Origin of the sequence: Streptomyces liliifuscus (assembly GCF_016598615.1) — a bacterium.
Taxonomy (GTDB): Bacteria; Actinomycetota; Actinomycetes; order Streptomycetales; family Streptomycetaceae; genus Streptomyces; species Streptomyces liliifuscus.
On the sequence record NZ_CP066831.1, the window covers coordinates 6,932,772 to 6,990,442 of the forward strand.

A 57,671-nucleotide genomic window follows, 5' to 3' on the forward strand; every position below is an offset into this window, starting at 1 on the left:
GCCGCGGAGAGCCAGGGAGCGCTGGGCATGCGCGTGTACGACGTGGGCTCCGGCACGCTTCAGGAGACCGCCTACAGCGACGCCGTCGCCGATGTCGAGGACGTGGCGGTGACGCCGGACGGCAACAGTGTGATCACCGCGAATGGTTCCAACTACTACCACCAGCGCTGGCGCCTGTCGGACCTGACGGAGGAGGCCCAGTACGACACCGGCGCCTACCCCAACTCCGTCGCCGTCGACTCCCACGGCACGGTCGCCGCGGGGATCGTGGCGGGAGGGGAATGGGACGTCTACATCTACCGCCCGGGAGAGACCACCGCGTACCGCACGGTCGCGTTGTCGCCGGGGCGCGCGGATCTGGTTGACCGAGGCGTGGCCTGGGCGCCCGACGGCAACAGGCTGTTCACCACCCGCTTCCCCTACTCGGGCGAGGTCGTTCTCGACGTCGTCGCCGACGTCGCCAAGGCATCCAGCACGATCACCCTGTCCGCCCCGCCGACGAACCCCGTCGGCACGCCGGTCACCGTGACGGGCAAACTGACCTCGCTGATCCCCTTCCCTGAGCCCGGAGCCGTCACGGTGACGCGCAACGGCGTGGAGCTGCCAGATGTGAAGGTCGAACAGGACGGCACGTTCAGCTTCAGTGACACTCCGCCCGACTGGAACATGTACGGCCAATACACGGTCACGTACGCGGGCGACGCCCGGCATGTGCCCGGCACGGCGACCATCATGGTCGAGTTCGTCGGCTGACCAGCCCGGGCAGTCTGCCCGCGCCCGTCACAGCGCTGCGGGAACCTGAGACCGTTTGTCGGCCGCCGGTCCGGTGGGGGCTGAGCGCGCAGTTCCCCGCGCCCCTGAAGGGGCCCGCCCCCACCGGGCGGCAGTCGCACCCCTGCCGAAGGGGTCGTGTCGGGGTTTCCGATCGCAGCACGACCTCCCGAGGGCGCCCAATAGAACAGGGGATGACACAGCTGCGATCGGATGCCCCGTCGCGGCCCCGACCCGACGACGAACGGCAGGCGCGTCTTTTAGGGGCGCGGGGAACGGCGCGACCAGCCACACCCCACCCGCACAGGCCGAGAGCCGCGCAGCCCTCTCGGCATCGAACCCCGTGAGTGCCGACGCTCAGTTCTCCTCGGCTGCCGCGTCCTGCCCATCTGGGCTGCGGGCCATGACGAGCCCCGAACTGACGGCCTGATCGCCGTCGATTCCGATGCGCTGGAGGAAGGCCCACTGGTCGAGCTGGGCGCACGCCCATGCAGGGTCGTAAGCCGCGGTGGGCAGCTGCGGGATGCGCTTACGGCCCGTCTCGTCCAGTTTGTAAGGCTCCTCGAACGCGATGTTCCACTTCCGCACGGCAGGGGCGTACCGCTCTCGGGCCTCGTCGGCGCTGATTCCCAGATAGGCCGCGACCTGAGCCCAGGAGCTGCCGCGTTCTACTTCGTAGATGACGGCCGAGGCCAGGCTCCGTTCGGCCAGTTCGACGAGTTGCTGGGCCTGGCTCACACGACCGCCGAGTCCGGTATAGGCATCGTGACGCGTGCCCACGAGCCCGGCGGCGCTGTTGGCCACGTCCTTGGCGTGGTCGGAGAGGACGAGACGGGCCAGCCCTTGCCGAGAGTGTGCGGCTCTGTCCTCGTCGTACGGGGTCGTCTCGCTCATGAGAGACAGAGTTCCACGGGCAGGTGCTCGGCGAGTACTGGATATCGAGGCCAGCGGCACCGGGGCAGTTCACCGGCGACCAAGAGCGGTGACCAGCTCAGCGACGAGCCGGGTGCAGTGAATGCCCGCATCGGGGCCCAGCCCACGCACGCCCAGCCCCCCACTCACCCGCCCCCATCCACCCGCACCCGACCCCCCCAACCTCAGGAGTTCTTCGGCGCCCCCGTAGACCCCCGCACCATCAACTCCCCCCGAATCGTCGCAATCCCCCCAGGCGGCGCCTCCTCCCGTCCCATCGCGATCCGCCCGGCCCGAGTCCCCGCCTCCGCCAACGGCAACCGCACAGTCGTCAACGCAGGCACAGCGTCAATGCTGAAGGGAAGATCATCGAACCCCACAACAGACACGTCATCCGGAATCCGCAACCCGGAGTCCCGCAGAGCAGCACACGCTCCAAGAGCGACCGTGTCATTCGCAGCGACAACAGCCGTCAACTCCGGATCACGACGCAGCAGTTCAAGAGTCGCCTCGTACCCGGCCCGCCGGTCGTACCGCCCGTGCACAGTCCGAGCAGGCTCGTCCGGAATGCCATGCGCCGCAAGCGCGTCCCGATGCCCCTCCAACCGATGTCGCGTAGTCGTACGCTCCTCCGGCCCCGCGATGTACCCCATACGCCGATGCCCGAGCTCGATCAGATGCTCGGTGAGCCGCCGCCCGCCACCCCGGTTGTCGAAGGTGAGAGCGACCGCGTCGGTGTCGGCCGGCGCGGGCGGCCGCCCGCACAGCACGACCCGCGTCCCCGCCGCCGCGAGCTTGCGCAGCTTCGTCGCCACGGCCTCCGCGTGCGCCGTGTTCTCCACGGCCCCACCGGTCAGCACGACCGCCGCGGCCCGCTGACGCTGGAGAAGCGTGAGGTACGTGAGCTCCCGCTCCGCGGAACCGCCGGTGTTGCACACGACGGCGAGCCGCTCCCCGCCCGCCCGGCCCCCCGGCCCCCCGATCTCGCCCTGGATCGCCCCCGCCATGATCCCGAAGAACGGGTCGGCGATGTCGTTGACCAGGATCCCGACCAGGTCGGAAGTCGCCGCGGCGAGCGCGCTCGCGGGGCCGTTCAGTACGTAGTCCAGCTCGTCCACGGCCCGCAGCACCCGCTCGCGGGTGGAGGCGGCCACGGGATAGTTCCCGTTCAGCACGCGCGACACCGTCGCGGGCGAGACCTGCGCGCGGGCCGCCACGTCCGCCAGGGTCACCGTCATCTTCGTCGTCCTCCGGTCGAGCATCTCGTAGTACGTCCTCGTACACCGCTCCGAGCACCCCGCACACACGGGCGTTCAAACCCCTGCACGCGCGAGCGCTCCAAACCCCCGCACGCACAGGCACTCCAAGCCCCACACGCACAGGCACTCCAAGCCCCGCACGCACAGGCGCTCCAAACCCCCGCACACACGGACGTCCCAGGCCCCACACGCGCAAGCGCTCAAACGCCCCCACAAGCACGGGCACACAACGCTCGGGCGCACAGCGCACGGGCACAGCGCACGGCTCCGTGCAGACCCTAAGGCCGAAACCCCCGGTTGTTCGCCCCCTCGAACAACTCATCCCCGTCACGGTCTTGTCCAGACCGCTCCTCAGAGGCTAGCTTCTCTACATATAGAAAGCGCTTGCTGTGACGCTCACCAGTTCACCAGGGTGCCCCGGACGTACCGGGGTCCACCTGTGGGGCGTACGCGGCGCGGGACGCGTACGAAGGGAATCACGTGACACGCAAGACGGTGCGCATCGCGATGAACGGTGTGACGGGGCGCATGGGCTACCGCCAGCACCTCGTCCGCTCGATCCTCGCCCTGCGCGAACAGGGTGGTCTCGACCTCGGCGACGGCACCGTGCTGTGGCCCGAGCCGATCCTCGTCGGCCGCCGCGAGCACGCCCTGAAGGCGCTCGCGGAGCAGCACGGCCTGGACCCGGCGAACATCTCCACGGACGTCGACGCGGTCCTCGCCGACCCGACCGTCGAGATCTACTTCGACGCCCAGGTCACCTCGGCCCGCGAGGAGGCGATCAAGAAGGCGATCGCCGCGGGCAAGCACATCTACACGGAGAAGCCCACCGCCACCGGCCTCGACGGCGCTCTCGAACTGGCCCGCCTGGCGAACGCGGCCGGTGTCCGCCACGGCGTCGTCCAGGACAAGCTCTTCCTCCCGGGCCTGCTCAAGCTGAAGCGCCTCATCGACGGCGGCTTCTTCGGCCGCATCCTCTCCATCCGCGGAGAGTTCGGCTACTGGGTCTTCGAGGGCGACTGGCAGTCGGCCCAGCGCCCGTCCTGGAATTACCGCTCCGAGGACGGCGGTGGCATCGTTGTCGACATGTTCCCGCACTGGGAGTACGTCCTCCACGAGCTCTTCGGCCGTGTGAAGTCCGTACAGGCCCTGACCGCCACGCACATCCCGCAGCGCTGGGACGAGCAGGACAAGCCGTACGACGCCACGGCCGACGACGCGGCCTACGGCGTCTTCGAGCTCGAAGGCGGAGCCATCGCCCAGATCAACTCCTCCTGGGCCGTCCGGGTCAACCGCGACGAACTCGTCGAGTTCCAGGTCGACGGCACCGAGGGCTCTGCCGTCGCGGGCCTGCGCAACTGCCGTGCCCAGCACCGCAGTTCCACGCCCAAGCCGGTCTGGAACCCCGACATCCCGGCCACCTACTCCTTCCGCGACCAGTGGCAGGAGATCCCCGACAACGCCGAGTTCGACAACGGCTTCAAGGCCCAGTGGGAGCTCTTCCTCAAGCACGTCTACGCCGACGCGCCCTACCACTGGGACCTGCTGGCCGGCGCCCGCGGCGTTCAGCTCGCCGAACTGGGCCTGAAGTCCTCCGCCGAGGGCCGCCGCTTCGACGTACCGGAGATCGCACTGTGACGAAGCCGAACTCGAAGCCGAAGCCGAAGCCGGATCCGACGCCTAAGCCGACGGCGAACGGGAGGATCCAACTACCCGACGCGGAAGGCGTGTTGCGCGCCTACACCCCGCGCACCGAACCCCTCGCCCTCACCACCGGCTCCCCCTTCACCTCCCGTACGGTCTACTCGGCGGCCCACGTGGTCGCCGATCCGTACGCCGACACCACCCCCGACTCACCGGCCGTCGTCGACTGGGACGCCACCCTCGCCTTCCGCCGCCATCTGTGGTCCCACGGGCTCGGTGTCGCGGAGGCGATGGACACCGCCCAGCGGGGGATGGGGCTCGACTGGGCGGGGGCGGCCGAGCTGATCCGCCGCTCGTCGGCCGAGGCCAAGGCGGTCGGCGGTCTCATCGCCTGCGGCGTCGGCACCGACCAGCTGCCGGTGACCGAGGTCGGTTACCCGTACAGCCTGGACGAGGTGCGGGCCGCGTACGAGGAGCAGCTGGCCCTCGTCGAGGAGTCCGGATCGCGGGCCATCCTCATGGCCTCGCGGGCGCTGGCCGCCATCGCCAAGGGCCCCGAGGACTACCTGGAGGTCTACGGCCACCTGCTCCGCCAGGCCGCCGAACCGGTGGTCCTGCACTGGCTCGGCCCCATGTTCGACCCGGCGCTCGAAGGCTACTGGGGCAGCACCGACCTCGACGCCGCCACCAGCACCTTCCTGGAGGTCATCGCCGCCCACCCCGACAAGGTCGACGGCATCAAGGTCTCCCTCCTCGACGCCCGGCGCGAGATCGACCTGCGCCGCAAGCTCCCGGACGGCGTGCGCTGCTACACCGGCGACGACTTCAACTACCCCGAGCTGATCGCGGGCGACGACCAGGGCTTCAGCCACGCCCTGCTCGGCATCTTCGACCCGCTGGGGCCCCTGGCCGCCGAGGCGGTACGCGTCCTCGACACCGGGAACACGGGCGGCTTCCGTGAACTCCTCGACCCCACGGTCGAGTTGTCCCGCCACCTCTTCCAGACCCCGACCCGCTTCTACAAGACGGGCGTGGTCTTCCTCGCCTGGCTCGCGGGCCACCAGGAGCACTTCACGATGGTCGGCGGCCTCCAGTCGTCCCGCTCGCTCCCGCACTTCGCCCGCGCGTACGAACTCGCCGACGGCCTGGGCCTGTTCCCGGACCCGGCCCTCGCCGAGGCCCGTATGAAGAACCTGCTCTCCCTGTACGGAGTGAACCAGTGAGCACGAGCAGTACGAGCCCCCTCGGCGACCTCTCCCGTTTCAGCATCAACCAGATGACGGTCAAGCAGCTGTCGATGCCCGAACTGGTCGACACCTGCCTGGAGTTGGGCGTCCCGGGCGTCGGTCTGTGGCGGGCACCGGTCGAGACGTACGGCCTGGAGGAGACGGCCAAGCTGGTCCGTGACGCCGGGCTGGCCGTCACCACCCTCTGCCGCGGCGGCTTCTTCACGGCCATCGACCCGGCCGAGCGCGCCGAGGCCCTGGCCGACAACCGCCGCGCCATCGACGAGGCGGCCACCCTGGGCACGGACACGCTCGTCCTCGTCTCGGGCGGCCTCCCGGCGGGCTCCAAGGACCTGCACGGCGCGCGGGAGCGCATCGCGGACGCGCTGGGGGAGTTGGGCCCGTACGCGGCCGCCAACGGCGTGCGGCTGGCCATCGAGCCGCTCCACCCGATGTACGCCTCCGACCGCTGTGTGGTCTCCACCCTCACCCAGGCCCTGGACCTCGCGGAACGCTTCCCCGCGAACCAGGTCGGTGTCGCGGTCGACACGTACCACATCTGGTGGGACGACCAGGCGCCCGCACAGATCGCCCGCGCGGGTGCGGGCGACCGCATCCATACCTTCCAACTCGCCGACTGGACAACCCCGTTGCCCGAGGGAGTCCTGAACGGCCGGGGCCAGATCGGCGACGGCGCGATCGACATGCGCGAGTGGAAGGCGTACGTCGAGGCGGCCGGCTACACCGGCCCCATCGAGGTCGAGCTGTTCAACGACGGGTTGTGGGCCAGGGACGGCCGCGAGGTGCTCGCGGAGACCGCGGCACGGTTCGTGGAACATGCCGCATGACGCCCGTTCGCCTGTGATGGATCACCCGTGACGGTTCGCCTGTGCGGGATCACAGGCGGACCGTCGTCCGCGTCTCCCGCACCTCCTCGTCGTCGGTGAAGACGCCGGACGCCGTCGCCCCGCCGAGAAGCGCGGTGACGAGCGCCGCCGCACCGACGAGGGTCAACCGTGTCCGCCAGGGCCTGGCGCGTGCCGGTGCGGTCTTCAAGGGCGCGACGACCGCAGGCACGGACGCAGGTGTGACGTCCACAGGCCCAGGCACAGACCCATGCCCATGCACAGTCCCAGGCCCAGGCTCAGGCCCAGTCACAGGCATGAGCGCAGGCGCCGGCCCGCACGCGATGTCGGTGCGGGCGTCCAGCCATGCCTCCGCCTCGGCGCCCCGAACCCCGCACGCGGCGACGAACGCGGCGACCAGTTCCTCGCGGGGCAGCCGTTCCCGGCCGAGCATGCTCGCCGCCGTGGAGTACGGCAGACAGTGGCCCTCCTCCGCCGCCCGGCGCTCAAGCCGGCGATAGCTGAGGCCCGACCACGCCTTGAGGCGCCGCAGCGCCGCCACGAAGGCGGCGGCGTCGGTGTCCGGCGGGGTGGGCGGTGCGGTGGTCATGACGGTGGTCCCCCCTGGTGAGCTGGACGTACACGGGTTCGCACAAGCTCGAACACCTGACAGCTTGAGGAACGGCGGCAGCGGCGGTCAACCTCGGTGCGGATTCCCGATGTTGGAGGTCATAGGTCATATGGGTCAGTCCCGCCGCCGCCGTACTGCAGCCGCCGTCACCGCACTTGCCACCCTGCTGACGCTGGGCGCGTGCGCCGAAGAGCGCGCCGCCGGGCCGGGCAAGGAGCGCGCCAGAGAGCCTGCCGAGGAGCGCTCGGCCGCCGGGTCCGCCGCGAAGGCGCGCGACGGGGAGTCGGTCGCCGACTTCCTCCGCCGGACGGTTCCCGCCGGTCCCGGCGGAACCGTCATCGCCGCACGCGGCGACGAACTCGTGTACTGCGGAGGCTTCGGGACGGCGGACCGCGCCGCCGGCACACCCGCGAGCTGCCGCACGGTCTACGACGTCATGTCGATCACCAAGCAGTTCACCGCCGCCGCGATCCTGAAGCTGGAGGTGCTGGGGCGGCTGCGGGTGAGCGACCCGATCAGCCGGTTCCTCGGCCCGGTTCCCGAGGACAAACGGGACATCACGATCGAGCAGTTGCTCACGCACACATCGGGCCTGGTCGAGGGGCTCGGCGACGACTACGACCCGGTCTCCCGCGACGAGATGGTGCGCCAGGCGCTGGCCTCGAAGTCGGAGTCGGCCCCCGGGAAGGAGTTCCACTACTCCAACACCGGGTACAGCCTGCTCGCCGCGATCGTCGAGGAGGCCTCCGGACAGGGCTACGAGGCGTTCCTCGCCCGGCACCTGTTCGGTCCGGCGGGGATGGAGCGCACCGGATACGTACTGCCCCGGTGGCCGCGGCACCTGGTCGCGGTGGAGTACGACAGCAAGGGGCGCAGCAAGGGCAGGCCCCTCGACCATCCCTGGGCCGCCGACGGGCCGTACTGGAATCTGCGCGGCAACGGCGGAATGCTCTCCACCGCCGAGGACATGTTCCGCTGGCACCGGGCCCTCTCGGGCGACGCGGTCCTGCCGGAGCGGGCCAGGCAGAAGCTGTTCGCGCCCCGCGTGCGGGTGCCCGACTCCGACGACGGCTGGTACGGATACGGCTGGGCCGTCCGTGAGACGCCAGAAGGCCGGGTCGTCTGGCACGACGGCGGCAACGACTGGTCGCTCGGGGTCCTCACGAGGTCGCTGCGCGACGGCGTCCTCGTGTACTGGGTGAGCAACCACGCCTACCAGGACGGCAAGTGGAACCTGGAGGACCAGGCGGAGGAGCTGACCCTGGGCATCGCCGACCGAGTCCGCGCCGAGGGCGACTGAGACACCGACCGTCCCAGGTCGACAAGGTGTCGGCGCACCTCGAATCGGACGTCGAATCGAACCTCAAAAAAATCTCAAGAGACCGTGCAACCCTCCCCGCACTCCGTGGGTCGTACTTGGCATCAGGACTTCTGGAGGGGGATCCGGGGGGATCGCGGGGGTTCTGGTTGGGGGAGGGGAAACCGAGGGGCCCGGTCGACGGACCGGGCCCCTCGAAGCTTGTCCGGGCACTCATGCCCAGGGCTCACCGGGGCTCAGAAGAAGACCCCGCAGTGCAGCAGCACATTCGCGTACGGGCGGGCCTCACCGGTCCGCACGATCAGGCGGGCGCCGGCCGAGAGGATCTTCAGGTCCTCGTGGGAGACATGGGTCAGCGCGTAGGGGAAGCGGTCGGCGAGCAGCGCGGACGCCTCCGGGTTCGCCTCCCGTACCTCCTTCGCCGCCGTGGCACTCTCCACGACCAGCTCCTCCAGCAGGCCCTCAAGGACCTCCTCGAAGGACGGGACGCCCGCGCGGAAGGCGAGGTCCACGACCCGCGGCCCGGCCGGGATGGGCATGCCCGCGTCGCAGATCAGCACGCCGTCGCCGTGCCCAAGCTCGGCTATCGCCCCCGCGAGATGACGGTTCAGGATTCCGGCCTTCTTCACAGGGCAGCGACCTCTTCGGCGGTGGGGAAGGACGCCTGCGCGCCCTCGCGGGTGACGGCGACGGCGCCCACGCGGGCCGCGTACGCCGCCGAGTCCGCGAGGGACTCCCCGGCGCCGAGGCGCCAGGCCAGCGCCGCGGTGAAGGAGTCGCCCGCGCCGGTCGTGTCCACGGCGTTCACCTTCACAGACGGCACCCGGGCCGTGCCCAAGGAGTCGGCGACCAGCGCGCCCTCCTCGCCCAGGGTGACCACCACCGAGCGCGGACCGAGTGCGAGGAGCGCCTGGGCCCACTGCTCGGGCGTGTCGCCCACGTCGGCGCCGAGCACCACCCGCGCCTCGTGCTCGTTCACGATCAGCGGGTCGCAGGCCGCGAGCACCTCCTCGGGCAACTCCCGGGGCGGAGACGGGTTCAGTACGAAACGGGTGCCGGACGGCAGACTCCGTACGACCTCCACGACCGTCTCCAGCGGGATCTCCAGCTGGGCCGAGACCACCCGGGAGGCCGCGAGCAGGGCCGAGGCCGCGTGGACGTCCGCCGGGGTGAGACGGCCGTTCGCGCCGGGCGACACGACGATGCTGTTGTCGCCGGACGGGTCCACCGTGATCAGCGCGACCCCGGTGGGCGCCCCGCCGACGAGGACCCCGGCCGTGTCGACCCCGGCCGCCCGCTGCGAGTCGAGCAGCAGCCGGCCGTGCGCGTCGTCGCCGACCCGGGCCAGCAACCCCGTACGCGCCCCGAGCCGGGCGGCGGCGACCGCCTGGTTGGCGCCCTTGCCGCCCGGGTGGAGGGCCAGGTCGGAACCGAGGACGGTCTCCCCGGCGCCCGGCCGCCGCTCGACTCCGATGACGAGGTCGGCGTTGGCCGATCCCACGACCAGCAGGTCGTAGTCGTACATGAACAGTCTCCCTGTGGGGGTGAGTTGAGGGCGGGTGGACGGCAGCCGCCGTGCACCCGCCCCTCGACATCGGTCGGGTCAGCCGGTGAACTCGTCCACGTTCTTCGCCGTGACCACCTTCACCGGAACCTTCACCGTCTTCTCGACCTCCTTGTCGTCGGCCGCCCGCAGCGCGTTCTCCACCGCGATCCTGCCGAGTTCCTTCGGCTGCTGTGCCACGGAGGCGTACATCGTGCCCTCCTTGACAGCCTTCAGACCGTCGGGCGTGCCGTCGAAGCCGATGACCTGGACGGACTTCCCGGCCTTGGAGCCGAGCGCCTTGACCGCGCCGAGCGCCATCTCGTCGTTCTCGGCGAAGACACCCTGGACGTCCGGGTGGGCCTGGAGCAGGTTCGTCATCACGTCGAGGCCCTTGGTGCGGTCGAAGTCGGCCGGCTGCTTGGCCACGACGTCGATGCCCGGGTAGGCCTTCAGACCCTCGGCGAAGCCCGCGCCGCGCTCACGGCTCGCGGACGTACCGGCCAGACCCTGAAGGATCACGATCCTGCCCTTGCCGCCCAGCTTCTCGGCGAGCGCCTTGGCGCCCAGCTTGCCGCCCTCGACGTTGTCGGAGGCCACGAGCGCGGCCGTCTCCGCCTTGTTGACGCCACGGTCGACGCCGACGACGGGGATGTCGGCCTTGTTCGCGGAGCGCACCGACGGGCCCGCCGCGTCCGAGTCCACCGGGTTGACGATGATCGAGTCGACGCCCTCGCTGGTGAAGTTCTGCAGCTGGTTGGCCTGCTGCGAGGCGTCGTTCTGCGCGTCCGTGACGGTCAGATCGGCACCGAGCTTCTTCGCCTCCGCCTGCGCACCCTCCTTGATCTGTACGAAGAAGGGGTTGTTCAGCGTGGAGAGGGACAGGCCGACCTTCGGGTTCGACGAGGACGAGCCGTTGTTGAACAGGGACAGCCCGCCCACGATCGCCGCCACGAGGACCACGGCGAGCCCGTACTTGATGGCCTGCGGCCCCTTGAGGCCCGAGGAGCCCCCGGCGCCTGCGGTGACCGGAGTCGCCCCCGCCTTGCGCCGCACGGTGTCGAGGAGCACCGCCAGCGCGATGACCACACCGATGACGACCTGCTGCCAGAACGCCGACACGGAAAGGAGGTTGAGGCCGTTGCGCAGCACCGCCAGGATCAGCGCGCCGATCAGCGTCCCGGACGCCTTGCCCGTACCGCCCGCGAGCGAGGCGCCACCGATGACGACCGCGGCGATCGCGTCCAGCTCGTAGCCCTGCGCGGCCTGCGGCTGTGCGGAGGAGAGGCGCGAGGCGAGCACGATGCCCGCGGCGGCCGCGAAGAGACCGGACAGCGCGTAGATGACGAGCTTCTGCCGCTTCACCCGCAGCCCGGACAGACGGGCCGCCTCCTCGTTGCCGCCGATCGCGTACATGGAACGCCCGATGTACGTACGCCCCAGGATCAGGGCCGTGATCAGCCCCATGACGATCATCACGAGGACCGGCACCGGCAGCCAGCCGCCCAGCGTGTCACCGAGATGCGAGACCGACTCCGGGAACGCGATCGGGCTGCCCTGCGAGATCACCAGGGAGAGACCGCGGCCCACCGACAGCATGGCGAGCGTCGCGATGAACGGCGGCAGCTTTCCGTACGAGATCAGCACACCGTTGACCAGGCCGCAGGCTATGCCGGTGGCGATCGCGAGGATCACCGCGATCCAGACCGGTACGCCCTCCGAAGTCGCCGTCCAGGCAAGGACGGTGGCGGACAGCGCGGCGACCGAACCGACCGACAGGTCGATGCCCGCCGAGACGATCACGAAGGTCACACCGAAGGCGAGGATGGCGGTCACGGCCGCCTGGACGCCGATGTTCAGCAGGTTGTCCGTCGTCAGGAAGTCGCCCGACAGGGCCGACATCGCGATGACGAGAATGATCAGCGCGGTGAGCGCGCCGTTGTCGAGCAGGAGCCGGCGCAGGCCGCCCGAGGCGCCACTCGCGCCCGGTGTGCTCTTGAGCGTGTCAGTGGCCACGGGAGCCCTCCCCGGAGGTAGCAGAGTCGGTGGTTGAGGTTGTGGTTGTCGGTGATGCGTTGGGTGTGCTGACGGCGAGTGCCATCACGGAGTCCTGGGTCGCCTCGTCGGCGGAGAGTTCACCGGCGATCCGGCCCTGGGCCATCACCAGCACCCGGTCGCTCATGCCGAGCACCTCGGGCAGATCGCTGGAGATCATCAGCACGGCGTGGCCGGCGGCGGTGAGTTCGTTGATCAGCTGGTAGATCTCGACCTTGGCGCCGACGTCGATACCGCGCGTCGGCTCGTCGAGGATCAGCACCTTGGTGTCGGCGAGCAGCCACTTGCCGATGACGACCTTCTGCTGGTTGCCACCGGAGAGCGTGCGCACGTGCTGGCCGAGCCCGGCCATCCGTACGCCGAGCTGCTCGGCGATCCTCGCGGCGGCCGTCCGCTGCCCCTTGAGGTCGACGAGCCCGCCGCGGGTCGCCGCCCGCAGGGTGACGAGCCCGAGGTTCTCCTCGACGGAGGCGTCGAGCAGGAGACCCTGGCCCTTGCGGTCCTCGGGGACGAGCCCGATCCCGGCGGTCATGGCCGCGTTGACGTCGTGGCGGGGCAGCCGGGCGCCCGCGACGGCCACGGACCCCTTGTCGTACGGATCGGCGCCGAAGACGGCCCGTACGACCTCGGTACGTCCCGCTCCGACGAGCCCCGCGATACCGACGACCTCGCCGGCGCGGACGTCGAAGCTCACGTCATGGAACACGCCGTCCCGGGTGAGCCCCTCCACGGTGAGCAACGCGGTCCCGGCGTCGGCCCGTTCGCGCGGATACTGGAGCTCGATGGAACGGCCCACCATGAGGCGCACGAGCTCGTCCTCGGGTGTGGACGCGGGGACCTGGCCGATGCTCCGGCCGTCCCGGAGGACCGTGACGCGGTCCCCCAGGGCGGCGATTTCCTCCAGGTGGTGCGTGATGAAGACGACGCCCACGCCGTCCTCGCGCAGCTGCCGCACGATCCGGAAGAGTTTCTCGACCTCTCCGGAGGTGAGCACCGCGGTCGGCTCGTCCATGATCAGGACGCGTGCGTCCAGGCTCAGCGCCTTGGCGATCTCGACCATCTGGAGACGCGCGATACCGAGTTCACGCACCCGCGCGCGTGGGGACACGTTCACCCCGACCCGCTCCAGGAGTACGGCGGCGTCGGCCTCCATCGTCTTCCGGTCGATCATCCCGAAACGGCGGGGCTGCCGTCCCAGGAAGATGTTCTCGGCGACCGTCAGATCGGGGACCAGGTTGAACTCCTGGTAGATGGTCGCGATCCCGAGGCGCTCGGCGTCCTGCGCACCATGGATACGGACCTTCTTGCCGTCGACCACGATCTTCCCGGCGTCGGGCCGGTAGGCGCCGGACAGCATCTTGATGAGCGTGCTCTTGCCGGCGCCGTTCTCACCGAGCAGCACGTGCACCTCGCCGCGGCGCAGATCGAAGTCGACGCTGTCGAGCGCGACCACACCGGGGAAGGTCTTGCGTATGCCTTCGATACGCAGCAACTCGTCGGGACTGCTCACGTGTTGCTCCTTTGCGGGGACGAGTGCGGGGGCGGGGACGGTTGTGGGGGTACGGGCTCGCCGCACGATTGGCGGACGACGAGACGGGCGGGGAGGGTGACGGACTGCGGGGGCCGGCCCTCGATGCGGTCGACGAGTGCGCGTACGGCGGCGCGGCCCAGCTCGGGGGTGGGCTGGGCGATCGCGGTGATCGGTGGATCGGTGTGCACGAACCAGGCGATGTCGTCGAACGCCGCGAGCGCGATGTCGTCGGGAACCCGCAACCCGCGCGCGCGGATGGCGTCCAGGGCGCCCAGGGCCATCAGGTTGTCGGCCGCGAAGACGACCTCGGGGGGTTCGGGGAGGTCGAGGAACTCCTCGGTGACCCGGCGACCGCTGGCCGCCTGGAAGTCGCCCTGCCCTATGTAGGCGTCGGGCAGCGGGAGCCCGTACTCCTGGAGGGCCTCCCGGAAGGCCGCCACGCGCTCGCTGCCGGTGGTGGTGGCCGCCGGGCCCGCGATGATGGCGAGCCTGCGGTGGCCGAGGGTGTGCAGGTGGGTGACCAGGTTGTGGATGGCGGTGCGTCCGTCCGCCCGGACCACGGGTACGTCCATGCCCGGGATCCAGCGGTCCACGAAGACCATCGGGGTGCCCGCGCGCGCGGTGTCCAGCATCAGGGGGGAGCTGCCGTCCGTGGGGGAGACCAGGAGGCCGTCGATACGGCGGTCGAGGAGCGTGCGGACGTGGTGGTCCTGCAGCTCTGGGCGCTCGTCGGCGTTTCCGATGATCACGCTGTAGCCGAGGGCGCGGGCCTCTTCCTCGACGGAGCGGGCCAGTTCGGTGAAGTACGGGTTGAGTACGTCGCTGATGACCAGGCCGAGGGTGCGGGTCTGGTCGGTGCGCAGGGAGCGGGCGACGGCGTTCGGGCGGTAGCCCAGCGTCTCGACTGCGGCCAGCACGGTTGCGCGTGCCGCTGGGCTGACGGAGGGGTGGTCGTTCAGGACGCGCGAGACCGTGGCGACGGATACGCCTGCCTCGGCGGCGACGTCCTTGATGCTCGCCATCGACGCTCCACCTCCTTGTGGAATCGATTACATGCGCCTACAGGGAGGATTGGAATCGATTACATCGAAGTTAACAAGCCCCTGAGACCGGATCGTGATGGTGGGGGGTGGGGGTTGTGTGTTGTCTGCGGGTGGGGTGTGGCTGGTCGCGCAGTTCCCCGCGCCCCTAAAAGATGCGCCTGCCGTTCGTCGTCGGGTCGGGGCCGCGACGGGGCATCCGATCGCAGCTGTGTCATCCCCTGTTCTATTGGGCGCCCTCGGGAGGTCGTGCTGCGATCGGAAACCCCGACACGACCCCTTCGGCCGGAGGGGCGACTGCCGGAGGGTGGGGCGGGCCCCTTCAGGGGTGCGGGGAACTGCGCGCTCAGCCCCCACCGGGCGGGAAGGTGCGCACGGTCCTCAGCCAGGCTCTTCGGGGGCGCGGGGAACGGCGCAATCTTTTGGCCTTTAGGGGCGCGGGGAACTGCGCGGTCGGCCCCCCACCGGGCCGCAGATGCACAGGGGACCCGGACATGGCACGGACTTTGGCCGGCTGTCAGAGGTGGGGGGTAGCGTCGGATCATGTCCAAGCAAGGGGCGGGGAGCGGGGAGCGGAACCTGGCGGTTCTGGAAGGCGTGCTGGAGCGGATCACGTACGCCAATGAGGAGAACGGATACACCGTGGCCCGGGTGGACACGGGCCGAGGCGGTGGCGATCTCCTCACGGTCGTGGGGGCGTTGCTCGGTGCCCAGGTGGGGGAATCGCTGCGGATGGAGGGGCGTTGGGGGTCCCACTCGCAGTACGGCAAGCAGTTCACCGTCGAGAACTACACGACGGTGCTGCCCGCCACGGTCCAGGGCATCCGCCGCTATCTGGGGTCCGGCCTCGTCAAGGGAATCGGCCCGATCTTCGCCGACCGCATCACGCAGCACTTCGGTCTGGACACCCTCCAGATCATCGAGGAGGAGCCGAAGCGGCTCATCGAGGTGCCCGGGCTCGGTCCCAAGCGGACCAAGAAGATCGCCGAGGCCTGGGAGGAGCAGAAGGCGATCAAGGAGGTCATGCTCTTCCTCCAGACCGTCGAGGTGTCGACGTCGATCGCGGTCCGCATCTACAAGAAGTACGGCGACGCGTCGATCTCGGTCGTCAAGAACCAGCCGTACCGCCTCGCGTCCGACGTCTGGGGCATCGGCTTCCTCACCGCTGACAAGATCGCCCAGTCCGTCGGGATCCCGCATGACAGCCCGGAGCGGGTCAAGGCCGGTCTCCAGTACGCCCTTTCGCAGTCCACCGACCAGGGGCACTGTTTCCTTCCGGAGGAGCAGCTGATCGCGGACGCGGTGAAACTGCTCCAGGTGGACACGGGCCTGGTCATCGAGTGCCTCGCGGAGCTGGCGGCTCCGACCGAGGAGGGCGAGGAGCCGGGAGTCGTACGGGAGCGGGTGCCCGGCCTGGACGGCGGCGATCCGGTCACCGCCATCTATCTGGTTCCCTTCCATCGGGCCGAACTGTCCCTCTCGGCCCAGCTGTTGCGCCTCCTGCGTACGGACGAGGACCGCATGCCGGGCTTCCGGAACGTGGCCTGGGACAAGGCACTTGCCTGGCTCAAGGACCGTACGGGGGTGGAGCTGGCCCCCGAGCAGGAGGCGGCGGTCCGGCTCGCCCTCACCGAGAAGGTCGCCGTGCTCACGGGCGGCCCCGGCTGCGGCAAGTCCTTCACGGTCCGCTCGATCGTGGAGCTGGCCAAGGCGAAGCGGGCCAAGGTCGTCCTCGCCGCGCCGACCGGCCGCGCCGCCAAGCGACTTGCCGAACTGACCGGCGCCGACGCCTCCACCGTGCACCGGCTCCTGGAGCTCAAGCCGGGCGGCGACGCGGCCTACGACAAGGACCGCCCACTGGACGCGGACCTGGTGGTCGTGGACGAGGCGTCCATGCTGGACCTCCTCCTGGCCAACAAACTGGTGAAGGCTGTGCCTCCGGGCGCGCACCTCTTGTTCGTCGGAGACGTCGACCAGCTCCCCAGTGTGGGAGCGGGCGAGGTGCTGCGGGACCTGCTCGCCGAGGGTGGGCCGGTGCCCGCGGTCCGTCTCACCCGGGTGTTCCGGCAGGCCCAGAAATCAGGGGTGGTGACGAACGCTCACCGGATCAACGCGGGCCAGCATCCGATCACCGACAACCTCAAGGACTTCTTCCTCTTCGTCGAGGACGACACGGAGGAGGCGGGGCGGTTGACGGTGGATGTGGCCGCACGGCGCATTCCGGCCAAGTTCGGTCTGGACCCCCGGCGTGACGTCCAGGTCCTGGCCCCCATGCACCGCGGCCCCGCAGGTGCCGGCACGCTCAACGGCCTGCTCCAGCAGGCCATCACGCCGGCCCGCCCCGACCTCCCCGAGAAGCGGTTCGGTGGCCGCGTCTTCCGCGTCGGCGACAAGGTCACCCAGATCCGCAACAACTACGACAAGGGCGAGAACGGCGTCTTCAACGGCACGGTGGGGGTGGTGACTTCCCTCAACCTCGACGACCAGCGCCTCACCGTTCTGACGGACGAGGACGAGGAGGTCCCGTACGAGTTCGACGAACTCGACGAGCTGGCCCACGCGTACGCGGTGACGATCCACCGCTCCCAGGGCAGTGAGTACCCCGCCGTCGTCATCCCCGTCACCACGGGCGCCTGGATGATGCTCCAGCGGAACCTTCTGTATACGGCCGTCACCCGTGCCAAGCAACTGGTTGTCCTAGTCGGCTCCCGCAAGGCCCTCGGCCAGGCCGTCCGCACGGTCTCCGCCGGCCGCCGCTGCACAGCCCTGGACCACCGCCTCTCCGGAGCCCGCCTCCCGGACTGACCTCACCCGTCACCCCGACGGGGGCCGACCGCGCAGTTCCCCGCGCCCCCAAAAAAAGCCAAAAGATTGCGCCGTTCCCCGCGCCCCTGATGAGCGTGCCTGAGGTTGATGCGTACGTGCGGGTGCGTCGTGGCTGATCGCGCAGTTCCCCGCGCCCTGAAGGACGAGGGGCGTGAGCCCTCTCTCCAGGTGCCCCACCGGGCGGCAGCCGCTCTCCTCCGCGAGGGGTCGTGTCGGGGTTTCCGATCGCAGCACGACCTCCCGAGGGCACCCAATAGGGCCCGGGATGACACAGCTGCGATCGGATGCCCCGTCGCGGCCCCGACCCGACACCACACGGCAGGCGCATCTTTTAGGGGCGCGAGGAACGGCGCGACCAGCCCCACCCAACCCGCAGGCAAAAAATGATCGATCAAACGAGTCGGAAACCTCACACGGCACTTTCGGAAGAAGGAGGAACCGGGCAGGATGAACAGGTTGGCGGCACTGAGTGCCGCCAATAGGCCCAATGGTCGACCCCGAGTGCACTCTCCTGCGCCAAATGGGGGATGGTAGAGACAGTCAGGGCACCTCGAAGAAGAGGCACAACGTCGGTGAGGGATGACGTGAGCGACAACTCTGTAGTACTGCGGTACGGCGACGGCGAGTACACCTACCCGGTGATCGACAGCACCGTCGGCGACAAGGGCTTCGACATCGGGAAGCTCCGCGCCCAGACCGGTCTGGTGACGCTGGACAGCGGATATGGAAACACCGCCGCCTATAAATCCGCCATCACCTACCTCGACGGTGAGCAGGGCATCCTCCGCTACCGCGGCTACCCGATCGAACAGCTGGCCGAGCGCTCCACCTTCCTTGAGGTGGCCTCCCTGCTGATCAACGGCGAGCTGCCCACGGTCGACGAGCTCTCCGTCTTCAAGAACGAGATCACGCAGCACACCCTGCTGCACGAGGACGTCAAGCGCTTCTACCAGGGCTTCCCCCGCGACGCCCACCCGATGGCGATGCTGTCCTCCGTGGTCAGCGCACTGTCGACGTTCTACCAGGACAGCCACAACCCGTTCGACGAGAAGCAGCGTCACCTCTCGACGATCCGCCTTCTCGCCAAGCTTCCGACGATCGCGGCGTACGCGTACAAGAAGTCCATCGGTCACCCCTTCGTCTACCCGCGCAACGACCTCGGGTACGTCGAGAACTTCCTGCGCATGACCTTCTCGGTCCCCGCCCAGGAGTACGAGCTGGACCCGGTCGTCGTCTCCGCGCTCGACAAGCTGCTCATCCTGCACGCGGACCACGAGCAGAACTGTTCGACCTCCACCGTCCGTCTGGTGGGCTCGTCGCAGGCGAACATGTTCGCCTCGATCTCCGCCGGCATCAGCGCGCTCTGGGGCCCGCTGCACGGCGGCGCCAACCAGTCGGTCCTGGAGATGCTGGAAGGCATCAAGGCCAACGGCGGCGACGTCGACTCCTTCATCCGCAAGGTGAAGAACAAGGAGGACGGCGTCCGCCTGATGGGCTTCGGCCACCGGGTGTACAAGTCCTTCGACCCGCGCGCCAAGATCATCAAGGCGGCGGCGCACGACGTCCTCTCGGCCCTCGGCAAGTCCGACGAGTTGCTGGACATCGCGCTCAAGCTGGAGGAGCACGCGCTCTCCGACGAGTACTTCGTCTCGCGCAACCTCTACCCGAACGTGGACTTCTACACCGGCCTGATCTACCGGGCCATGGGCTTCCCGACCGAGATGTTCACGGTCCTGTTCGCGCTCGGCCGTCTCCCGGGCTGGATCGCCCAGTGGCACGAGATGATCAAGGAGCCGGGTTCGCGCATCGGCCGCCCGCGGCAGATCTACACGGGTGTGGTCGAGCGGGACTTCGTTCCGGTCGAAGAGCGCTAGGCAGCTCGTTCGTCCGCAGGTCCGCGAGGGCTGTTCGCGCAGTTCCCCGCACCCTTGAACTGAAGAGGGGGCGTCCCTGACCAGGGACGCCCCCTCTTCAGTTGCACAAGCAAGTCGTACGGATAACAGAAGGCGCCCCGCTACGGTCCCCCCACGGGCCGTAGATCGGGGCGCCTTCCCATGTCCCGGTGCGGATTCCCCCCACGGGATCCGGCCGGGCGTCTGAAGGCAGCGCCTGAGTCGCTGCGAGCAAAACGAGCAAAACTGGTTGGACTGGTGTGCTGCGGTCTGCCGGGACCCGTACGTACGGGAGGGCCGCTCAAAGCTCCCCGCTGTACGTGCCCCGGCAACGCAATTCCGAGAACGTCCCCCAAGACGTCCCCAGATGCCAGATACGCCCCCCAAGACGTCTCTGACATCGTCAATCTAGACTCACGAACCCCTTCGATGGTTACGTTCACATCACTGTGATCTGCGTCTCTTGCGTATGTCCTGAAGATGCGCAAGAGATCCGATATCGCTACCGGAACCCAAGCGTAAGGATGATGCGCGAGCCTTGTGAAGAGCTTATGTGAAGGCGTGTGCCGGACTCTAGGGGGACTCTTACCTCTTCGTCATGAAAATGCCCTGAGCCGCAGGCTGTTCGTCACCACGAACACCGAGGAGAAGGCCATGGCCGCGCCCGCGATCATCGGGTTCAGCAGTCCGGCCGCCGCGAGCGGCAGCGCCGCCACGTTGTAACCGAAGGCCCAGACGAGGTTTCCCCTGATCGTGGAGAGCGTCTTCCGCGACAGCCGGATGGCGTCCGCGGCCACCCGCAGATCCCCCCGTACGAGTGTCAGGTCGCTCGCCTCGATCGCCGCGTCCGTCCCGGTGCCCATGGCGAGGCCCAGGTCGGCGGTGGCGAGCGCGGCCGCGTCGTTGACGCCGTCGCCGACCATCGCCACGGTCCGCCCCTCGCCGCGCAGCCGCTCGATCACGTTGACCTTGTCCCGCGGCAGCACCTCGGCGATGACGTCGGCGGCGTCGATGCCGACCGCGCGGGCCACGGACTCGGCGACGGTCCGGTTGTCCCCGGTCAGCAGCACCGGCCGCAGCCCCAGGGCGCGCAGGGCGCGTACCGCCTCCGCGCTGGTCTCCTTGACCGCGTCGGCGACGGTGACGACACCGCGTGCCGCGCCGTCCCAGGCGACGGCCACCGCGGTGCGCCCGTCCTCCTCGGCCCGAGTCTTGAACGCGACCAGTCCGTCCGGCAGCGCGATCCCGGCCTCTTCGAGGAGGCGGGCCCGCCCGACGAGGACCTCGTGGCCCTCGACCGTGCCGCGCACACCGAGCCCGGCCACGTTCTCGAAGCCGCCCACGGCCGCCAGGGGGCCTGTACGGGTCTGTGCGCCCTCGGCGACCGCCCGGGCCACCGGATGCTCGGAGGCGTGCTCCAGGGCCCCCGCGAGCCGCAGTACGCGCTCCTCGTCGGTGCCGTCGGCCGCGTACACCTCCTGGAGGGTCATGCGGCCGGTGGTGACCGTGCCGGTCTTGTCCAGGACGACCGTGTCGACGCGGCGGGTGGACTCCAGGACCTCGGGGCCCTTGATGAGGATGCCGAGCTGGGCGCCGCGGCCCGTGCCGACCATGAGGGCGGTCGGGGTGGCGAGGCCCAGCGCGCACGGGCAGGCGATGATCAGCACGGCGACGGCCGCCGTGAACGCGGCGGCCGTGTCACCGGTGACCCCGAGCCAGCCCCCGAACGTGCCGACCGCGATCAGCAGCACGACGGGTACGAAGACGCCGGAGACCCGGTCGGCGAGGCGCTGCACCTGGGCCTTGCCGTTCTGCGCGTCCTCCACGAGCCGTGCCATCCGCGCGAGCTGGGTGTCCGCGCCGACCCGGGTCGCCTCGACGACGAGCCGCCCGCCCGCGTTCACGGTCGCGCCCGTGACGGCCGAGCCCACCGTCACGTCCACCGGCACCGACTCGCCGGTCAGCATGGACGCGTCGACCGCCGAGGAACCCTCGACGACCGTGCCGTCCGTGGCGACCTTCTCCCCGGGCCGTACGACGAAACGGTCGCCCACGGCCAGAGCGGTCACCGGGACGCGGACCTCACGGCCGTTCCGTACGACCGAGACGTCCTTCGAGCCCAGCTCCATGAGGGCCCGCAGGGCGGCACCCGCGCGGCGCTTGGAGCGGGCCTCCAGATAGCGGCCGAGGAGGATGAGGGCGACCACACCGGCGGCGACCTCGAGATAGATGGCCGACGAGCCCTCCGTACGGGAGACGGTGAGCGAGAAACCCTCGTCCCGCATGCCCTCCATCCCCGCGTCGCCGAGGAACAGCGCCCACAGGGACCAGCCGAACGCGGCCAGCGTGCCGATCGAGATGAGGGTGTCCATGGTGGCCGCGCCGTGCCGGGCGTTCGTGAACGCCGCCCGGTGGAACGGCAGTCCGCCCCACACGACGACGGGCGCGGCGAGGGTGAGCGCCAGCCACTGCCAGTTGTCGAACTGCAGCGCCGGGAGCATCGACAGCAGGACGACGGGGACGGAGAGGAGGACGGAGACGGTGAGACGCTCGCGGAGGGAGGACAGCTCGGGGTCCCGCTCGACCGCTGGTTCGGCGTCGGCCTCCGGCGGCTCGATCCTCGGCGGGGGAGGCTCCTCGGCCGTGTACCCCGTCTTCACCACCGTGGCGATCAGATCGGTGACCAGCACCCCCTGCGCGTACGAGACCTTCGCCTTCTCCGTCGCGTAGTTGACCGTGGCGGTGACCCCGTCCATGCGGTTGAGCTTCTTCTCGACGCGGGCCGCGCAGGAGGCGCAGGTCATCCCGCCGATCGTCAGCTCGATCTCCGCGGTCCCGCCTATCGGGGTCGCTGCGGTGGTGCTGGTCATCTCCGTGCTCCGGGTTCCGCCGGTGTCAGGCCTTGGCGACGAGCTCGAAGCCGGCCTCGTCGACGGCGGCGCGCACGGCCTCCTCGTCGAGCGGGGCGGCGGAGACCACGGTCACCTCGCCGGTGGAGGCGACGGCCTTCACCGAGGTGACACCGGCGATCTCGGAGATCTCGCTCGACACCGAGCCTTCGCAGTGTCCGCAGCTCATCCCGCTCACCTGGTAGACGGTGGTGAGGGAGCCCGGGGTGTCGGTCTGGGCGGTCATGTCGTTGCTCCTCGTCGAGACGTGTGGGGCGTGCGTGGCCCACGAGGGCCTCACACTAACCACACTGTACCCCTAGGGGGTATTTCGCCAAGAGGGGTCGCGACGTGTCAGCGCACGCACCCAGGCGATGCCCATCAACGACACGGCGACCATGCCACCGACCGAGAACAGCGTGAAGAGATGTTTCTGCTGGTCCGTCACGGCCGGCAGGTAACCCGGCCCGAAGAGTGTCGTGTTCAGCCCCGCATCCGTCAGCCGCGCCACCAGCCAGAGCGCGATGCCGTGTGTCGAGTCCCACAGGGCGTGCAGAAGCGCGACGCCCACGTACGTGCCGACGACCGGGGCGGTGAACGCGAAGTGCCCGGTCGGGCGGCGGTGGGCGAGCAGGACCGCGCCCGTGATCGCCGTCCACAGCCCGTGCCCGAAGGGGGCGAGCACGCCACGCAGGATCTCGGTCTCCAGCAGCGCCCGCAGATCGATGCCCTCGGTCGAGACGGCCGCGTTGAACGCGTACCCCGCGCTCTCCAGCGCCGCGAACCCGAAACCGACCGACGCCCCGAGCACGAGTCCGGCGCGCACTCCGCGGATACGGGTCTGCCGGCGCAGCGCGAACATCAGCGCGGCCGCCTTCACCGCCTCCTCGATGAGCCCGACCCCGAGGAACATCCACAGCGACGGCCGGAGCAGGTAGTACTCCATCACCGAGGCGCCGAGCACGCCCAGTACGCCACCGGTCAGGAAACAGCCGAGGATCACGTTCACGCCCAGGTCGCGGCCGTGGTGCTCGTACGCCCACAGCACGAAGACGACCGGGGCGAGGAAGCTGCCGAGCAGGATCAGCGTCGGCAGCAGGGTGGTGTTCCCGGTCGCGTACGTGACGAGCCCGCTGAGCGCCCAGAGCGCGAGCCCGCCCCACAGACACCGCCGCCACAGTCCGGTGCGGGGCCGTGGACAGGAGGGAGGGGGCTGCTGAGGGCCGGGGATGCGCGCTCGGGGTGTGCCGGGCGGCGGGGGCTGGGTCACGACGGATCCCTCGAACTCGAAACTGCGACGCGGAAGATTTGTCCGCACTTTATGGCAAGTGGTTGTTATGCGCCGTTCTGGCATATGCGGGCCCGCGCCCTTCAGGGGCGCGGGGAACTGCGCGACAAGCCCCCACCGGGCCCGCAGACGAAAACCGTGCACCCCGCGGGGCGTCTAGCGTTCGGTCGGAAAGGTGATCCACGTCGGAGGGGCAACACATGCGCGCAGTGGTGTTCGAGCAATACGGCAAGCCGGCCGAACTGCGAACCGTGCCGGACCCGGCACCGGCGCCGCACGGCGTAGTGGTGCGCGTCGAGGCCACCGGCCTCTGCCGAAGCGACTGGCACGGCTGGCAGGGCCACGACCCGGACATCGCGCTGCCGCACGTGCCAGGCCACGAACTCGCCGGAACCGTCGAGGCGGTGGGTGGCCTCGTAACCGGCTGGCGCCCCGGCGACCGCGTCACCGTGCCGTTCGTCTGCGCCTGCGGCAGCTGCCCCTCCTGCGCGGCGGGCGACCAGCAGGTGTGCGAACGGCAGACCCAGCCGGGGTTCACGCACTGGGGGTCGTTCGCCGAGTTCGTGGCCCTGGACCACGCCGACGTGAACCTCGTCGCCGTCGCGGACGAGCTGTCCTTCGGGACGGCGGCCTCGCTGGGCTGCCGGTTCGCCACGGCGTTCCGCGCGGTCGTCGCGCAGGGACGGGTGGCACCGGGGGAGTGGGTGGCCGTGTACGGCTGCGGCGGTGTGGGGCTCTCCGCCGTGATGATCGCGGCGGCGGCCGGCGCCCGGGTCGTCGCGGTCGACCTCTCGCCCCGGGCGCTGGAGCTGGCACGGCAGTTCGGGGCGGCGGAGTGTGTGGCGGCGTCCCGCGACGCCCGGCCCGAGGAGACGGCGGAGGCCGTACGTGAACTGACCGGCGGCGGCGCCCACCTGTCCCTCGACGCCCTCGGCTCACCGGCCACCTGCGCTGCGTCGGTCGGCAGCCTGCGCCGCCGGGGCAGGCACGTCCAGGTCGGCCTGCTGCCCCAGGACCCGACGCTGCCGATGTCCCGGGTGATCGGCCTGGAACTCGAACTCCTCGGCAGCCACGGCATGCCCGCCCACGCCTACCCGCCGATGCTGGAGTCCGTACGGGCCGGGGCGCTGCGCCCCGACCTCCTGGTGACGTCCACGATCCCCCTGGCCGAGGCACCCGCCGCGCTGGAGGCGATGGGGGCGGCCCCGGGGGCGGGCGTGACGATCATCGAGCCGTGGGCGTGAGCCGCACGCTCCCCGGGCCGACATGAGGGGACCCCCGCACGCCTGTCGTGCGGGGGTCCGGTTGTCGTGCGTTGTCGTGCCGGGAGGTGATCAGCCGTCTCTGCGGCCTCTGTTGCCGGGCCGCGAGGCGACCCAGGCGCGGACCGTGTCGGCGTACCAGTAGGGCTTGCCGCTCTCCACGTGGTCGGGCGGGGGCAGCAGCCCGTGCTTGCGGTAGGACCGCACGGTGTCGGGCTGCACCTTGATGTGCGCCGCGATCTCCTTGTACGACCAGAGCCTTCGGTCGGTCATGAGTTGCACCTCCCTGCGCGCGCCGCAGCGGCGGCCGAGGGGCGGCCGTCGGGGGAGCCGGGCACTGCGCTGGCGATCACAAAGCCTGTGCCCGCTCAACGACACAGCGTGACCAGCCGGTAGCGCCTGTCGCCCGGGTGTGACGCAAGACCCGCGTACACGCGACATGTGTGACAGGAAGGGGTCTTTTGTGACACGGGTGATGCACTACGCACCAGAGGGCGCGCCCCGACAGGGGCGCGGGGAACTGCGCGACGAGCCCCCACCGGCCCGCAGCCGAGAACGCGCCCCCGGCGGAGCCGTCACGCCCCGCAGGACCTCAAAAACGCCCGAGTGCGCTGAGCGATGGGCAACGGCTTGTCCGGCTCGCACGGGTACATGTCCTGCTCGACGATCGCGAACAGCTCCACGTCCAGCTTCTGCGCGGCAGCCAGCACCGGCTCCAGCGCCGGCACCCCGGACGGCGGTTCGCACATCACGCCACGCGCCACGGCCGGCCCGAACGGAACCTCGTTGGCCCGCACGTCGGCGAGGATCTCGGGATCCACCTGCTTGAGGTGGAGGTACCCGATCCGCTCCCCGTACGTCTCGATGAGCTTGACGCTGTCGCCGCCGCAGTAGGCGTAGTGCCCGGTGTCCAGGCACAGCGACACCAGCGACGAGTCCGTGCCGTCGAGGAAGCGCGCCACGTTCTCCTCGCTGTCGATGTGCGTGTCCGCGTGCGGGTGGACGACGATTTTCAGCCCGTACCGCTCGCGCACCTCGTGCCCCAGCCGCTCGGTCTGGGTGGTGAGATGGCGCCACTGCTCGGGGGTGAGCGTGTCGGGCTCCAGGACCTCGCCCGTCTTGTCGTCCCGCCAGAAGGACGGGATGACGACCAGGTGCTCGGCGCCCATCGCCTGGGTGAGCGCGGCGATGTCCGAGACATGGGCCCACGTGGCGTCCCACACGTCCGGGCCGCGGTGCAGCCCGGTGAAGACCGTGCCGGCCGACACCCGCAGGTTGCGGCGCGCGGTCTCGTCCGCGAGGACGGCCGGCTCGCTCGGCAGATAGCCGTACGGGCCCAGCTCGATCCACTCGTAACCGGACTCGGCGACCTCGTCGAGGAACCGCTGCCAGGGGACCTGTTGGGGGTCGTCGGGGAACCACACGCCCCACGAGTCGGGGGCCGAGCCGATGCGGATGCGCGACAGTGAGGACTGAGGCGATGACTGAGGTGACAACGACGTCATGGGCGTCAGCTTCAGGTCCGTCGGGGAGAGGTGTCAAGGCCTGGTCCGAATGTCCGGACAACCAATTGACAGGGCTCTGTGGGCGCCGCTAGACCTTGGGTCAACCGATACGAAGGGAACTCGATGGCCGAGTCCGCGGAGTCCAGTGCGTACGACCTCATCACCATGGGGCGGATCGGCGTGGACCTCTATCCGCTGCAGACCGGGGTGCCGCTCCCGCAGGTGACCTCCTTCGGGAAGTTCCTCGGCGGTTCGGCGACCAATGTGGCGGTCGCGGCGGCGCGGCTCGGGCGGCGTACGGCCGTGGTGACGCGGACCGGTGACGATCCGTTCGGGGCGTATCTGCACGAGGCGCTGCGGGGCTTCGGGGTCGACGACCGCTGGGTGACGCCGGTGCCCGGGCTGCCGACGCCGGTCACCTTCTGCGAGGTGTTCCCGCCGGACGACTTCCCGCTGTACTTCTACCGGCTGCCCAAGGCGCCCGACCTGGAGATCGACGCCCACGAACTGGACCTGGACGCCATCCGCGACACCCGGATCTTCTGGGTCACGGGTACGGGGCTGAGCGAGGAGCCCAGCCGCACGGCGACGCTCGCCGCCCTCGCCCATCGTGCCAAGTCGGGTACGACGGTCTTCGATCTGGACTGGCGGCCGATGTTCTGGAGCGACCCGGAGGCCGCCCGGCCCTTCTACGCCGAGGCCCTGCGCCACACCACGGTCGCCGTCGGCAACCTCGACGAGGTGGAGGTCGCCACGGGCTTGCGCGAGCCCCACGCGGCCGCCCGCGCCCTGCTGGACGCCGGTGTGGAGCTGGCCGTGGTCAAGCAGGGCCCCAAGGGCGTGCTGGCCGTGAACCGGCAGGGCGAGTCGGCGGAGGTCCCGCCCCTCCCGGTGACGGTCCTCAACGGCCTCGGTGCGGGCGACGCGTTCGGCGGCTCCCTCTGCCACGGCCTCCTCGCCGGCTGGGACCTGGAGCGGATCATGCGGCACGCCAACGCCGCCGGTGCCATCGTCGCCTCCCGTCTGGAATGCTCCTCCGCCATGCCGACCCCGGCGGAAGTCGAACAGGCACTGAAGGCGGGGGCGGTGCTGTGAGGGCGGGTTACGCGGGGGCCGGCCGGCGCGAAGGGGATGCCGCAGGGGCGTACGCCTTCGCGGGCGGCGCCCCGACGGGCAGTTCCGCGACGGGCATCGACATCTCGGAACTCGTCCGGATCCGGGCCCAGCGCCCCGAAGCCGTCGAGGAAGCCGCCGCGCGACGGCCCCGGCGACCGCTTCTCGGCGAGTCGGGGCGGCTGATGATCGTCGCCGCCGACCATCCCGCCCGGGGAGCCCTCTCCGTGGGTGACCGCAGGCTCGCCATGGCCAACCGGATCGACCTGCTCGAACGGCTCTGCCTGGCCCTCTCCCGCCCGGGAGTCGACGGCGTGCTCGCGACCGCCGACATCCTCGACGACCTGTTGCTGCTCGGCGCGCTGGACCACAAGGTGGTCATGGGCTCGATGAACCGGGGCGGACTCGCGGGCGCGGCCTGGGAGTTGGACGACCGGTTCACCGGACACCGCCCGCGGGACATCGAGCGGCTCCGCTTCGACGCGGGCAAGCTGCTGCTGCGGATCGACTACGACGACCCGGGCTCGCTCACCACCCTGGAGTCGACGGCCCGTGCCGTGGACGAGATGGTCGAGCGCAGGCTCCCCGTGTTCGTCGAGCCGTTCCTCAGCCGCCGCGACCCCACCACCGGCACCCTCCGCAACGATCTGGGCGCCGATGCCGTCACCCGGTCCATCGCCATCGCGAGCGGCCTGGGCGGCAGTTCGGCGTACACCTGGCTGAAGCTCCCCGTCACGGAGAACCCGGACGACATGGCCCGTGTCATGGAGACCTCCACCCTCCCGGCCGTCCTGCTCGGCGGCGAGGTCGGCGCCGACCAGGAGGGCGCGTACGAGAAATGGCGCGGTGCACTCCAACTGCCCACCGTCCAGGGGCTGGTGGTGGGGCGCTCGCTGCTCTACCCGGCCGACGGCGATGTCGGGGCCGCGGTCGACACCGCCGTCGGACTGCTGTGAGGGGAAGCCGACATGACCGACGAGCCGTACCTCTCCGGCGGCGGTTGTACTGTGCGCACAGAGGGGAATAAAGAGGACAAAGTGTTTGAACTCCCGGGCAGGGAGGGCGTGTTCGACGGAGTCACCGACTTCGCGCACGCCCCCCGTGACGCCCGGGTCCTGATCGCCTCCGGCGCGGGAAGCCGCTTCGCCCTGGCAGGAGCGAAGTGCGAGCGACGACTCCCCGCCCGCTACGGCCCCGCGCCGGAGGTCCCCGTCATCTGGTGTGCACGGCGACGGATTGGCGGACGGGCCATAGAGACGTAAGGCCCGTTCAGACGTATGACGTGGCGGATCTGCTTCCACCCGGGACACGAAGAAAGCGCAGAGGGCTACCGATGACAGAGCCGACGTCAACGACGACAAGGCTGACGGTCGCGCAGGCACTGGTGCGGTTCCTCGCCGCCCAGTACACGGAACGCGACGGCGTGCGACGCCGCCTGGTCGACTCCACCTGGGGCATCTTCGGGCACGGCAACGTCGCCGGGCTCGGGCAGGCGCTCCTGGAGTACGGCGACGACATGCCCTACCACCAGGGCCGCAACGAACAGGCGATGGTCCACGCGGCCGTCGGCTACGCGCGTCAGTCCGACCGCCTCTCCGTCCAGGCGGTCACGACCTCCGTCGGCCCCGGCGCCACCAACCTCGTCACCGGCGCCGCCCTCGCCACGATCAACCACCTGCCGGTGCTCCTGCTGCCCGGCGACGTCTTCGCGACCCGCCCCGCCGACCCGGTCCTCCAGCAGCTCGAAGTCCCGTACGCGGGCGATGTGTCGGTCAACGACTGTCTGCGCCCCGTCTCGAAGTACTTCGACCGGATCACCCGACCCGAGGCCCTGATCCCGGCCGCACTCCAGGCGATGCGGGTGCTCACCGACCCGGTCGACACGGGTGCCGTCACGCTCGCGCTGCCGCAGGACGTGCAGGCCGAAGCCTTCGACTGGCCCGAGGAGTTCTTCGCCGAGCGGGTCTGGACGGTCCGCCGCCCGGTCGCCGACCCGGAGGAACTGGCCGCCGCCGTCAGGACGATTCGGGACGCCCGGCGCCCCCTGCTCGTCGCGGGCGGCGGGGTCCACCACAGCGAGGCCGAGGACGCGCTCAAGGAGTTCGCCGACCGCACCCGCATCCCGGTCGCCTCCACACAGGCCGGCAAGGGCTCGCTGAACTGGGACCACCCGGCGGACGTCGGCGGCGTCGGCCACACCGGCACCGCGACCGCCTGCGAACTCGCCCGCACCGCAGACCTGGTGATCGGCGTCGGCACCCGCTACACCGACTTCACCACCGCCTCCGGCACCCTCTTCGCCGCCCAGGGCGTGCGCTTCCTGAACGTCAACATCGCGTCCTTCGACGGCCACAAGCTCTCCGGACAGCCGCTGATCGCGGACGCCCGCACGGCCCTGGAGTCCCTCACGGAGGCGCTCGCGCTGCACGGCCACCGCGCCGAACCCGCGTACGTCACCGAGTACACGGACGACAAGGAGCGCTGGGAGTACCGCGTCGACGCCGCCTACGAGGTGGAGGACCCGGACATCCGGCCCACCCAGCCGCAGGTCCTCGGTCTGCTCGACGAGATCGTCACCGGCGACGACATCCTGATCAACGCGGCCGGTTCCCTCCCCGGCGACCTGCACAAACTCTGGCGCGCCCGCTCCCGCGACCAGTACCACGTCGAGTACGGCTACTCCTGCATGGGCTACGAGATCCCGGCCGCCATCGGCGTACGCCTCGCCGCGCCCGACCGTCCCGTCTGGGCGCTGGTCGGCGACGGCACGTACCTGATGATGCCGACGGAGATCGTCACCGCCGTCCAGGAGGGCATCGCGATCAAGGTCGTGATCCTGCAGAACCACGGGTACGCGTCCATCGGCGGCCTATCCGAGACGGTCGGCGGCGAGCGGTTCGCGACCGCCTACCGCCACCGGTCCGAGGACGGCACGTACACGGGTCGTCCGCTGCCCGTCGACCTGGCCGCCAACGCGGCCAGCCTGGGCATGCGGGTCCTGCGCGCGAAGACCGTGCGCGACCTGCGGGCCGCTCTCGCCGAGGCGCGGGCCGACGACACTCCCACTTGTGTCTACGTGGAGACCCAAACGGCAGACACAGTGTCGGGCGCGCCCCCGGCGCAGGCCTGGTGGGATGTTCCTGTGGCCGAGACCGCGACCCGACCGTCGGCGGTCAAGGCCCGTGAGCTGTACGAACGGCACGTCTCCACCCGGCGCCGCCATCTGTGAAGGAGCACTCGGTCATGACGAAGATCGTCAACCACTGGATCGGCGGCAAGTCCGTCGAGGGCGCGTCGGGCACGTACGGGCCGGTGACCGACCCGGCGACCGGCGCCGTGACCACCAAGGTCGCCTTCGCGACCGTCGACGAGGTGGACGCCGCGATCGCCGCCGCGAAGGACGCCTACGCGACCTGGGGCACCTCCTCGCTCGCCAGGCGGTCCACGATCCTCTTCAAGTTCCGGGCGCTGCTGGACACGCACCGTGACGAGATCGCCGAGCTGATCACCGCCGAGCACGGCAAGGTGCACTCGGACGCGCTCGGCGAGGTCGCGCGCGGCCTGGAGATCGTGGACCTGGCGTGCGGGATCACCGTGCAGCTGAAGGGCGAGCTGTCGACCGAGGTGGCCTCCCGGGTCGACGTCGCCTCGATCCGCCAGCCGCTGGGTGTGGTGGCGGGCATCACGCCGTTCAACTTCCCGGCGATGGTGCCGATGTGGATGTTCCCGCTGGCCATCGCCTGCGGCAACACCTTCGTCCTCAAGCCGAGCGAGAAGGACCCCTCGGCGTCCGTGCGGCTCGCGGAGCTGTTCGCGGAGGCCGGACTGCCGGACGGCGTGCTGAACGTGGTGCACGGCGACAAGGTGGCCGTGGACCGACTGCTGGAGCACCCGGACGTCAAGGCGGTCTCCTTCGTCGGCTCGACCCCGATCGCCCGCTACATCCACACCACCGCCTCGGCCAACGGCAAGCGCGTCCAGGCGCTCGGCGGTGCGAAGAATCACATGCTGGTCCTCCCGGACGCCGACCTGGACGCGGCGGCGGACGCGGCCGTCTCGGCGGCGTACGGCTCGGCGGGCGAGCGCTGCATGGCCATCTCGGCCGTCGTGGCCGTCGGTGCGGTCGGCGACGAGCTGGTGGACAAGATCCGTGAGCGCGCCGAGAAGATCAAGATCGGCCCGGGCAACGACCCGACCTCGGAGATGGGCCCGCTGATCACCGCCGCCCACCGCGACAAGGTCGCCTCGTATGTGACGGGCGCGGTCGCCCAGGGCTCCGAGGTCGTCCTGGACGGCACCGGCTACACCGTCGAGGGCCACGAGGACGGCCACTGGATCGGCCTCTCGCTGCTCGACAAGGTGCCGACGAGCTCGGACGCCTACCGGGACGAGATCTTCGGCCCGGTGCTGTGCGTGCTGCGCGTCGACACGTACGAGGAGGGTGTGGCCCTGATCAACGCCTCGCCGTTCGGCAACGGCACCGCGATCTTCACCCGGGACGGCGGCGCGGCCCGCCGCTTCCAGCTGGAGATCGAGGCGGGCATGGTCGGCGTGAACGTGCCGATCCCGGTGCCCGTCGGCTACCACTCCTTCGGTGGCTGGAAGGACTCCCTCTTCGGGGACCACCACATCTACGGCAACGACGGCACCCACTTCTACACCCGCGGCAAGGTCGTCACCACCCGCTGGCCGGACCCGTCGGAGGCCCCGACGGGCGTCGACCTCGGCTTCCCACGCAACCACTGATCCGCGACCACTGACCCGCGACCTCTGAACGCCCCGCCAGGGGCGCGTTCAGGGGCGCGGGGCTGTGTCCGATATGCGGCTCCGCCGCGTGGGCGCGACAAGCCCCCACGCGGCCGCAGCCGACCATGAACAGAACCGCCCGAACCCTCCCCCGCGTACAGCGGACGCGGTACCCCGCGGGGGTCCCGTACTCCCGTGGGAGGGGTGGGGGTTCAGCCTGGAAGCTGTCTGGGGCCGACAGGTACGGCCCGTACTGTTGACGCATGGATCTTCGACTGCCCGCACTGCGGCGGCCTCGACGGTGGATCGCCGCCGCGGCCGTCGTCGTGGTGCTCGCCGGCGCCGGCACGTGGAACGCCGTCGCCTCCGACGGGGCACCCGCCGTACACCGCACCGACCAGCTCATCAGTACGGGCGACGGGGTGAGAATCGACACGTCGTACTTCACCGGCGACGACTCCGGACGCCGGCCCGCCGTCCTCCTCGCGCACGGATTCGGCGGAAGCCAGAAGGACGTACGCACCCAGGCGGAGGACCTCGCACGCGACGGGTACGCGGTCCTGACGTGGTCGGCCCGCGGTTTCGGCGGATCCAACGGGAAGATCGGCCTGAACGACCCCAAGGGCGAGGTCGCCGACGCCTCCAAGCTGATCGACTGGCTGGCCGAGCGCCCCGAGGTCCAGCTCGACAGGACCGGCGACCCGCGCGTCGGCATGGCGGGCGCGTCCTACGGCGGCGCGGTCTCCCTGCTCACGGCCGGGTACGACGACCGGGTGGACGCCATCGCCCCGGCGATCACCTACTGGAACCTCGCGGACGCGCTGTTCCCGAACGGCGTCTTCAAGAAGCTGTGGGCGGGCATCTTCATCAACACCGGCGGCGGCTGCGACAAGTTCGAGAAGCAGCTGTGCCAGATGTACGACCGCGTCGCCGAGTCCGGCACGCCGGACGCGGCGGCGACGAAGCTCTTGGAGGAGCGCAGCCCCGTCGCCGTCGGCGACCGCATCAAGGTGCCCACGCTCCTCATGCAGGGCCAGACCGACTCGCTCTTCCCGCTCGACCAGGCCGACACAGCGGCGAAGGCGATCAAGGCCAACGGCGCACCGGTGGACGTCGACTGGATCTCCGGCGGCCACGACGGCGGCGACATGGAGGTGGACCGGGTCCAGGGGCGCGTGCAGTCCTGGTTCGACCGCTACCTGAAGGACGAGAAGGGCGTCGACACCGGCCCCGCCTTCCGGGTCACCCGCACCCTCGGCCTGGGCTCCGGCGACGGAGAGCCCCGGCTGGGCAGCGCGACCGAGGACACCTACCCCGGCCTGACGAGCGGTGGGCGCTCGATCGCCCTGACCGGGCGCGAGCAGCGCTTCGACAACCCGGCGGGCTCCAGCCCGCCCGCCATCTCGGCCCTCCCCGGCCTCGGCGGCGGTGGCCTGTCCCAGCTGTCCTCGCTCGGAGTCGGGGTGTCCCTCGACTTCCCCGGCCAGTTCGCCTCGTTCGAGTCGGCGCCCCTGCGGGAGGACCTGCAGATCACCGGCTCACCGACGGTGACGGTCCACGTGAAGTCGACGAGCGAGGACGCGGTGCTCTTCGCGAAGCTGTACGACGTCGGGCCGGGCGGCGCCCAGCCGGTGCTGCCCTCGCAGCTGGTCGAGCCCATCCGGGTGGAGGGCGCCAAGGCCGGCAAGGACGTACGGATCACCCTGCCTGCGATCGACCACGAGGTGGACGACGGTCACCGGCTGCGCCTGGTCCTCGCCTCGACCGACCTCGGCTACGCCTCACCGACGGCCCCGGCGACGTACACCGTCTCCCAGCAGAGCGGTCTGACCGTGCCCGCGCCGCTCGGCGGGGACACCGCCGCGGCGGCGCTGCCCGCGTGGGTGTGGTGGCTTCCGCTCGCCGGTGCCGGGCTCGCGCTGGCCCTGCTGCTCGGCGGACGGCGCCGCACGGCGACGCCCGCCCCGGACCCGGCACAGGCCGAAGTCCCGCTCCAGATCACGGACCTGAGCAAGCGGTACGCCAAGTCGGCGGACCGCTACGCCGTACGGGACCTCACCTTCCGTGTGGAGAAGGGCCAGGTCCTGGGCCTGCTGGGGCCGAACGGCGCGGGCAAGACCACGACGCTGCGCATGCTGATGGGCCTGATCAAGCCGGACGCAGGAGAGATCCGCGTCTTCGGCCATGTGATCCGGCCGGGCGCGCCCGTGCTGTCGCGCGTCGGGGCCTTCGTCGAGGGAGCGGGCTTCCTGCCGCACCTCTCCGGCCGAGAGAACCTCGAACTGTACTGGCGGGCCACGGGCCGCCCGCCCGAGGACGCGCACCTGGACGAGGCACTGAAGATCGCCGGGCTCGGCGACGCACTGTCCCGAGCCGTACGGACCTACTCCCAGGGAATGCGCCAGCGCCTCGCCATCGCCCAGGCCATGCTCGGCCTGCCGGACCTGCTCATCCTCGACGAACCGACCAACGGCCTCGACCCGCCGCAGATCCGCGAGATGCGCGAGGTCATGATCCGCTACGCGGCGGCCGGACGCACTGTGATCGTCTCCAGCCACCTCCTCGCCGAGGTCGAGCAGTCCTGCACCCACCTGGTGGTCATGGACCACGGGAAGCTGGTCCAGGCGGGCCCGGTGAAGGAGATCATCGGCTCGGGCGACACGCTGCTGGTGGGCACGGCCACGCCGACGGACGAGCCCGTCGTCGAGAAGGTCGCCGCGCTGCCCGGTGTGGTCTCGGCCGTCAGCACCGACGACGGACTCCTGGTCCGGCTCGACGCGGACGGAAGCGCACAGCGCCTGGTCGCCGAGCTCGTACGGATGGACGTACCCGTGGAGTCCGTGGGTCCCCACCGCCGTCTCGAAGACGCCTTCCTCACCCTGATCGGAGAGTCCGCATGAGCACGCTGGCCGACCGCGCGGAGGAGCGCGAGGAGCGCGCCGGGCGCGACGACAAGCGTGCGGGGGCCGGTCGCGGTCGGCCCGTCGAGGTCGCCGACGGCTACCGCGCGGGCCGCACGCTGCCTCTGAGGGTCGAACTGGTCCGGCAGTTGAAGCGGCGCCGCACGATGGTCATGGGCGGGCTGCTGTTCGCCCTGCCCTTCATCCTGCTGATCGCCTTCCAGGTCGGCGACCCGGGCGGCGGTGGCAACGGCGCCCAGCGGGTCAACCTGATGGACACCGCGACCGCGTCCGGGGCGAACTTCGCCGCCGTGAACCTCTTCGCCTCCGCGGGCTTCCTGCTCGTCATCCCGGTGGCGCTGTTCTTCGGGGACACGGTCGCCTCGGAGGCGAGCTGGTCGTCGCTGCGCTATCTGCTCGCGGCGCCCGTGCCCCGGGCCCGTCTGCTGTGGTCCAAGCTGGCCGTCGCCTTCGGCCTCAGCCTGGCCGCTCTGGTGCTGCTGCCGGTCGTCGCGCTCGCCGTCGGTACGGCGGCCTACGGCTGGGGGCCGCTGCAGCTTCCCGTCGGCGGGACGCTGCCCACCGGGACCGCCGCCGTGCGTCTGCTGATCGTCGTGGCGTACATCCTCGTGTCCCAACTGATCACCGCGGCGCTGGCGTTCTGGCTGTCGACCAGGACGGACGCCCCGCTGGGAGCGGTCGGCGGAGCGGTGGGGCTGACCATCATCGGCAACGTCCTCGACGAGGTGACGGCGCTCGGCGACTGGCGCCACTTCGTGCCCGCGCACTGGCAGTACGCCTGGCTCGACGCGGTCCAGCCACAGCTCGACTGGAGCGACATGATCCAGGGGACGTCTCTGTCGCTCACCTATGCGATGGTGCTGTTCGCTCTGGCCTTCCGTGGGTTCGCCCGCAAGGACGTCGTGTCGTAGACGGCTGGTGACCTCGTCATAGAGGCCCTTCGGACACCCTCAGGTCTCCGGAGGGTCTCCCACCGGTCTCAACTGCCGTCCGCCGTGGCCGCATTGAGATTCATCCGCAACGCCTTGGCCCGCTCCTTCCGGGCGCCTCCGACGTCACAGTCACAGACGTCGACTCAAAGAGGTCACCCGAGGGGGCACGCATGAGGCGCAACGGACGGCAGCAGGCACGGTCGGAAGAGCGGGAAGAGCGGGAAGCGCGGGGAAGCCGGGCCGGACACGTTCGGTGGGCTGGGCAGGGATGGCGGCGGCGAGGGCGTGTGCGTGGTGCGCTTGTCGCCGGGGGTGTGGTCTTCGGGCTTCTGCTCACCGCTTGCAGTGGTGGTGACAGTGGTGAGAGTTCGTACGACCGGGGTGGCAGCAAGGCCAAGGACGGCAATGGCTTCCCGGCACCCGCTCCCGTTCAGCCGACCGGTCCCTCGGGTACCGACGAGGGCAGCGCCGAGGGGGATCGGAAGGGTGAACTCCGCGAGAGCGTGCCGCCCGCCGACTACCTCTCCACCTTCGCCCTGGACGTCGACACCGCCTCGTACGGCTATGCGCGCCGCACCCTTGAGGAGGGCCGCAGGCCCGACCCGTCGACCATCCGCCCCGAGGAGTTCATCAACAGCTTCGGCCAGGACTACGAGCGTCCGGACGGCAACGGCTTCTCGGTCACGGTGGACGGAGCTCGTACGGCGACCCCTGACGGTTCGGTCCGTGAGGACGACACGTACGACTCGTTCGGTGAGGAGAACCGGGACTGGCGCTTCCTCCGGGTCGGCCTCGCCACGCGTGAGGCCGAGGACGCCGGTGAACGCCCGCCCGCCGCGCTGACCTTCGTCATCGATGTCTCCGGCTCCATGGCCGAGCCGGGCCGTCTCGACCTGGTCAAGGATTCTCTGGGAGTGATGACGGAGCGGCTGCGCGACGATGACGCCGTCGCGCTCGTCTCCTTCAGCGACGAGGCCAAGACCGTGCTTCCGATGACTCGCCTGGGCGACAATCGGGGGCGGGTCCACGAGGCGATCGACACGCTTGAACCCACGGATTCGACCAACCTCGGCGCGGGGGTGAGCACCGGTTACCGTACGGCGGTTGACGGTCTGCGCGAGGGTGCCACCAACCGGGTCGTGCTGCTCTCCGACGCCCTCGCCAACACCGGCGACACCGATGCCGACTCCATCCTCGACCGGATCGCCGACGCCCGTCGCGAGCACGGGATCACGCTGTTCGGCGTCGGCGTGGGCAGCGACTACGGTGACGCGCTGATGGAGCGCCTCGCCGACAAGGGCGACGGTCACACGACGTACGTGTCCAATGCCGAGGACGCCCGTACGGTCTTCTGCGACCAGCTTCCGCGGAACATCGAGCTCACCGCACGTGATGCCAAGGCGCAGGTTTCGTTCGATCCGGAGACCGTCGATCAGTTCCGGCTGATCGGCTATGACAACCGGCAGGTCGCCGACGAGGACTTCCGTGACGACCGTGTGGACGGTGGGGAGGTCGGGCCCGGGCATACGGTCACTGCCCTTTACGCGGTGCGGGTCAAGCCGGGGGCGTCGGGGCATGTTGCCACGGCGACGGTGCGCTGGCTCGACCCCGACTCGCGTATGCCGCGTGAGGAGACGGGGCAGGTCGAGGCGGATTCCCTCGACGGGGGGCTGTGGGGGACGGAGACCGCGCGCAGTGGTCTCCAAGTCGCCGCGATAGCCGCGTACTTCGCGGACGTGCTCCGTTCTGGTGGTGAGAGTGGGGGTGCGGTGCCGGTGCCGCCCTCCTTGGGCGAACTCGCCGACCGGGCGGACGAGTTGGCCTCGACGACGGAGAGCCGGCCGATACGCCAACTGTCCGAGACGATCGACCGGGCCAGTGCTCTGGGCTAGTTGAGCGTCTGCGTCTGCGGGTGGGGTGTGGCTGGTCGCGCAGTTCCCCGCGCCCCTAAAAGCCACGCCTGCCGCCCGTCGTCGTGTCGGGGCCGCGACGGGGCATCCGATCGCAGCTGTGTCATCCCGGGCCGATGGGGGGTGCCCTCGGGAGGTCGTGCTGCGATCGGAAACCCCGACACGCCCCCTCCGGCAGGAGGGCGACTGCCGGAGGGTGGGGGGAACGGCGCAATCTTGTGGCTTTAGGGGCGCGAGCAACGGCCCAGTCTTTTAGGGGCGCGAGGAACTGCGCGCTCAGCCCCTACAGCCCCGGCAGCCGACAAACGACCGCAGCCCCCACCCTCCTCAGGGGCGCGGGGAACGGCGCAATCCTTTGGCTTTTAGGGGCGCGGGGAACTGCGCGACCAGCCCCCACTCACCCGCACAGGTCCCTCTCCGCCCGCACAGGATCGTTCGGGAAGCGGAACGATGTCCGGTCCCAGGCCCCGGCCACATTGCGGAGAAAGCGACTCGGGGTCAACGCCCCCCGAGTCGCAGAGGCCAACTCGGCAAGCGCACCGCAGTGCAAGGCACGCCGAGCAGCGGCAACCTGCGCCGGATCGGCCCAGCCGGGCAGAGCCCCCGGCACACCCCGGTCGGCGGCCAGCCAAGCCGCCGGCAGCCGCTTGTCGTGGCCGACCCGCCCGCCCCCGACCCGCTCGGAATGCGCGGCCAGCGGATAGGCCAGCCCGATCGGATCGAGCGCGACCCCGTCGAGCGGAACGACAGACCCGTTGAGCCCCAGCACCACATAACTGGCCGTCATGGAAGGGGAACCCGCACCCGCGGGCGCAGCCACCCGCCCCTCCTTGCCGAACAGCAGGGCCGGCGCCCCGGAGTACCGCGCCGCCCACACCTTCCGCGCGTACTCCATGTGATGCGGCGCCCCCACGAAGGTGTGCCGCACCGGATGCGGATCGGCGTTGTGGCGGACGTACACCCCGCGCTCGTCCGCGATCCCCGCCGGACCGATCTGCCCGCCGTACGGAATCCGCAGCCACCCCGCACACACCACCGCCCACAGGCCCACCCCGACCGCCGCCAGCACGCCCACCCGTGTCACCGGCACCACGAAGACGGGCAACAACATCAGCAGGAGCCCCGGCAGCAGCATCCGCCCGTGCATGAAGTCACCGCCGACCTTGATGACGTACAGCCAGCACAGCAGCCCGGCGACGACGGGCGCGAGCACGGGAACGAGCCGCGCGACCCCGCGTTCGGCGAGCCCGCCGCGCGCGGGCAGCACCGCAGCGGCCACGAACAGCGCGGGCACCCACAGGAGATAGGGATGCGCGAAGTCCCCGAGATACCCGAAGCCCCGCCCCCACAGACTCTGCGAGGCCTCCTTCGTCACAGCGGGCAGCGGCACCAGATGCCCGTAGTACCCGGCCCTGAACACCTCGTACGCGGCCGGCAGCGCGCCCGCCGCCCCCGCACCCGCGAGCGTGCCCCGCCACGACGGCCGTACGAGCAGCCACTGCGCGCCGAGGAAGACGACCGACACGAGCCCCAGGTCGGGCCGGACGAGCGGCCCGAGCCCGATGACCGCCGAGGTGAGGAGCGAGGAGGGCCGCGTGATCAGCGCCAGCCACGCTCCCGCGATCCAGCATGTCGCGAGTCCCGTCTCAAGACCCGAGGTGGCGAAGTCCCACACGGGCGGCAGCCCGAGCAGCACGAGCGAGCCCAGCGGCAGGGCTGTTCGACCGCCGTACGTCCGCAGCGCCGCGAGTCCCGCGAGCGCGAAACCTGCTGCGGTCAGCAACAGCCCTCCCAGCACCGCCGCCGACACCGGGTCCATCCCCGCCGTCCCGGCCGCCACCAGCAGCCACTGCCACAGCGTCCCGGTCGACGACTCGACCCGCTCACCCGCGTTGAACACGGGCCCGTTGCCCGCCAGCACCTGCCGCACGGTCCGTACGTAGATATAGGCGTCGTCGGACATCCACCGCCGCTCGAACCCTGCGTACGCCACCACGAGCGCGGGCCCCAGCCACACCGCCAGCCGGGCCCGGTCCGCCCACACCTCCCGCCACCCCGGCCCGGACAGCAGCGACACGGAGGAGGAAGGGGAGGGGGAGGAGGGAGGGGCTGGTGTATGGGGTTTCGGGTGGGTGGGGGAGTGCGTTGACGTCATGTCCCGTTCATCGGTTCGCGTCAAGCCGAGCTTGACGCCCGGGGGCCGTACCGGTGGGCCGAACGGGGGACCGGGCAGCGGGAACTGACGTCACGTCATTCCGTGGTGCAGACCGACGGCAGTGCCCGGCCGAGCCCCTTGATGTGCAGTACGTCCAGACGGTGGCCGTACGCGGACAGCGTCGCCGCGGTGTACAGGCGCGGGACGCAGGAGGCGTCGGTGCGTGCCGGGTTCGTTTCCTTGAGCGAGGCCAGGAGTCGGGTGGTGATCAGGTCGAGCGCCGGGCGGACCTCCTTGGCCAGGTCGGGGCGCTCGGTGGGCCGCTCGGCGGGGTGGGCGTCCCAGCGTGCGTACAGGCCCCGCTGGACCAGCTTGTTCGCCTCGATCTGGTCGCGGAAGACGGTGGTCACGGAGTCGGGGTCGAGGCCGAGCCCGGCGGCCCGCGCGGCGACGTCGTCCAGGATCTGCCGCTCACGCGCCGGGTCGTCGATGGGCAGCTCGGTGCCGTACTTGGCCGCCGCCACCTTGTCGGCCAGCAACAGCCGCTCGGCGAACAGCTCGGTGAGGACGCCGAGAGTGGATGTGGGGGCGGCTGTGCTCGCGATCGCCGGGGTGTGGGCAGTCGCCGACGTCGTGCCGGAGACTGCCGCGGCGGCCACCACGAGAGTGGTGACCAGGGCGGACCGAAGGCGGTGGGGGCGCACTGGGTTCCCTTCGAAAGGAGGTCAGGCGGCGCCGGAGCGTCGTCCCGCGCCGTGCAGCAACGTATCGACGACGAGCGTGGCCAGCGCATCCGGGTCCTGCCGGGCCTGGGGTCCGTGCAGGGCCTCGCCGATGAGCGCGTAGTAGACGCGCCGAGTCCACTCCAGGTCCACGGAGGCGTCGAGCAGGCCCTCGTCCCGTGCGCGCCCGAGGAGTTCGAGGCAGCGGGCGCCGACCTGCTCCCAGCCCGCCGCCGCGGCCCCGCCCTCGTCGTCCGGACGGCTCAGCGCATAGCTCCAAGCCCCCTTGGTCCGCAGGACGTTGGCGGTGATGCGATGCAGGGAGACCAGTGGCGGAGCGGTGTCCGGGCGGCCGTCCTCGACCGCCTCCGCGAGCTGGCGTACGGCCGACTCGGCGAGCGCCTCGATCAGCGCCTGCCGGCTGGCGAACCGCCGGTGCACCGTCGTCCGCGCCACGCCCGCCGCCTCCGCGATCTGCTCCATGGACGCCCCGGGGTCGGCGGCGAGCACCCGCTCGGCCGCCTCCAGGATCACGCGCACACTGCGCTCCGCGTCGGCGCGCAGCCGCCGGACGGGCCGGACGGCGGGTTCGGCCATGGGGACCTCCTGGGGGGGCGTGGGGCAGACGGCCGGGGCAAGCGGCCGGTCAAACGATACGGGGCGGCGGCAGCTTTTCTTCTAAGTGTTACATTGCTGTTGCGGTTACTGAGAAAGTCGCTACTCTGTTGTTGTAGATAGTGCACCCAGAAGCGAAGGGAAACACCATGACTCTCGCTCTCGTTACCGGCGCCTCCTCCGGGCTCGGCGCCGAGTTCGCCGATCAGCTCGCCGCTCGTGGCCATGACGTGGTCCTGGTGGCCCGTTCCGAAGGTCGTTTGGAGGAGGTGGCCGACCGGGTTCGTGTGCGCCACGGCGTCCGGGCGTATGTCCTGCCCCAGGACCTCGCCGAACCGGACGCGGCCCGGCGTGTTGCGGAGGGCCTCGCCGCCCGGGGGCTCTCCGTCGATCTGCTGGTCAACAACGCCGGGTTCGGCACCTGTGGCCGCTTCGAGGAGATCGACCCGTCGCGTGACCACGACGAGATGATGGTCAACGTCGTCGCCCTGGTCGATCTCACCCACGCCCTGATCCCCGGCATGCTGGAGCGCGGCTCGGGCGCGGTGCTGAACGTCGGCTCCACGGCGGGCTATCAGCCGGGCCCGTACTTCGCGGTCTACAGCGCCACCAAGGTGTTCGTCCTGAACTTCTCCCTGGCCCTGCGCCAGGAGTACCGCGGTCGCGGCATCAAGGTCACGGCCCTCTGCCCGGGTCCGGTGGAGACCGGCTTCTTCGATGCGATCGGCACCCGCAAGGCCGCGGTGGCGGGCTCCTTCACCACCTCGGAACCCGTTGTGCGTGCCGCCCTGCGTGCCCTCGACCGCGACCGTGCGTACGTGACTCCTGGCCTCGGCAACGCCCTGGGCGCCCATCTCACCCCGCGCCGCCCGCGCACCCTGGTGGCCGCCATGGCGAAGCGCGTCACTCGCAAGGTCCTGGAGCCGGAGACCGGGCGGGAGCGGGTCGCCGCCTGACGGGGGAAATCTCCAAGCGGGTTGAAATTCCCCTACGCGTGAGTAAGTTGACCCGGAAGTAAGTACGCGCCACCGCGTAACGCGAGCCGCGACCGGGAGCTGTCATGGGCGTACGCAAGGACCTGAAACGGGCGAAGAAGCGCAGCGATCTGGCGGACCGTGCCAAGGTCGAGATCACCAGGGACCACCACGGAGTCGTCCGAGAGGCGCGCATGCCGGCCCTCGCCGCGAAGGCCGCCACCGGCAGCATCGCCGATCTGCCCTTCACCAACGCGGCCGAGGCTCCGCACGCCGTGGTCCTCCGCCGCAGGGAGCACGGCACCTGGCAGTCGGTGACCGCGGCCGTCTTCGCCCGCGAAGTCACCGCCGTCGCCAAGGGGTTGGTCGCGGCCGGCCTCGAACCGGGCGGCCGCGTCGCGGTCATGTCCCGTACGCGCTACGAGTGGACGCTTCTCGACTTCGCGATCTGGGCGGCGGGCGGCCGGAGCGTGCCCGTGTACGCCACGTCGTCACCCGAGCAGATCGAGTGGATCGTCCGTGATTCGGACGCCCGCTTCGTTGTTGTCGAGACCCCCGAGAACGCTGCGGCGGTCGCGGCCGGCACGGCCGACCACCCCGATCCCCCACATGTGTGGCAGATCGACGAGGGAGCGATCTCCGACCTGACCGTTCTGGGCGGCGGTATCGCCGAGGATGAGGTGACCAGGCGGCGTGCCGCTCTGACTCCCGACACCGTCGCGACGATCTGTTACACCTCCGGCACCACCGGGCGGCCCAAGGGCTGTGTCCTCACGCATGCCAACCTGCACGCCGAGGCCGCGAACACGGTCGAGCTGCTGCACCCCGTCTTCAAGGAGGTCACCAGCCAGATCGCCTCGACGCTCCTCTTTCTTCCGCTCGCCCACATCCTGGGGCGCACCCTCCAGATCGCCTGTCTGATGGCCCGTATCGAACTGGGCCACTGCCCCAGCATCAAGCCCGACGAACTCCGCCCGGCGCTACGGGAGTTCCGGCCCACCTTCCTGGTCGGCGTGCCGTATCTCTTCGAGAAGATCCACGGCACCGGCCGCGCCACCGCCGAACGGATCGGCCGCGCCGCCTCCTTCGACCGCGCGCACCGGATCGCCGTCCGCTTCGGCGAGGCGCACCTCGACCGGTTCCTCGGCCGCGGCAAGGGCCCCGGCCCCGGCCTGTACGCCGCCTGGGCCCTGTACGACCTGCTGGTCTACCGCCGCATCCGCAAGGAGATCGGTGGCCGCACGCGCTACGCCATCAGCGGCGGCTCCCCGCTCGACCGCGACCTCAACCTCTTCTTCTACGCCGCCGGCATCATCGTCTACGAGGGCTACGGCCTGACCGAGACCACCGCCGCGGCGACGATCGTCCCGCCCCTCAAGCCCAGGCCCGGCACGGTCGGCCTCCCGGTACCCGGCACCTCGATCCGTATCGCCGACGACGGTGAGGTGCTCATCAAGGGCGGGATCGTCTTCGGCGCCTACTGGAACAACCAGGCCGCCACCGACGCCGTCCTGACCGAGGAGTGGTTCGCGACCGGCGATCTTGGTGACCTCGACGAGGACGGCTATCTGACCATCACCGGGCGCAAGAAGGACATCCTCGTCACCTCCGGCGGCAAGAACGTTTCCCCGGCCGTCCTGGAGGACCGTCTGCGCAGCCGGCCCCCGGTCGGCCAGTGCGTCGTCGTCGGAGACAACCGCCCCTATGTCGCCGCCCTGATCACCCTGGACCGGGAGGACCTCACCCACTGGCTCTACGTCCGCGGGATGCCCGCGGACACCCCGGTCGCCGAGCTCGTCCATGACCCCCGCATTCGCGCCGACGTCCAGAAGGTCGTCGACCACGCGAACCAGGCCGTCTCCCGCGCGGAGTCGATCCGTGAATTCGCCCTGGTGGAAGGCGAGTTCACCGAGGAGAACGGTCTGCTCACCCCGTCCCTGAAGATCAAGCGCCACGCGGTGACCGCCGCGTACGCCAAGGAGATCGAGGCGCTGTACGGCGACTGAGACCGCGGCTCGGAGGGCGAGACCCGGGCACGGTGGCCGGGGCCGGGAACGGCTGCTGGGCCGGGCATGGGAACAGCGGGCCACCCACGAGGGGTGACCCGCTGTTCGCGCCGCTGCGGAGATCAGCTGCGGTCGGCGCCGTTGCCCGAGAGCACCGGGATGTTGTCCAGGATGTGCGACAGCGGCTCGTCGCCCTTGGCCTGGGTGGAGTTCTCGGTGCACTGCTGGTTCTGCGGGGCCGACAGGATCGGCACGTCCTGCAGGACGGTGATCGGCACGGCGCCGATGAGCGAGGCCAGGTTGGCCTTGACCGGCAGACCGACACAGGGCTTGTTCAGGGAGCCCTGCACGAGCGAGAGCTGGGGGCTCATCTTGCCGTGCGTCGCCTGGTTGCCGTACTTCTGGACGGAACCGTTGCCGTTGGCGGTGGTGACGCCGTCGTCGTTGCCGATGGCCAGCGCCTGGGGCGCGCCGGCGGCCGACAGACCGGCGACAGAGGCGGCAATGGCCGCGGTCGCCATCAGCTTCTTCATGTTCGTTCCCTTTCGGAGAATGGCCCCGTTACGGAGCCGCATAACGATCAACAGTGCGGTGGACGGTGCGGTTGCGGGGTTTGCCCCGATTGGCCCAGGGGGTTCCTCGGGACCGAAGTTGCGCGCGCCGCCGTAAGACGTGAGGACGTGAGAGGGGCAGCGGACCGCCGTGAGACCGGCGGTCCGCTGCGAGGTGCGGCAGGTCAGCTGCGGTCGGCGCCGTTGCCGGAGAGCACCGGGATGTTGGAGAGGATGTGCGACAGCGGCTCGTCGCCCTTGGCCTGGGTGGAGTTCTCGGTGCACTGCTGGTTCTGCGGGGCCGACAGGATCGGCACGTCCTGGGCGACGGTGATCGGCACCAGACCGGCGAGCGACGCCAGGTTCGCCTTGGCCGGCAGGCCGATGCAGGGCTTGTTCAGCGAGCCCTGGATGAGCGCCATCTGGGGGCTCATGTCCCCGTACGTCGCCTGGTTGCCGTAGACCTGCGCGGCGTGGTTGCCATTGGCGGTGGTGACGCCACCGTCGTTGCCGATCGCCATCGCCTGGGGCGCGGCGGCAGCCGAAACACCGGCGACGGAAGCGGCGACCGCCGCTGCAGCCATAACCTTCTTGATCACTTGCTGGTCCCTTCTGGAGTAACCCCGTCCACCGGAGCGACCTGGACAACTGCCCCCGGCCCGCATAGTTGCTCCGATTCACTCCGATGGCCCATTTGGGAAGCCCGTTTGTACGGTGCGCGCGCGCGAGGGATTCCGTGAATTCCGGGGTGCCGAACGGGCCAACCGGGTGACGGTACGAAACCAATGGCGCCGCTTCCGGTTGATGCGAAAGCAGGAACATGTGTCTCTGCCAGGAAAGGACCGGAGAAATGCTCAAGAAGGCAATGGCCACGGCGGCGGTCGCCGCTTCTGTCGTCGGCGTCTCGGCGGCGGCAGCCCCCCAGGCGCTTGCCATCGGGAACGACGACGGCGTCACCACCGCCAACGGCAACCACGCCGAGCAGGCGTACGGCAACGCGAAGACCGGCGGCGACCTGAGCCCCCAGGCCTCGCTGGTCCAGGGCTCGCTGAACAAGCTCTGTGTCGGCCTGCCGGTCAAGGCCAACGCGGCCTCGCTCATCGGCATCTTCGTCCCGGTCACCGTCCTGCAGGACGTGCCGGTCCTCTCGGCCCCGCAGAACCAGCAGTGCGCCGAGAACTCGACCCAGGCCAAGGGTGACGAGCCGCTGTCGCACCTCGTGGACAACATCCCGGTGCTCTCCGGCAACGGCGCCGACCGCAGCTGATCCACCGTCACAAAGGATGCCCGGGCATCCCCTTCGCTCTTCGCGCAGGGGGTGCCCGGGCTCTTTGGCATTATTTTCTGTTTTTGTTCTCTGTCGGTTCTTACGCTGGTCTTCCCTTATGGCAGTTACGTTTCGCCTGTTGAATCCACGCGGAGCGTTCGGGTGAATTACCGGTGAGCCGCACTTTCTGTAGTTTCTTCGGCCCCCTTCCCCTCGTTCTACAGCCCGCAGGTCATGGTGCGAGCCGTTCAGGCTGGGCTCGTCCGGTTTCGGCCGTCATAGGGGCATGACCGCAGAGAAAGGGAAGTACGTGAAGCACAAGAAGAGTGCCGTCGTCGTAGCCGGCGCGATCATGGCCATGGGAATGGCCGCCCCGGCCTTCGCCGACTCCGAGGCGCACGGTGCCGCCGTGGGCTCGCCGGGTGTCCTCTCGGGCAACGTGATCCAGGTTCCCGTCCACATTCCCGTCAACGTGTGCGGCAACTCGATCAACGTGATCGGCCTGCTGAACCCGGCGTTCGGCAACGAGTGCGTCAACGACTGACGTCGTAACGCACCAGCCGACCGGCTGTGTCACGCCGGCCTTGGACTGCCTTTCGGCGCCAAGGCCGGCTTTCCCACTTCTACCAGCAGAGAAGACAACGAGATTGCGACAGACCCTGAGCAGGGGAATGGTCGTGGCCGCCGCCGCGACGAGCTTCATGTCCCTGTACACCCCCCAGGCGTTCGCCGACACGAACGCGAACGGGGTCGCAGCGGACTCGCCCGGCCTGCTGTCCGGCAACAGCGTGCAGGCGCCGGTGAACGTCCCGGTCAACGCGTGCGGCAACTCCGTGGACGCCGCGGCCGGCCTCAACCCGACGTTCGGCAACTCCTGCGGCAGCGCCCCGGGCACGGGCAAGCACAGAAAGCCGGACACACCCAGGCATGCGGCTCAGTCCGGCTACGGCTCGGACGACCGTTACGGCTCCGACTACGGCTCGGACTACGGCCATGGCTCCGATGACGGTCATGGCTCGGACTTCGGCTACGGCTACGGCCCGGATCACGGCTATGGCTCGGACGATGGTTACGGCTCCGGTTACCAGGACTCGGGCCGCCACGGTTCCGGGCACCACGGCGGTCCCGGGCACGGTGGTGGTTCCGGTCACCACGGCGGTGGTTCCTCCACGCATGGCGGGACGCACAACTCGCCCGGCGTCGCCTCGGGCAACAACGCGCACGTGCTGGTGGACGTTCCGGTGAACGCGTGCGGCAACACCGTGGACGTGGTCGCCCTGCTGAACCCGGCGTTCGGCAACAAGTGCGCACACCACAGCGGTCCGAAGGGCCATGGCCCGCGTGACAACGGCCCGCAGGGCCACGGCCCGCAGAGCCACGGCCCGCACAACAACGGCCCGCACAACGACGGTCCGCAGGGCCATGGCCCGCAGCACGACGGCCCGCAGGGTCATGGTCCCGGGGGCTACGGCGACGACACCCCGCCGACCAGGCCCCCGAGCACGCCACCGGCCGCACCACCTGCCGAGCCCCCGACCGCGCCTCCCATCAAGCCCCCGACCACGCCGCCTACGAAGCCGCCGAGCACTCCGCCCACTTCCGCGCCGCCCACTTCGGCGCCGCCTGCTTCCACGCCTCCCACCACCACGCCGCCGACGGCCACCCCGCCGACAACGGCGCCCCCACCACCCCGCCACCGACCAGTACTCCGCCTGTCACGGCCCCGCCGACGACTGCGCCTCCCACCGCCGCACCACCGACCAGGACCCCACCTGTCACCACCCCGCCCGCGACGACCCCACCTGTCACGACTCCGCCGGTGAGCGTGCCGCCGACCACGACTCCTCGGGTCACGACTCCTCCGGCCGCAACCCCTCCGGCAGCCGTGCCGCCTGCCGTGACTCCTTCGGCGAGTGTGCCGTCCGCCGCGACCCCTCCGGGGCCGGGGGCCGGGGCGCCGCAGTTGGCGCAGACCGGCAGTGACGGGCTGCTCGCGGCCTCGGCTCTGAGTGCGGGGCTGCTGGTCGGTGGAGCGGTGCTGTACCGACGAAGCCGGGTCGCGTCCCGTCAGTGGTGACGCGTCGGGTGCCGGACGCCTCGCGCCCGGCACCCGCACGGTCAGTGACCCGCCGCCCCGAGCACCCCGCGCCGCTCCCGGGCGCCGGGCACGGGCACCCGGGCCGGCCCCGTACGCAGCCGGCGCCGCACCCCTCGTACGAGGGTCCGGGCAGTGAACGAGGCGCCGTGCACGAAGCGCATGGCGGGGCCGAAGCCGGAGGCCGTGACCAGGCCCGCCAGGAAGAGGCCGGGGCAGGAGGACTCGAACTCCCGCCCTACGCAAGGGGATCCGTCGGGTGACGCGGCCAGGGTCCCGCGTACGTCCTCTGGCAGCAGGTCCAGGCGGTCGCGGGTCGCCCTGAACCCCGTTGCCGCGATGACGTGTTCGGTGTCCAGGGAGGTCAACTCGCCGGAGCGGGACAGCGTTTCGAGGCGTACGGCGCCCTGGGCCGGGTAGGCCGCCGCGACCTCCTGGCCCAGCAGCAGCTCGACGGCCGGTTCGACCCGGTCGCGGATCCACCAGGCGCCCGCGGGGCCCAGTGCCGTGGCGGCGACCCGGGTGCGGGTGGCCTCGGGGAGGGCGCGGAAGGTGTCGGGGCGTTCGGCGTAGAACCAGTTGCGCCAGCCGCAGCCCAGGCCGCTGTGCGGGGCGCGGGCCGACTGCCACCAGGGGCGGTCCCAGGGCGGGGGCACGTCGTTCCACCGGAGTCCGCCGGCGCGGGCGATCACCCGGACGCGGGTGCCCTGTTCGGCGAGCAGGGCGGCCGTCTCCAGGGCCGCCTGGCCGCCGCCGATGACCGTCACGTCCTTGCCGCGGAAACGGTCGAGGTCGCCGTGGTCGCTGCTGTGCGAGACATGCTCGGGGCCCAACTCATCGTAAACAGCGGGTACTTCGGTGAAGGGCAGGACGCCGACCGCCAGGGCGACCGTTCGCGCGCGGACGCTCCTGCCGTCCTCCAGGACCGCCTCGAAGCCGCCGAGGCAGGGGTGGATCCCGGTCACCATGCGCTCGTCGACCTCGGGGACCGCGTGCCGCGCGAACCACAGTCCGTACGAGGCGAACATCTCGACCGGGACGGGCTCCCCGTGCCGGGCCCGTACGCCCTGTTCCGCGCAGTAGGTGTCCAGGCGCAGACGGCCCTCGGGGTCAGAGAGGTTGGACGCCCACGGCTCCGACTTGAGGAACATGCCGCGGGGCATGTGGTCGCGCCAGGACGCCATCGGCCGGCCGAACACGCGCAGGCTCAGGCCGGCCGCCGCGGCGTGGGAGGCGATGGACAGACCGTAGGGACCGGCCCCCACCACCAGCAGGTCGTACATCAGTAACTGCTCGCTTTCTCGTCGTCGGACAGGGGGTTGGCGTCGCGGCGGGCCGTCTGCCGGACGATCCGGGCGTCGGCTGCCGGTGCGGCCGGGGTCCGGCGGGCGCGGTGCAGCACGCGGCGGCCCACATGGCGGGACCACAGCGTCCACAGGGCGGCGCCGGGCGCGAGGTCGTCCCGGGCGTGCCAGGCCCGCTCGGTGCCGGAGCCGAGCGCGGCGAGCGGCGCGTAGTTCTCCGCCACGAAGGTGCGGCCGGGCAGCGGGGCGGGCGGCGGCAGCGGACGGTGGGTCAGATCCAGGTGCAGCGCGCGCACCACGTCGAGCCCCGACCCGTCCGCGAAGAGCCGGAACTGGGCGCCGGGCCGCGGATTGAAGTCGAGCAGGTGGTACGCGCCCGTGGTGTGTTCGCGGCGGAAGTCCAGGTCGAAGATGCCGCGGTAGCCGAGCGCCGACACGAGCCGTTCCGCCAGCACCTGCACGGTGGGGTTCGGGGTCCAGCGGCCCACCGCGGTCAGTCCGGCCCCGCGCGGCCAGGCGCGCAGCTTGCGGCCCGGGCCGCCGCCGCACACCGCCCCGGACCGGTCCGCGTACCCGTGGAAGAACCAGTCCTGGTCGGGTGCCGGTGGCAGGAACGCCTGGAGGAGCAGCCTGCTGCCCGCCTCCTCGGCGCGGCGGCACAGCGTGTTGGCCTCCTGCGCCGAGCGCAGGACCGCCGTGCTGCGCAGGTCCGTACCCGTGGGCAGCAGCCAGGGGCGGCTCCACTTCGCGACCACGGGGAGCCCGAGCCGCCGGACGGCCGCGGTCGCCTGTGCCGGGGTGTCGGGCACGAGTGTCGGCGGGTGCGGGATGTCCGCGGCCTCGCACAGGGCGGCCAGTTCCGCCTTGTCCGCAACGCGTTCGGCGAGACCGGCGGGGGAGAGGGGAAGCAGATAGCGGGGCGCGAGAGCGTCCCGCATCCGGTCCACCGCGACCGCGCTCGCGTCATCCATTGGGATCAGTACGGCGGGACGGGACACCCGGGCCGCCACTCGGCGCAACGCCAGCGCGATGTCGGCGGGTGAGGCGTCGGGTGCGGGCGGCGGATGCATGCGGTGGACAAAGCGCGATCTGCGCACCGGACTTCCGGTGGAATCGGCGACCACGTGAACGTCGATTCCGGCCCGGCCGAGGGAGCGTACGGCTCCCAGCGTTCCGTGGTGAAAGGGATTCCGGTCGATTCGCAGAAGTACGGCGGGAACACGGGTGTCGAAGGGCGACATGGGCATATTTCCTTGAGGTCTCTTCTGTTGTCTCTTCTGATGTCTCACTCGTGCGGGTGATCCGGGATTTCCCCGGTTGCCCGGCCCGGTTGGCGCATTGCACATTTATGTGACTGGGTGTCAGTGGACGGTGGAAAAGGAGCGCGAGGAGCGGACATGGCCCCACTGCAACGGACCCGAACCAGACGGCTGGCTTATGCCACCGCCGCACTCACCGCCGGACTCGTCGCGTCGGCCGCCCTCGCCTCGGGGCCGGGGTACGCCGTGGGCGCGGGGGTGGGGGATCCGCCGGCTCCGACGCCGACCGCTCCCTCCGCCGTCGTCGCACCCGTGGCACCGGCGGGGCCTCTCACCCCGGCGGCGACCGCGACGACGGCCCCGACCGCGACGCCCTCGAAGGCGGCCGGAGGCCCCGCCTTCGGCGCCTACCTGGACTACGGCCCCCGTGGCGTGGCCCGGATCGCCGAGCTCAGCCGCTGGCTGGGCGGCGCCGACCTGCGCGTGGCGCACACGTATCTGCCCGGCGACCGCTGGAGCAACATCGAGGGCCTGCCCGGCTTCCTGGACACCTGGGCGGACTGGCGGGCGGACGAGGACGACCGGCTCTTCGTCCTCAACGTCCCCATGCTGGAGCGCAACGAGGAGAACGTCTCGGACGCGGAGGTCCGCTTCCAGCTGCGCCGCGGCGCGGCCGGGGACTTCGACCACCACTTCCGCCGGCTCGCCGAGCGGCTGGTCGACCTGGAGGCGCCCGACACCGTCATCGTGCTCGGCTGGGAAATGAACGGCATGACGTACACCCATCGCTGCGGGCCCGACCCGGAGGCCTGGAAGAAGTACTGGAAGAGAATCGTCACCACCATGCGGGCGGTGCCGGGGCAGAAATTCCGGTTCGACTTCGCGCCGAACCGCGGCCGGGACGCCATTCCCTGGACCCAGTGCTATCCGGGCGACGACACGGTCGACATCATCGGCATGGATTCGTACGACCAGCCGCGGGGCCAGTCATTCGACGAGGCCGTGTCGGAGCCCTACGGACTTCAGGCGCACGTCGACTTCGCGAAGGCCCACGGAAAGCCGATTTCCTATCCGGAGTGGGGGCTCTTCCGCAACGGCGACAACCCGACGTACATGAGGCGCATGCTCGCGTGGATGGACGAGCACAAGCCGCTGTACAACACGCTCACCGACTACTGCCCGCACGGCGTGTGGCAGTGCAGGGACAACCCCAAGGCGTCCGAGATCTACCGGGCGGCGCTCTTCGGCCGCACCGACACGACACCGCTGCCCAAGCCCACCGACCCGGCGCCGAAGCCGACCGCACCGACCCCGGTGCCCAAGCCGACGCCGCTGAACCCGCCGAACTGCTCGCCGCTGGAGCTGGGCGACTGGGTCGAGTACTGGCTCGGCGGGAAGCTCTGCCTGCGCTTCGACTGGTGGTCGCGCCACCGCTGAGCGGGCGACCGCCGACGGGGCGGTGGCGGCGGGTCGGTCACGGCCTGCCGCCACCGCGTTCCCTCCAGCCGTGGAAGCGGTCGAGCAGTTCCTTGCCCCGGCTGCGGGCGGCCACGTCACAGACGGCCGCCGACATCAGCGGGGCCGTCCGCCGCCGGGCGAGCAGGAAGCGCTGGTTGACGACGGGCTGGGGCCGCCAGTGGTGCTTGTAGGGCTCGTTGCCCCGCAGCAGGCTCAGCACCCGGCGCCCGCCCGCCTCGGTGTGCTGGGCACAGGCGTGCAGCAGCATCGTCGCCACGTCCGCCTTCCGCTCGCGCAGCTGCGGATGCGCGCCGTACAGATAGCCGCCCGCCAACTGCCGTGACAGCAGCGTCAGATCGACCGCCATCACGGTGTCGCCCAGCCGGAACTCGGTCACCACCGCGTCCCCGGCGTCGACCATCGGCCCCACCGACCGGACCAGATGCTCGGCGAACCGCTCCTGCAGATGCTCGGTGGTCACCTTGCGGCCCTGCCACTGGAGCCGGTGCAGTTCCAGGAGCCGGCGCAGGGCCGCGCCCACCTCGTCGGGGCGCACGGCACGCCGCTCGACACCCAGCGAGGTGAGTTTGCGCAGCTTGGCGCGGACCCGCTGCTGGGCCTTGGCCGTCGCGAGCCGTCCGATCAGATCGTCCATCGACGCGCCGGGCAGCTCCAGACACAGCGAGTCCCGTACGCGCCGACGCGGCCCGCGCCAGCTCGCGTAGACCCGCTCCACCGCGCCGCCGGGCCGTACCTCGCGGAAGTCGATCAGCGCGGTGCGCGCGGCGGTGGCGAGCCCCTCGGCGAGGCCGGCGGCCGCCAGGTCGGCCCGCTCGCCGTCCTCGATGAGCACATCCCCGAAGTCGGAGATCGACCCGCCGAGCGGCACCAGGGCCGGCCACGGCTGCCGTACGAGCATCAGCGGGGCGGCGGCGACCAGCTCACCGCCCTCGCGGACGAGAACGAGCCGCAGCCGCCCGGGTCTTCCGTACGAGAGCCACCAGGAGTGCAGCCAGGCATGGCTCTGGAACGGGGTCGCCGCGCCGCACCGCCGGTACAGCCGCCCCCACTCCTCCGCGAGGCGGCCGAACTCCCGCTCGTCCGTGCACAGTTCGGTCCGTGCCGCGCCGGTCGCGGCACCGGTCACCGTGCTGTTCACAGCTGCCCGTGGACATCGGCGGCGGTGGCGGGCCCCGGTACCGACGGGGTGGGCGGGACGTCCGAGGACCGGCGCGGCCGGACCAGCAGCACCAGCCCGCCGAGCAGACCGCCCGCGCTCGCGCCGACCAGCCCGGTCACCGTCGAGGACGCCGACGACGCCTCGGTGGGCTTCATCGCGCGGGAGAACTGCAGCAGCTCCACATGGGTGCTGTCCTCGGCGGAGTTCGCGTGCCGGGTCAGCGAGCGCGACACGGCGTTGGCCATGTCCGCGGCCAGGTCGGGGCGCGCGGAGGTGGCGGTCACGGCGACCATCGGGGCGTCCGGCGAGGTCGCCGTCCGCACGCTCTCGCGCAGCGTCGACACCGGTACGCCCGCCCACACCTGGGCGTCCCCGAGCACCGCGAGCTGGGTGGCGACCCGGCCGTACGCCTGGGCGAAGCCGAGCGCCGCCGTCGGGTCCGACTGCTCGGTCGGGACGGCGATGACGTAACTCGTGGCGGAGTACTGCGGTGTCTTCAGCTCGCCGTACGCGCCGCCGAGCAGGCCGCCGAGGGCGGCGCCCGCGGCCAGCAGGGACCAGGGCGGAAGCCCCTTGGCGCGGACAAGTGCCGTCACCGGCCGGCCGGTTGTACGAGTGGGGTTTTCGGTCATGCGGAACTCACTCCCAGAGTTGCGGCCGTGTAGATGTCCATGAGCCGGTCGGCACTGCGGGCGATGCTGTAGTGGTGGGCCGCCTCGGGCGCGGAGCGCGGCCCCGGGCCCTGGGCGCGGACCTGCCGCAGGGCCCGTACGAACGAGTCCGCGCCGCCCTGGACGCGCCGGGCGAACGGGGCCGCGCCGGGCGGCAGGTCGTCGACGGCCGGGCAGGAGACGTAGAGCACGGGCAGCCCCGCAGCGAGGGCCTCCACGACGGCGAGTCCGAAGGCCTCCTCCGCGCAGGGCGAGGCGAGCGTGTCCATGGCTCCTATCAGGGAGGGCAGATCGAGACCCGAACCGCCTTGTGAGGCATCGGTGTTGGGGCGCTCGCCGGTGAACAGCACCCGGTCGGCGACACCCGCGGCCTGTGCCGTGCGCCGCAGGACGTTCTCCTCCGGGCCGCCGCCGACCAGCAACAGCCAGACGTCGTCGGGGAGTTCGGCCAGCGCCCGGACGAGCACCTCGAATCGCTTGGTGGCCGTCAGACGTCCGACACCCCCGACGACGTACGCGCCCTGCGGCAGCCCGAGCCGCCGCCGGGTGCTCTCGCGCCGGGCCGCGTCGAAGCGGAAGCGCGCCACGTCGATGCCGTTCGGTACGACCTCGATGCGCGGCCCGGGCACGCCCCAGCGGCGCAGGCGCTCGGCGACCGTGGGCGAGACGGCGACCGTCGCGCGCCCCAGGCGCTCGCTGGCCAGGTAGAGCCCGCGGACGCCCGCGGTGAGCCGCCTGCCCTCCATCTGCGAGTCGCCCAGCGAGTGCTCGGTGGCAACGACGGCCCGCACACCCGCCAGGCGCGCGGCGATCCTGCCGTAGACGCAGGCCCGGTAGAGATGCGTGTGGACGACGTCGTAGCGGCCGCCGCGGATCTCGCGCACGAGACGCGGCAGCGCCGAAAGGTCCCGGTTGCCGTGCATGCCGAGGTGCATGACGCGTACGCCGTCCGCGGTGAGGTCCTCGGCCACCGCGCCCGGGTTGGTGAGGGTCACCACGTCGCAGTCGACCGGCAGGTGGCGGACCAGGAGGCGCAGTTGCTGCTCGGCCCCGCCCACCCCGAGACCGGTGATGACGTGCAGGGCCTTCACGGGGTCTCCTTCACCGGGGACTCCGGTGACGCGGGGGACGGCAGGGACACGGAGATGGGGAGGGGCTCCGCAGGCGCGAGGGGCACCGGGCGGCGGCGGAGCCGGTTGAGGCGGTACTTCAGCAGCAGCCGCCAGGAGGTGTCGTTCTCGCCGATGTGCACGCGGGGGAGGGCGAACGGGCCGGTCAGCGGGCCGGGGTCGATCGCGCACGCGTACTCGTAGCCGGCCGCGCGCACCACGTCGGCGACCCGCTGGTCGACGGTCCCGTACGGGTAGCAGAAGCCCAGGACCTCGCGGCCCGTCAGCTCGGAGAGCAGGGCCCGGCTGCCACCGGTCTCGGCGCCCAGCAGGGCGTCGTCCGCCTCGGTGAGGTCGACATGGGTGAGACCGTGCGAGGCGATCTCCAGGCCCTCGGTGTCGGCGAGCCTGCGGATGCCGTCGGCGGTGAGGAGCGGCTTGCGCGGGCCCAGCGGATCCCATTCGTTCGTGCCGCCCAGCCTGCCCGGGAGCACGAAGACGGTGGCGCCGAAGCCCCAGCGCCGCAGCACCGGAAGGGCGTTGTCGGTGAAGTCCGCGTACCCGTCGTCGAAGGTCAGCCCCACGAGGTCCCGGCCCTCGCCCCGGGCGCGGGCCGCGAGCAGGTCGGCCATGCTCACCCCGCGCAGGCCCCGGCGGCGCAGCCAGCCGAGCTGCCGGTCAAGCCGGTCGGGCGAGACCGTGATGCGGTACGGGTCGTCCGAACAGTCGCCCACCGAGTGGTACATCGCCACCCACAGGGGCGCGGCCGGGCGCGGGTCGGTACGGGTCAGGTCGGGGGTGTCAGCGGAAACGGACATGCGGCAGCCTTCGTGTGACGGAGCGGAGGGCGGTACGGAAGGCGGGCGCGACGGCCTTGACGCCGAGCACCCGGAGCAGCAGGACGTAGACGACGGTCACGGTCAGACCGCCGACGGCCAGGGCGAGTTCGGGGGAGTCCACGCGGCTCGCGCAGAAGGCCCCCGCGACGGCCGCGCACACGGCGGCCCGGACCGGCTTGGACAGTTCGTGCATGACCCGGCGGGTGCGGATCGGTACGCTGCGCCGCTCGCCCATGCCGGACAGCAGCAGGGCCGCGGTGACGGTGATCCCGATGGCGTTGGCGGCGGCGATCCCGCGCACGCCCCAGGCGTCGACGGTTCCCGCGCCGATCCAGGAGGTGGCGACGATGCCCGCCGCCATCGCGGCCAGCGGGTACCAGGTGGGCCGGCCGGCCGAGAAGTACGTCCGCACCAGCGCGCCCACCAGGGTGTGCCCGAGCAGTCCGACGGAGTAGACCCGCATGACGGTGGCCGTCGCCGCCGTGTCCTGCGCGGTGAACGCGCCTCGCTGGAACAGGAGGTTGATGATCTGCGGCGCGCACGCGAACACCGCGGCAGCGCCCAGCAGCACCATGCACGAGGCGACCGCCACATCGCGCTCCACCCGGGTGCGGGCCCGCTCGGTGTCACCCTCGGCGAGCGCCTGCGCCAGCACCGGGAAGGTGACGGTGCAGAGCATCAGCGAGAGCGTCATCGGGATCTGGGCCACCTTCTGCGCGTAGTTCAGATGCGAGATGGCTCCGGAGGGGAGGGTCGAGGCGAGGAACCGCTCGATGAGGACCTGCGACTGACGGCACAGGGCGAACATCAGCACGGGTGCGATGAGGGCGAGTTCGACCGAGTGCTTCACAGAGGGGACCGGGTCGTCGGTGGCCTCGGCGACCTCGGTGACTTCGGGGATCTTGGTGGCCTTGCCGACCTCGGGGCCGTCGAGGGGCGCCGGGCCGCCCTGTGCGGCGGCTGTTTCGGTCTCCGGGGCGGACCGGTGGCGGCCGAAGAGCTGCCGGGCGAGGGAGGGCGCCTGTGCCGCCACCATCAGACAGCCGCCGAGCGCGACGCCGACGGCCGCCGACCGTACGCCCCACCGACCGCCGAGGACGAACATCGCCGTGATGATGCCGGTGTTGTAGGCGACGTAGATGGCCGCGGGCGCCAGGAAGCGGCGGTGCGCGCGCAGGGCCGCGCTGCAGTAACCGGCGAGCCCGAAGCTCAGGACGCAGGTCGCGGTCAGCCGCGTGCAGTCGACGGCGAGCCCGGGGTCGGGCAGCCCCGGCGCGAGGGCCGCGACCAGGTAGGGCGCCCCGGCCATCAGCAGTGCCGCGACCGCCACGAAGGCCAGCGCGAGGCGCGGCAGTGTCGAGGCGACGAGCGCGCGGACGGGGTCGGTGCCTGTGGTGGTCCCGCGCGC

46 protein-coding genes and 1 pseudogene (2 of these 47 cut by a window edge) are annotated in these 57,671 nt (G+C 70.9%); 22 read left to right on the forward strand and 25 right to left on the reverse strand.

The window, feature by feature from the left end:
• On the forward strand, positions 1 to 753 hold the 3' portion of the coding sequence (locus JEQ17_RS29930) for a hypothetical protein (RefSeq protein WP_200398048.1). Its footprint begins 558 nt before the window's first position; only the last 753 of its 1,311 coding nucleotides appear in the window; the start codon falls outside the window, past its left edge; it ends in the stop codon at positions 751 to 753.
• Between the two features lie 375 nt (positions 754 to 1,128).
• Here the strand turns inward: JEQ17_RS29930 and JEQ17_RS29935 are convergent, their stop codons facing one another.
• Positions 1,129 to 1,665, reverse strand: coding sequence for a hypothetical protein (locus JEQ17_RS29935; RefSeq protein WP_200398049.1), 537 nt, complete (start codon positions 1,663 to 1,665; stop codon positions 1,129 to 1,131).
• Positions 1,666 to 1,868: 203 nt separating this feature from the next.
• The gene (locus tag JEQ17_RS29940) at positions 1,869 to 2,921 is read right to left on the reverse strand and encodes a LacI family DNA-binding transcriptional regulator (RefSeq protein WP_200398050.1); all 1,053 of its coding nucleotides are present in this window, start codon (positions 2,919 to 2,921) and stop codon (positions 1,869 to 1,871) included.
• Positions 2,922 to 3,422: 501 nt separating this feature from the next.
• On the opposite strand from JEQ17_RS29940, the gene JEQ17_RS29945 reads away from it, so the two are divergent.
• The 3 genes from JEQ17_RS29945 (at position 3,423) to JEQ17_RS29955 (ending at position 6,660) form a co-directional block, all read left to right on the forward strand.
• Positions 3,423 to 4,580, forward strand: a complete 1,158-nt coding sequence (locus JEQ17_RS29945) for a Gfo/Idh/MocA family protein (protein WP_200398051.1) — start codon at positions 3,423 to 3,425, stop codon at positions 4,578 to 4,580.
• 65 nt (positions 4,581 to 4,645) lie between these two features.
• Positions 4,646 to 5,809, forward strand: coding sequence for a dihydrodipicolinate synthase family protein (locus JEQ17_RS29950; protein WP_200401796.1), 1,164 nt, complete (start codon positions 4,646 to 4,648; stop codon positions 5,807 to 5,809).
• A 53-nt stretch (positions 5,810 to 5,862) separates the two neighbouring features.
• The gene (locus JEQ17_RS29955) at positions 5,863 to 6,660 is read left to right on the forward strand and encodes a sugar phosphate isomerase/epimerase family protein (RefSeq protein ID WP_200401797.1); all 798 of its coding nucleotides are present in this window, start codon (positions 5,863 to 5,865) and stop codon (positions 6,658 to 6,660) included.
• A 49-nt stretch (positions 6,661 to 6,709) separates the two neighbouring features.
• On the opposite strand, the gene JEQ17_RS29960 is transcribed toward JEQ17_RS29955, so the two are convergent.
• Positions 6,710 to 7,267, reverse strand: coding sequence for a hypothetical protein (locus JEQ17_RS29960; protein ID WP_200398052.1), 558 nt, complete (start codon positions 7,265 to 7,267; stop codon positions 6,710 to 6,712).
• Positions 7,268 to 7,376: 109 nt separating this feature from the next.
• Between JEQ17_RS29960 and JEQ17_RS29965 the strand changes: the two genes are divergently transcribed.
• Positions 7,377 to 8,588, forward strand: a complete 1,212-nt coding sequence (locus JEQ17_RS29965) for a serine hydrolase domain-containing protein (protein ID WP_234048419.1) — start codon at positions 7,377 to 7,379, stop codon at positions 8,586 to 8,588.
• Between the two features lie 254 nt (positions 8,589 to 8,842).
• On the opposite strand, the gene rbsD is transcribed toward JEQ17_RS29965, so the two are convergent.
• The 5 genes from rbsD to JEQ17_RS29990 all read right to left on the reverse strand — a co-directional run bounded on the left by rbsD (position 8,843) and on the right by JEQ17_RS29990 (position 14,757).
• The gene (gene rbsD / locus JEQ17_RS29970) at positions 8,843 to 9,235 is read right to left on the reverse strand and encodes a D-ribose pyranase (RefSeq protein WP_200398053.1); all 393 of its coding nucleotides are present in this window, start codon (positions 9,233 to 9,235) and stop codon (positions 8,843 to 8,845) included.
• Positions 9,232 to 10,131, reverse strand: a complete 900-nt coding sequence (locus JEQ17_RS29975) for a ribokinase (protein WP_200398054.1) — start codon at positions 10,129 to 10,131, stop codon at positions 9,232 to 9,234. The genes rbsD and JEQ17_RS29975 overlap by 4 nt, the downstream gene beginning before the upstream one ends.
• A 78-nt stretch (positions 10,132 to 10,209) precedes the next feature.
• Positions 10,210 to 12,165 carry an ABC transporter permease/substrate-binding protein gene (locus JEQ17_RS29980; RefSeq protein WP_200398055.1) on the reverse strand — a complete coding sequence of 652 codons (1,956 nt, stop codon included), beginning with the start codon at positions 12,163 to 12,165 and terminating at the stop codon, positions 10,210 to 10,212.
• Positions 12,155 to 13,714, reverse strand: a complete 1,560-nt coding sequence (locus tag JEQ17_RS29985; RefSeq protein WP_200398056.1) for a sugar ABC transporter ATP-binding protein — start codon at positions 13,712 to 13,714, stop codon at positions 12,155 to 12,157. The genes JEQ17_RS29980 and JEQ17_RS29985 overlap by 11 nt, the downstream gene beginning before the upstream one ends.
• Entirely contained in the window at positions 13,711 to 14,757 is a 1,047-nt protein-coding gene (locus tag JEQ17_RS29990) for a LacI family DNA-binding transcriptional regulator (RefSeq protein ID WP_200398057.1), read from the reverse strand. Before JEQ17_RS29990 ends, JEQ17_RS29985 begins: the two co-directional genes overlap by 4 nt.
• Before the next feature lie 561 nt (positions 14,758 to 15,318).
• On the opposite strand from JEQ17_RS29990, the gene recD2 reads away from it, so the two are divergent.
• On the forward strand, positions 15,319 to 17,580 hold the full coding sequence (gene recD2, locus JEQ17_RS29995) for an SF1B family DNA helicase RecD2 (RefSeq protein WP_200398058.1): 2,262 nt from the start codon (positions 15,319 to 15,321) through the stop codon (positions 17,578 to 17,580).
• A 605-nt stretch (positions 17,581 to 18,185) separates the two neighbouring features.
• Positions 18,186 to 19,475 carry a citrate synthase gene (locus tag JEQ17_RS30000; RefSeq protein ID WP_200398059.1) on the forward strand — a complete coding sequence of 430 codons (1,290 nt, stop codon included), beginning with the start codon at positions 18,186 to 18,188 and terminating at the stop codon, positions 19,473 to 19,475.
• Positions 19,476 to 20,089: 614 nt separating this feature from the next.
• On the opposite strand, the gene JEQ17_RS30005 is transcribed toward JEQ17_RS30000, so the two are convergent.
• From JEQ17_RS30005 to JEQ17_RS30015, 3 genes are all read right to left on the reverse strand, one after another.
• The gene (locus JEQ17_RS30005) at positions 20,090 to 22,363 is read right to left on the reverse strand and encodes a heavy metal translocating P-type ATPase (protein WP_200398060.1); all 2,274 of its coding nucleotides are present in this window, start codon (positions 22,361 to 22,363) and stop codon (positions 20,090 to 20,092) included.
• A gap of 25 nt (positions 22,364 to 22,388) precedes the next feature.
• Complete coding sequence (locus tag JEQ17_RS30010; protein ID WP_200398061.1) at positions 22,389 to 22,628, reverse strand: heavy-metal-associated domain-containing protein; 240 nt, start codon at positions 22,626 to 22,628, stop codon at positions 22,389 to 22,391.
• Positions 22,629 to 22,700: 72 nt separating this feature from the next.
• Positions 22,701 to 23,651, reverse strand: coding sequence for a PrsW family intramembrane metalloprotease (locus tag JEQ17_RS30015; RefSeq protein ID WP_200398062.1), 951 nt, complete (start codon positions 23,649 to 23,651; stop codon positions 22,701 to 22,703).
• A 218-nt stretch (positions 23,652 to 23,869) separates the two neighbouring features.
• Between JEQ17_RS30015 and JEQ17_RS30020 the strand changes: the two genes are divergently transcribed.
• Positions 23,870 to 24,913 (forward strand): zinc-dependent alcohol dehydrogenase family protein, encoded by a 1,044-nt coding sequence (locus tag JEQ17_RS30020; protein ID WP_200398063.1) that lies wholly within the window; start codon positions 23,870 to 23,872, stop codon positions 24,911 to 24,913.
• 90 nt (positions 24,914 to 25,003) lie between these two features.
• On the opposite strand, the gene JEQ17_RS30025 is transcribed toward JEQ17_RS30020, so the two are convergent.
• Positions 25,004 to 25,204, reverse strand: a complete 201-nt coding sequence (locus JEQ17_RS30025; RefSeq protein WP_055615575.1) for a helix-turn-helix transcriptional regulator — start codon at positions 25,202 to 25,204, stop codon at positions 25,004 to 25,006.
• 302 nt (positions 25,205 to 25,506) lie between these two features.
• Positions 25,507 to 26,436, reverse strand: a complete 930-nt coding sequence (locus JEQ17_RS30030; RefSeq protein WP_200398064.1) for a sugar phosphate isomerase/epimerase family protein — start codon at positions 26,434 to 26,436, stop codon at positions 25,507 to 25,509.
• Between the two features lie 123 nt (positions 26,437 to 26,559).
• Between JEQ17_RS30030 and iolC the strand changes: the two genes are divergently transcribed.
• The 8 genes and pseudogenes from iolC to JEQ17_RS30070 all read left to right on the forward strand — a co-directional run bounded on the left by iolC (position 26,560) and on the right by JEQ17_RS30070 (position 38,040).
• The gene (gene iolC, locus JEQ17_RS30035) at positions 26,560 to 27,531 is read left to right on the forward strand and encodes a 5-dehydro-2-deoxygluconokinase (RefSeq protein WP_200398065.1); all 972 of its coding nucleotides are present in this window, start codon (positions 26,560 to 26,562) and stop codon (positions 27,529 to 27,531) included.
• Between the two features lie 95 nt (positions 27,532 to 27,626).
• A complete protein-coding gene (locus JEQ17_RS30040) occupies positions 27,627 to 28,505 on the forward strand; it encodes a Cgl0159 family (beta/alpha)8-fold protein (protein ID WP_200401799.1) in 879 nt (292 codons plus the stop codon).
• A gap of 39 nt (positions 28,506 to 28,544) precedes the next feature.
• Positions 28,545 to 28,763 (forward strand): annotated as a pseudogene (locus JEQ17_RS30045) (5-deoxy-glucuronate isomerase); the annotation flags it as partial.
• A 119-nt stretch (positions 28,764 to 28,882) separates the two neighbouring features.
• Positions 28,883 to 30,778 (forward strand): 3D-(3,5/4)-trihydroxycyclohexane-1,2-dione acylhydrolase (decyclizing), encoded by a 1,896-nt coding sequence (gene iolD, locus JEQ17_RS30050; RefSeq protein ID WP_200398066.1) that lies wholly within the window; start codon positions 28,883 to 28,885, stop codon positions 30,776 to 30,778.
• A gap of 14 nt (positions 30,779 to 30,792) precedes the next feature.
• Positions 30,793 to 32,295, forward strand: coding sequence for a CoA-acylating methylmalonate-semialdehyde dehydrogenase (mmsA, locus tag JEQ17_RS30055; RefSeq protein WP_200398067.1), 1,503 nt, complete (start codon positions 30,793 to 30,795; stop codon positions 32,293 to 32,295).
• 263 nt (positions 32,296 to 32,558) lie between these two features.
• A complete protein-coding gene (locus JEQ17_RS30060) occupies positions 32,559 to 35,195 on the forward strand; it encodes an alpha/beta fold hydrolase (RefSeq protein WP_200398068.1) in 2,637 nt (878 codons plus the stop codon).
• Positions 35,192 to 36,127, forward strand: coding sequence for an ABC transporter permease (locus JEQ17_RS30065; RefSeq protein WP_234048420.1), 936 nt, complete (start codon positions 35,192 to 35,194; stop codon positions 36,125 to 36,127). Before JEQ17_RS30060 ends, JEQ17_RS30065 begins: the two co-directional genes overlap by 4 nt.
• Before the next feature lie 308 nt (positions 36,128 to 36,435).
• Entirely contained in the window at positions 36,436 to 38,040 is a 1,605-nt protein-coding gene (locus tag JEQ17_RS30070; protein ID WP_325176297.1) for a vWA domain-containing protein, read from the forward strand.
• A gap of 415 nt (positions 38,041 to 38,455) precedes the next feature.
• Here the strand turns inward: JEQ17_RS30070 and JEQ17_RS30075 are convergent, their stop codons facing one another.
• The 3 genes from JEQ17_RS30075 to JEQ17_RS30085 form a co-directional block, all read right to left on the reverse strand.
• Positions 38,456 to 40,135, reverse strand: a complete 1,680-nt coding sequence (locus JEQ17_RS30075; protein ID WP_200398070.1) for a hypothetical protein — start codon at positions 40,133 to 40,135, stop codon at positions 38,456 to 38,458.
• A 173-nt stretch (positions 40,136 to 40,308) separates the two neighbouring features.
• Positions 40,309 to 40,917, reverse strand: a complete 609-nt coding sequence (locus JEQ17_RS30080; protein WP_200398071.1) for a chorismate mutase — start codon at positions 40,915 to 40,917, stop codon at positions 40,309 to 40,311.
• A 21-nt stretch (positions 40,918 to 40,938) separates the two neighbouring features.
• Positions 40,939 to 41,532 carry a TetR/AcrR family transcriptional regulator gene (locus tag JEQ17_RS30085; protein ID WP_200398072.1) on the reverse strand — a complete coding sequence of 198 codons (594 nt, stop codon included), beginning with the start codon at positions 41,530 to 41,532 and terminating at the stop codon, positions 40,939 to 40,941.
• A 167-nt stretch (positions 41,533 to 41,699) separates the two neighbouring features.
• Between JEQ17_RS30085 and JEQ17_RS30090 the strand changes: the two genes are divergently transcribed.
• Both JEQ17_RS30090 and JEQ17_RS30095 read left to right on the forward strand, forming a co-directional pair.
• Complete coding sequence (locus JEQ17_RS30090) at positions 41,700 to 42,506, forward strand: SDR family NAD(P)-dependent oxidoreductase (protein ID WP_200398073.1); 807 nt, start codon at positions 41,700 to 41,702, stop codon at positions 42,504 to 42,506.
• A 104-nt stretch (positions 42,507 to 42,610) separates the two neighbouring features.
• A complete protein-coding gene (locus tag JEQ17_RS30095; protein WP_200398074.1) occupies positions 42,611 to 44,530 on the forward strand; it encodes an AMP-dependent synthetase/ligase in 1,920 nt (639 codons plus the stop codon).
• Positions 44,531 to 44,652: 122 nt separating this feature from the next.
• Here the strand turns inward: JEQ17_RS30095 and JEQ17_RS30100 are convergent, their stop codons facing one another.
• Positions 44,653 to 45,063: a rodlin gene (locus JEQ17_RS30100; protein ID WP_055614979.1), complete on the reverse strand. Its 411-nt coding sequence runs from the start codon at positions 45,061 to 45,063 to the stop codon at positions 44,653 to 44,655.
• A 203-nt stretch (positions 45,064 to 45,266) separates the two neighbouring features.
• The gene (locus JEQ17_RS30105; protein WP_200398075.1) at positions 45,267 to 45,680 is read right to left on the reverse strand and encodes a rodlin; all 414 of its coding nucleotides are present in this window, start codon (positions 45,678 to 45,680) and stop codon (positions 45,267 to 45,269) included.
• A 251-nt stretch (positions 45,681 to 45,931) separates the two neighbouring features.
• Here JEQ17_RS30105 and JEQ17_RS30110 point away from each other — a divergent pair, with 251 nt between their 5' ends.
• The 3 genes from JEQ17_RS30110 to JEQ17_RS50745 all read left to right on the forward strand — a co-directional run bounded on the left by JEQ17_RS30110 (position 45,932) and on the right by JEQ17_RS50745 (position 48,171).
• Positions 45,932 to 46,348, forward strand: a complete 417-nt coding sequence (locus JEQ17_RS30110) for a rodlin (RefSeq protein WP_200398076.1) — start codon at positions 45,932 to 45,934, stop codon at positions 46,346 to 46,348.
• A 286-nt stretch (positions 46,349 to 46,634) separates the two neighbouring features.
• Positions 46,635 to 46,892 carry a chaplin gene (locus JEQ17_RS30115; protein ID WP_200398077.1) on the forward strand — a complete coding sequence of 86 codons (258 nt, stop codon included), beginning with the start codon at positions 46,635 to 46,637 and terminating at the stop codon, positions 46,890 to 46,892.
• A gap of 103 nt (positions 46,893 to 46,995) precedes the next feature.
• The gene (locus tag JEQ17_RS50745) at positions 46,996 to 48,171 is read left to right on the forward strand and encodes a chaplin (RefSeq protein WP_234048421.1); all 1,176 of its coding nucleotides are present in this window, start codon (positions 46,996 to 46,998) and stop codon (positions 48,169 to 48,171) included.
• A 295-nt stretch (positions 48,172 to 48,466) separates the two neighbouring features.
• Here JEQ17_RS50745 and JEQ17_RS30125 read toward each other — a convergent pair whose 3' ends face one another.
• Complete coding sequence (locus JEQ17_RS30125; RefSeq protein WP_200398078.1) at positions 48,467 to 49,726, reverse strand: NAD(P)-binding domain-containing protein; 1,260 nt, start codon at positions 49,724 to 49,726, stop codon at positions 48,467 to 48,469.
• Positions 49,726 to 50,988, reverse strand: a complete 1,263-nt coding sequence (locus tag JEQ17_RS30130; protein WP_200398079.1) for a carboxylate--amine ligase — start codon at positions 50,986 to 50,988, stop codon at positions 49,726 to 49,728. Before JEQ17_RS30130 ends, JEQ17_RS30125 begins: the two co-directional genes overlap by 1 nt.
• 156 nt (positions 50,989 to 51,144) lie before the next feature.
• Between JEQ17_RS30130 and JEQ17_RS30135 the strand changes: the two genes are divergently transcribed.
• Positions 51,145 to 52,443, forward strand: coding sequence for a glycoside hydrolase family 26 protein (locus JEQ17_RS30135; protein ID WP_200398080.1), 1,299 nt, complete (start codon positions 51,145 to 51,147; stop codon positions 52,441 to 52,443).
• Positions 52,444 to 52,480: 37 nt separating this feature from the next.
• Here JEQ17_RS30135 and JEQ17_RS30140 read toward each other — a convergent pair whose 3' ends face one another.
• The 5 genes in view from JEQ17_RS30140 to JEQ17_RS30160 are tightly spaced (at most 55 nt apart) and all read right to left on the reverse strand, a layout consistent with a single transcriptional unit that may run on beyond the window.
• The gene (locus JEQ17_RS30140; protein ID WP_234048422.1) at positions 52,481 to 53,623 is read right to left on the reverse strand and encodes a GNAT family N-acetyltransferase; all 1,143 of its coding nucleotides are present in this window, start codon (positions 53,621 to 53,623) and stop codon (positions 52,481 to 52,483) included.
• Positions 53,620 to 54,276 carry a YveK family protein gene (locus tag JEQ17_RS30145; RefSeq protein WP_200398081.1) on the reverse strand — a complete coding sequence of 219 codons (657 nt, stop codon included), beginning with the start codon at positions 54,274 to 54,276 and terminating at the stop codon, positions 53,620 to 53,622. Before JEQ17_RS30145 ends, JEQ17_RS30140 begins: the two co-directional genes overlap by 4 nt.
• Positions 54,273 to 55,406 carry a glycosyltransferase gene (locus tag JEQ17_RS30150; protein WP_200398082.1) on the reverse strand — a complete coding sequence of 378 codons (1,134 nt, stop codon included), beginning with the start codon at positions 55,404 to 55,406 and terminating at the stop codon, positions 54,273 to 54,275. The genes JEQ17_RS30145 and JEQ17_RS30150 overlap by 4 nt, the downstream gene beginning before the upstream one ends.
• Entirely contained in the window at positions 55,403 to 56,170 is a 768-nt protein-coding gene (locus tag JEQ17_RS30155; RefSeq protein ID WP_200401803.1) for a polysaccharide deacetylase family protein, read from the reverse strand. Before JEQ17_RS30155 ends, JEQ17_RS30150 begins: the two co-directional genes overlap by 4 nt.
• 55 nt (positions 56,171 to 56,225) lie before the next feature.
• Positions 56,226 to 57,671, reverse strand: partial view of a lipid II flippase MurJ gene (locus JEQ17_RS30160; protein ID WP_407700095.1) — the 3' portion only. The gene runs 600 nt beyond the window's last position; the window shows 1,446 of its 2,046 coding nt (coding positions 601-2,046); its start codon lies off the right edge, out of view; its stop codon occupies positions 56,226 to 56,228.

Excerpts from the sequence above, each read along its gene's own strand:
- JEQ17_RS29935 (WP_200398049.1), bottom strand. The coding sequence starts at position 1,665 with ATGAGCGAGACGACCCCGTACGACGAGGACAGAGCCGCACACTCTCGG.
- JEQ17_RS29940 (WP_200398050.1), bottom strand. The coding sequence starts at position 2,921 with ATGACGGTGACCCTGGCGGACGTGGCGGCCCGCGCGCAGGTCTCGCCC.
- JEQ17_RS29955 (WP_200401797.1), top strand. The coding sequence starts at position 5,863 with ATGACGGTCAAGCAGCTGTCGATGCCCGAACTGGTCGACACCTGCCTG.
- JEQ17_RS29960 (WP_200398052.1), bottom strand. The coding sequence starts at position 7,267 with ATGACCACCGCACCGCCCACCCCGCCGGACACCGACGCCGCCGCCTTC.
- JEQ17_RS29965 (WP_234048419.1), top strand. The coding sequence starts at position 7,377 with ATGTTGGAGGTCATAGGTCATATGGGTCAGTCCCGCCGCCGCCGTACT.
- JEQ17_RS29975 (WP_200398054.1), bottom strand. The coding sequence starts at position 10,131 with ATGTACGACTACGACCTGCTGGTCGTGGGATCGGCCAACGCCGACCTC.
- JEQ17_RS29990 (WP_200398057.1), bottom strand. The coding sequence starts at position 14,757 with ATGGCGAGCATCAAGGACGTCGCCGCCGAGGCAGGCGTATCCGTCGCC.
- recD2 (WP_200398058.1), top strand. The coding sequence starts at position 15,319 with ATGTCCAAGCAAGGGGCGGGGAGCGGGGAGCGGAACCTGGCGGTTCTG.
- JEQ17_RS30005 (WP_200398060.1), bottom strand. The coding sequence starts at position 22,363 with ATGACCAGCACCACCGCAGCGACCCCGATAGGCGGGACCGCGGAGATC.
- JEQ17_RS30010 (WP_200398061.1), bottom strand. The coding sequence starts at position 22,628 with ATGACCGCCCAGACCGACACCCCGGGCTCCCTCACCACCGTCTACCAG.
- JEQ17_RS30020 (WP_200398063.1), top strand. The coding sequence starts at position 23,870 with ATGCGCGCAGTGGTGTTCGAGCAATACGGCAAGCCGGCCGAACTGCGA.
- JEQ17_RS30025 (WP_055615575.1), bottom strand. The coding sequence starts at position 25,204 with ATGACCGACCGAAGGCTCTGGTCGTACAAGGAGATCGCGGCGCACATC.
- JEQ17_RS30030 (WP_200398064.1), bottom strand. The coding sequence starts at position 26,436 with ATGACGTCGTTGTCACCTCAGTCATCGCCTCAGTCCTCACTGTCGCGC.
- iolC (WP_200398065.1), top strand. The coding sequence starts at position 26,560 with ATGGCCGAGTCCGCGGAGTCCAGTGCGTACGACCTCATCACCATGGGG.
- iolD (WP_200398066.1), top strand. The coding sequence starts at position 28,883 with ATGACAGAGCCGACGTCAACGACGACAAGGCTGACGGTCGCGCAGGCA.
- mmsA (WP_200398067.1), top strand. The coding sequence starts at position 30,793 with ATGACGAAGATCGTCAACCACTGGATCGGCGGCAAGTCCGTCGAGGGC.
- JEQ17_RS30060 (WP_200398068.1), top strand. The coding sequence starts at position 32,559 with ATGGATCTTCGACTGCCCGCACTGCGGCGGCCTCGACGGTGGATCGCC.
- JEQ17_RS30065 (WP_234048420.1), top strand. The coding sequence starts at position 35,192 with ATGAGCACGCTGGCCGACCGCGCGGAGGAGCGCGAGGAGCGCGCCGGG.
- JEQ17_RS30085 (WP_200398072.1), bottom strand. The coding sequence starts at position 41,532 with ATGGCCGAACCCGCCGTCCGGCCCGTCCGGCGGCTGCGCGCCGACGCG.
- JEQ17_RS30090 (WP_200398073.1), top strand. The coding sequence starts at position 41,700 with ATGACTCTCGCTCTCGTTACCGGCGCCTCCTCCGGGCTCGGCGCCGAG.
- JEQ17_RS30095 (WP_200398074.1), top strand. The coding sequence starts at position 42,611 with ATGGGCGTACGCAAGGACCTGAAACGGGCGAAGAAGCGCAGCGATCTG.
- JEQ17_RS30100 (WP_055614979.1), bottom strand. The coding sequence starts at position 45,063 with ATGAAGAAGCTGATGGCGACCGCGGCCATTGCCGCCTCTGTCGCCGGT.
- JEQ17_RS30110 (WP_200398076.1), top strand. The coding sequence starts at position 45,932 with ATGCTCAAGAAGGCAATGGCCACGGCGGCGGTCGCCGCTTCTGTCGTC.
- JEQ17_RS30115 (WP_200398077.1), top strand. The coding sequence starts at position 46,635 with ATGACCGCAGAGAAAGGGAAGTACGTGAAGCACAAGAAGAGTGCCGTC.
- JEQ17_RS30125 (WP_200398078.1), bottom strand. The coding sequence starts at position 49,726 with ATGTACGACCTGCTGGTGGTGGGGGCCGGTCCCTACGGTCTGTCCATC.
- JEQ17_RS30130 (WP_200398079.1), bottom strand. The coding sequence starts at position 50,988 with ATGTCGCCCTTCGACACCCGTGTTCCCGCCGTACTTCTGCGAATCGAC.
- JEQ17_RS30135 (WP_200398080.1), top strand. The coding sequence starts at position 51,145 with ATGGCCCCACTGCAACGGACCCGAACCAGACGGCTGGCTTATGCCACC.
- JEQ17_RS30145 (WP_200398081.1), bottom strand. The coding sequence starts at position 54,276 with ATGACCGAAAACCCCACTCGTACAACCGGCCGGCCGGTGACGGCACTT.
- JEQ17_RS30155 (WP_200401803.1), bottom strand. The coding sequence starts at position 56,170 with ATGTACCACTCGGTGGGCGACTGTTCGGACGACCCGTACCGCATCACG.